The following is a 57,671-nucleotide window of genomic DNA, read 5'->3' on the forward strand; positions in this document are numbered from 1 at the left end:
CGTGAACTGCCCAGTATCCAGAAGCAGTAGGCATTGCGCACGCCGTCACCTTCCCCCTAGGTTAAGCGACTTGTTCAGCAGGTTTAATCCTGTTCTTAACTCGCCTGGCAAGGGGCTGATTTCATGCGTTCAGCACGACGAGCGTCCATGACGGTCGGAGTGGCCGTCGCGATCACGGCCGTGCTCGCCGCCGCACCCGGCAGCGCCGCCTCGGAGCCGCCCGCACCTCGCACGGCCGGAGTCGAGGTCGAGATACCGGGGCCTGAGGGCGGGACGTCGGCCGGCTCGGGCCACACGTACGTGCCGGCGGAAGGCCAGAACCGGACGGCCTCCCGCCTGACGTCGACCGAGGTGGCCGCCGACGGCGAGGTGGCCAAGATGGTCGACAACGGCTCCACCGCGGATCGACTCGACATCGTCGTCGTCGGAGACGGCTACACCGCCTCCGAACTGCCCCGCTTCCACGCCGACGCCCAGAAGAAGTGGGAGGAGCTGACGGCCGTCGAGCCGTACACCACCTACCGCAACCTCTTCAACGTCTGGACCGTCGACGCCGTCTCGAACGAGTCCGGAGTCTCGGGCGACCCCTCTCCCGACACCGTCCGCGACACCGCCCTCGGCTCGTACTTCTGGTGCGACCAGATCGAGCGCCTGCTCTGCGTCGACCAGGGCAAGGTCGACGGATACGTCGCCAAGGCGCCGGAGGCCGACCTGGTCCTCGTCCTCTCCAACAGCACCAAGTACGGCGGCGCCGGCTACAACGAGCGCAGCGAGACCCTCGGCTACGAGGGCATATCGACGGCCTCCGCAGGCAACGAGAAGTCCGGCCAGGTCGCGATCCACGAGACCGGCCACTCCCTGGGCAAGCTCGCCGACGAGTACTTCTACGCCGACTACCCCGGCTACGAGCACTACCAGGGCCCCGAGCCCGCCGACTCCAACATCACCACCCTCACCGCCGACGACATGGCCTCCCAGGGCGCCAAGTGGCACCGCTGGCTCGGCGAGCAGTCCCCCGACGGCGGCATCGTCGGCGCGTACGAAGGCGGCGGCTACTACGTCACCGGGCTGCGGCGCCCCACCGAGAACTCCCTGATGCGCTCCCTCGGCAAGCCCTTCAACCTGCCCGGCGTGGAGGCGATGATCGCCGGCTTCTACCGCGAGGCGCGCATCGCCTCCCCCGTCACGTCCACCGACCGCACCCTCCGCACCGGCGACACCGCCAAGGCCCTCGTCCCCCGGCTGGCGGGGGCGGAGGGGCGCCAGCTCACGATCCGCTGGTACCTGGACGGGCGCGAGCTGAAGCCCCTCGCGGGCCGCACCCAGGTACGGGTGTCCGACCTGGCCCCGCGGCTGCGCGACCTCCGGAAGCACACCCTGTCCCTCACCGCCGAGGACCACACTCCTTCGGTGCGCGACCGCGGCATCGCCCGCACGATGAAGTCCACCGTCAGCTGGACGATCCGGCTCTGACCGTTCCGGCGGGCGTCCGTCGCGGTTCACCGCCGACGCGCGGACGCTGCCGGGGAACGTGCCGCATGGACGGTCGTGGCGGCTCCGGAGGCAGTGGACACCGGGATCCGGACCCTTCGCGGCCCGGCACTCCACCGAAGAAGGAGACGGCCGGGAGAACGGATGTCGCCGATCGGCTCGCCCTCGGGGTCGGTCACCAGGAATCCCGGTCGGGCGAATCCGCCCCTTCCGGAGACCAGGTCGACTCCCAGAACCGGGCGCTCGTCGAGGTCGTGGAGTACGTACGCGAAGGGGCCGCGTTCGTGTATGTGCGCCAGGACCGTGCCGTCCTCCGCCACCATGTGCATCTTCGGACCCGTGCGCCGGCGCAGGACCGGATGCCTCGGCTCCGCGAGGATCACCGTGTCGGGGCCGAACAGCCGGTGAACCGGGCTCGCGCCATGCTCCCCGCTCATGCCGCAGCCTCCCGCCCGCGCCGCTCCCGTGGCCCGATTATGGGCGCGCCTAGGCATGAGGGACAGGCGTAGCGCCCTTCCGGTGTGGGGAGCCGACCGGTCGCGGCCGGGGAAGCGCGGGGCGGCAAGCCCCACGGCAGGGGGTGAGCGGAAGGAGTTGTCCACTATGTGAAATGGCGTTTGAGACGACTCCGCCCGGTGCTAGCGTGCACGTCATGCAGCACACCGCCACCCTCGCCATGATGCGAATGATGCCCCCGCCCCCGGAGGCGCTTCGCTAGCGAAGCCGTGTGCGCGCAGGACGCGACGGACCCTCCGGAGACGGAGGGTCCTTTTTTGTGTTCCCGACCCGCCGCCCGGCCTGTGGCTCCCTGCACCTCACACCCCACCCGCCCCGTGTCCTCCCCCGACAGAAGGACGAAGTTCCGCCATGCACCTTCCTCCCGTCGTCTCGCTCACCGACTGCGCGGACCCCAACGCGCTCGCCCGCCAGTCCACCCGGATCGCCACCCTGTTCGGTTCCACGCCGACCGTCCTGCCGCTCGGCGGACCGGACCCGGAGGGCGCCGCGGCCCTCACCCTGCTCGACCTGCTCCGCTCCACGGACCTGATCGGCGGCCCGAGCCGACCGGTCGTGGTCCTGGTCAACATCGCGCCGAGGGACGGGCACTGGCCCAACGGCGTGCCGTTCTGCTCCTTCCGCCACGGGAACCACCTGGTCGTCAGCACACTGAACCACCGGGTCCTGGCTCCGCTGGCGACCTACCTGGGCCTCACGGAGGTCCAGGTCACCGATGTCCGCGAGGTGCTGGAAGCCGCCGCCGACGACTGGGCCGAACTGACACCGGCCGAGATCGAGGAGATGGTGCGGACCCAGTTCCGGAGCCTCTGGTACGCGCCCCTGCTGGCCCGCTGGCTGGTGGACGGCCACCCCGTACCCGCGGAGCCGACGGCGGTGGGCCCAGTCGCCGCCGAGGACGTGCGGATCGCCGTGGTCGACAACTTCGGCAACTGCAAGCTGGACCGCCCGGCCGCCGAACTTCCCGGCTACGCCACCGCCGAGAGCCTCCTCGTACGCAACCGGCTCGACGGCCGGGACATCCGGGTGCGCTGTTACGACCGGCTCCCCGACGTCCCGCTCGGCGAGCCCGGAATCACCGTCGGGAGTTCCGGGGTCGGATTCGCCGAACTCGTGGTCCGTGGAGGTTCTGCGGCGGAGGCGTTCGGCCTTCGGCAAGGCGACCGGGTATTCGATCTCACCAGCTGACATGTTATCAACGCGTTACCCCTGCAACGGCCTTCCCGATTGACGCCGGTCTCCGCGAGCCGGAATGCTGAAATGCATGTCCGGAACTCTCCTGCTGGTACGCCGCCGCCACGTGGACCACGTGCGCTGTGCGGCCGATCTGTGTCGCTGAGCGCACAGCACCGGCCCTCTTTCTCTTACCTTTCCCGGACTTCTCCCTAAGGACCTCCGATGTCCCGTACCCGCACGTCCCTGGCGGCCTCGGCCGCCGCCCTCGTCGCGCTCGCGGCGGCCGGCTGTGCACCGCAGCCGAACAGCACCCCCGAAGCGGCCGGCGCCAAGGGATCCGCCCGGTGCACGACCGACAACCCGAGCCTCCACGAGCGCGGCCGGCTCACCATCGCGACCGACTCCCCGGCCTACGAGCCGTGGTTCGACGGCAACACCCCGTCGAACGGAAAGGGATTCGAAAGCGCCGTCGCCTATGCGGTGGCCGAAAAGCTGGGCTTCGAACGCGGCCAGGTGAAATGGGTGGTCGAGCCCTTCTCCCATTCGTACGCCCCCGGTGCCAAGTCTTTCGACTTCGACATCAACCAGATCTCCATCACGCCGCAGCGCGCGAAAGCCGTGGATTTCTCGACCAGTTACTACACGGCCAGTCAGGCCGTCCTCGCACTCGACGGCTCCCGGTTCGCGAAGGCCACGTCCCTGAGCGCCCTCAAGGACGCCAGGATCGGTGTGCAGGTCGCGACGACCAGCTACCAGGCCGTGCTCGACCAGATCAAGCCTGCGAAGCAGCCGCGCGTCTTCAGCACCACCAAGGACGAGGTGACCGCGCTGCGGAACGGGCAGATCGACGCGATCGTCACCGACCTGCCCACCGTGTTCTACCTGGCCGGGGCCGAGCTGGACAACGGCGAGATCGTCGGCCAGTTCGGCTACGCGGGCGGCACCCCCGAGAAGTTCGGTCTGCTGCTGCCGAAGAACAGCGGGTACACCTCCTGCGTCAACCAGGCCCTCGACGAGCTCAGGACCGACGGCACGCTCGCCCGGCTCACCACGCAATGGCTCTCCGCCTCGGCGGACGTCCCCGAGCTGAAGCGATAACGGGTCGGCTGTGGACATCGGCAAGACGGCCGCGCCGGAACGGTCGGCCACCGTTCCGGAGACGCCCGACACGGACTACCGGCCCAGCGAGCACGAACAGGAGCGGCAGCGGTACCGCCGCTCCCGCAAGCGACGCCACACCTGGGTCTCCACCCTCTGCACGCTGCTCGGCCTGGTGGTCGTGGGCGCGGCCGCGGTGGCCTCACCGGGCTGGGAGCGCGTCGACGCTCTGTTCTTCGACGGCGCCGAGCTGCGCGCCGCCTTCCCCGACCTCCTCCGGGGCTTCTGGCTCAACATCCAGATGTTCCTCGTCGCCGAGGTGCTGATCCTCGTCCTGGGACTGCTGATCGCCCTGGTGCGGGTGACCCGCGCACCGGGTCTCCAGCCGCTGCGGCTCGCCGCCACGGTCTACGTGGACGTCTTCCGCGGCGTACCGACCCTGCTGCTGGTCTTCCTCGTCGGCTTCGGGCTGCCGGCGCTGGAACTGCAGGGCACCCCCTCCGAGCCCTGGATCCTCGGCGTGATCGCGCTCACCCTCTCCTACACCGCGTACGTCGCGGAGGTCTTTCGCGCGGGACTGAACTCGGTCCACCCGGCGCAGCGGAACGCCGCCCGGGCCCTGGGCCTCAACGAGCGGCAGACCCTGCGGCACGTCGTCCTGCCCCAGGCCGTGCGCAACGTGCTGCCGCCCCTGCTCAACGACTTCATCGCCCTGCAGAAGGACACGGCACTGGTAGCCGTCCTCGGTCCGCTCGAAGCGCTGCGGGCCGCGCAGATCAAGGCGGACTACGACTTCAACTACACCCCGTACCTGGGAGCGGCCCTCTTGTTCATCGCGGTGACCATCCCGCTGACCCGCTTCGCCGACCGGCTCCAGCGGCGGGCGGCCCAGCGCACCTGGGCGGGGGCCGTACGATGAGCGAGTCGCTGCTGCGCATCCGCGGCCTCCGCAAGCAGTACGGGGAGCGACTCGTGCTGCGCTCGATCGACCTGGACGTCGCCGAGCACCAGGTCGTCTGCCTGATCGGCGGCTCGGGTTCGGGCAAGTCGACCCTGCTGCGCTGTGTGGATCTGCTGGAGGTCGTCGACGACGGGACGGTCCACCTGAGCGAGACGGAGCTGACCGATCCCCGTCTCGACCCCGACGTCGCCCGCCGCCGGATCGGCATCGTCTTCCAGGCGTACAACCTCTTCCCGCACCTGAGCGTGCTGGACAACATCACGCTCGCGCCCCGCCGGGTCCACGGAGTCCCGCGCAGGAAGGCCGAGTCCTCGGCCCGCGAGCTGCTCGACCGCCTCGGGCTCGCGGACAAGGCGCACGAACACCCCGACCGGCTCTCCGGCGGACAGCAGCAGCGGGCGGCGATCGCCCGCGCCCTGGCGACCGAGCCGGAGCTGCTGCTCTTCGACGAGATCACCTCGGCCCTCGACCCCGAACTCGTCGGCGAGGTCCTGGACGTCGTCGCCGACCTGAAGCGGCGCGGCCTGACCATCCTGATGGCCACCCACGAGATGGACTTCGCCCGGCGGGTCGCGGACCGGGTCTGCTTCCTGGAGGGCGGCGTGATCGTGGAGCAGGGCACCGCGGAGCAGGTGCTCACCGCTCCGCGGGAGCCGGCCACGCGGCGCTTCCTCGCCCGCGCACTCGACCCTTCGTAGCGCCGTCTCCCGCGGATCGCGGAAGCCGGTCCCTCCCCGTGGAACGGGGAGGGACCGGCTTTCTCCGTTCGGCCTTTCCCGGTGCACGGGTAATCGCACGCCCGGCGGCCGTTCTCGGAAGGCATCGGCCTCGCACAGCGACGTGGACACGTGCGGGTGACACGGTCCGACTACGCCGTTCGGAATGCGGCACAACCCCAGAGCAGGCGGTCGACCCGGTCACCCTCCCGCGGGGTGACCGCCGATCGGCCCAGCTGCTGAATCGCTTCCGCAAAAAAGAGTACGTATGCCCATACTCTCGTTCTGCATCTTACGGGATGGCTCTGATTTTCGAATCGTCACGCTGTTTCACCATTCCGCCATTCCGCCATTCGATTGTCCGTGCGAACGAATGGTCGATGTCGTTCCGCTCCCCCTTCCTGGAGAAACACATGCGCGTTGCCGTAACCGGTGGCGGTGGTTTCCTTGGGTCACACCTGTGCGAGGCGCTTCTGCGGCGCGGAGACTCCGTGGTGTGCCTGGACAATTTCTCGACGGGCGACCCCGAGAACATCGCCCCTCTCCTGGCCCACCCGGCATTCGAGTTCCAGCACGTCGACGTGAGCGCGTCCGTGGAGGTCGCCGGCCACGTCGACGCCGTCGCCCATCTGGCGTCCCCGGCCTCCCCGCCCGACTACCTGCGCCATCCCCTGGAGACCCTGGCGGTCGGGAGCCGCGGCACCGAGAACGCCCTTCGCCTGGCCCTGCGGCACCGCGCGCGGTTCATCCTCGCGTCGACGAGCGAGATCTACGGCGACCCGCTGGTCCACCCGCAGGAGGAGACGTACTGGGGCAACGTCAACTCCATCGGTCCGCGCAGCGTCTACGACGAAGCGAAACGATTCGCCGAGGCGGTCTCCGTCGCGTACCACCGCACGCACGGAGTCGACGTCGGCATCGCCCGGATCTTCAACACCTACGGGCCCCGCATGCGCCCGCACGACGGCCGTGTGGTGTCCAGCTTCATCACCCAGGCCCTGACGGGCGAGCCGCTCACCATCTACGGCGACGGCGGGCAGAGCCGCAGCTTCTGCTACGTCGACGACCTGGTCCGAGGTCTGATCGCACTCCTCGACTCGTCCGAACTGGGTCCCTTCAACCTCGGCAACCCGGTCGAGCGGACCGTGTCCGAACTCGCCGGCATCGTGCTGGAGATGACCGGCTCGTCCTCCGACGTGAAGCACCACCCGCTGCCGGTCGACGACCCGGTCCGCCGCCGCCCGGTCATCACCCGCGCCCGCGAGGTGCTGGGCTGGGAGCCCGAGATCGACATCACCGAGGGCCTGCGGCGCACGGTCGCGTACTTCTCCGCCCACGCCGACCGCCTCGCCGCCTCGGCCGCGGCGATCCGCGGCGGCCAGGACGAGACCGTCCCGCTGGCCGCGGCGACGCCCGCGCCCCTCACGCCACAGACGATCCCCGGCCCGGCCGGAGCCGCTGTCGGCGTGGCGTCCTCCGCACCCGGAGCCGCCGTCGCGGGCGGCTGATCCACGCGCCGCGGCGGGTCTCCCCCCTTCCCGCCGCGGCCCCGCACCCGGCGGGCCTCCTCCCCCGGGCCCCTCACCCCCGTCGCACCGCCTGGAGAACCTGCCGCCATGACGTCGTTGGAGCAAGGTCCCGTCCACGGGACCGGCACCGCCCAGGAACCCGCGCTCCTCTCACCGGCTCCCGGCTCGCCGGCCGAGTGGGAGGCGCTGGCCGCGGAGATCCACACCCTGTCGAACGGCGCGGTGGCCTCCATCGGCCCGGACGGCCCGGTCCTGGCGCACGCGGCACGCGGGCTCACCGCCCGCCCGTCCAGCTTCGTCCGGGCGTTCTCCCGCTCCGACCGCCTCCTCGTCGCGCTGCTGTCCCTCGGCTGGGTCGTCTGCCTGGTCTGGTTCTGGGTCTGGTGGTTCGAACCGTCCCACCGCATCGGCTGGACGGGCCTGGTCGTCAACAGCGCCCTCCTGCTGTACCTGACCTATCTGCCGGTGCACTTCCTCGTCGCGCTGCTGCGGATCCGTCGGTTCGACCCGGCCGTTCAGGTACCCGCGCTCCGCACCGCGTTCGTCGTCACCCGGGCCCCGTCCGAGGGCTGGGACATCGCCCGGCGCACCCTGGAGGCGATGATCCACCAGGACTTCCCCCACACCTACGACGTCTGGCTCTGCGACGAGGACCCCAGCGAGGAGATCCTCCTCTGGTGCCGCGACCACGACGTGAACGTCTCCACCCGGCGGGGCCGCGCCGACTACCACCGGGCCGACTGGCCCCGGCGCACACGGTGCAAGGAGGGCAACCTCGCCTTCTTCTACGACCACTGGGGCTACGACCTCTACGACGTGGTCGCCCAGCTCGACTGCGACCACGTCCCCGGGCGCACCTACCTCGCCGAGGTCGTACGACCCTTCGCCGACCCCGCCATCGGCTATGTCGCGGCGCCCAGCGTCTGCGACTCCAACGCCGCCGAGTCCTGGTCGGCCCGCGGACGGCTGCACCGCGAGGCCATGTTCCACGGGCCCGTGCAGCTGGGCCACTCCGCCGGCCTCGCCCCGGTCTGCATCGGGTCGCACTACGCCGTGCGGACAACGGCCCTGCGGGACATCGGCGGCCTGGGCCCCGAGCTCGCCGAGGACTTCTCCACGTCGTTCCTGCTGACCTCGGCCGGCTGGCAGGGAGCCTTCGCCATCGACGCGGACGCGCACGGCGAGGGCCCCCTCACCTTCGGCGCGATGATCACGCAGGAGTTCCAGTGGTCCCGCAGCCTGGCCGTCATGCTCCTGGGCATGCTGCCGCGCCACCTGGGCCGGATGCCCCTGAAGCTCCGGCTGCGCTTCGCCGCGGCGCTGATGTACTACCCGCTGCTCGCCGGCGCCACGGTCATGGGCGTCCTGCTGCCCCCGATCGCCGCCATCACCGGGGCTCCCTGGATCGACGTCAACTACTTCGCCTTCCTGTCCCACTTCTGGAGCATGTCCGTCTGGCTGATCCTGCTGACGCTGCTCTGCCGCCGCCGGGGCCTGCTGCGCCCCAAGGACGCACCCGTCTTCAGCTGGGAGATCTGGCTCTTCGGGCTCTCCCGATGGCCCTACGTGGCCTGGGGCGTGCTCGCCGCGGTGACCCAGAAGCTACGGCCCCGCCAGATCACCTTCAAGGTCACCCCGAAGAGGCGCGACGGCCTGGAGCGACTGCCGCTGCGCGCGGTCGCCCCGTACCTCCTCATCACGGTCTTCCTGTCGGGCTCGGCCCTCGTCGGCCAGTTCACCGGCCCCGCCGTCGGCTACGTCTTCCTCTGCCTCCTCGGCTCGGCCTCGTACACCGCGGTCACGCTCGCGATCGGCGCGCTGCACGTCAAGGAGACGGCGTGGGCCACCGGCGTCCCCGCCGTCCGAGCACTGCGCACGGCCGCCCTGCCGCTCCTCGCGGGCCTGCTCTCGCTGGTCCCGCTGGGGCTCGCGGCCACCGTCTTCCCCACCTACCTCACCGGCTTCTACGCCTGGTGACGGCCCCCGCGGCCGATCGAGAAATGAGGTTCCCGTGCCCCAGACCGTCCTGGTCACCGGCGGCGCCGGTTTCATCGGCAGCCACACCTGCGTCGAGCTCCTCCGGGCCGGCCACGAGGTCGTCGTGCTCGACGACCACTCCAACAGCTCGCCCGAGGTCCTCGAACGGGTCGCGAAGATCGCGGGCCGCCCCATCGCGGCGGCCCACGTCGCGGACGTACGGGACAGGCGGGCCCTCGACACCGTCCTCACGAGCCACCCGATCGACGCGGTCATCCACTTCGCCGCGAAGAAGGCCGTCGGCGAGTCGGTGCGGATCCCCCTCGCGTACTACGACATCAACGTCGGCGGCACGACGGCGCTGGTCTCGGCCATGCACGACCACGGCGTGCACCGGCTGGTCTTCTCGTCCTCCTGCTCGATCTACGGCGACACCACGACCGTCCCGCTGACCGAGGAGTCGCCGGCCGCGCCGACCAACCCGTACGCCACCACCAAGTGGACCTGCGAGCAGATCCTCGCGGACGTCTGCCGGCACGTGCCCGAGCTCAGGGTCCTGGCCCTGCGGTACTTCAACCCGGCCGGCGCCCACCCCACCGGCCTCCTCGGCGAGGACCCCAGCGGCGTGCCGAACAACATCATGCCGTTCCTCGCCCAGGTCGCCGTGGGCCGCCGCGTCGAACTCAACGTCTTCGGCGACGACTTCCCCACTCCCGACGGGACCGGGATCCGCGACTACGTCCACGTCGTGGACGTCGCCGAGGGGCACCGCACCGCCCTGGACCACATCGACGACGAGCCGGGCATGCGGGTCTTCAACCTCGGCACCGGGCGCGGCGCGTCCGTCCTGGAGCTCGTCCGCACCTTCGAGGAGGTGTCCGGGCGGCCGATTCCGCACCGCATCACCGACCGCCGCCCCGGCGACGTCGCCGAACTCGTCGCCGACCCCGCGAAGGTCGCCTCGGCCTGGAACTGGACCGCGCGGCGGGACGTGGCCGCCATGTGCCGTGACGCGTGGAACTTCCAGCAGCAGAACCCGTACGGCTACGCGCCCTGACCCCTCGCCTCCATCCCACCCCCGCGTTCAGACAGGAGAACACCGCATGCGGATGACCGTCATCGGAACGGGCTACCTCGGAGCTGTGCACGCCGCGTGCATGGCCGACATCGGACACGACGTCCTCGGCGTCGACGTCGACGCCGAGAAGATCGCGGCCCTCGCCGAAGGCCGTCCCCCCTTCTACGAACCGGGCTTCGACGACGTCCTCACCCGGGCCCTCGCCTCCGGACGCCTGCGCTTCGGCACGAGTCTGCGCGAGGCGGCGGAGCACGGCGAGGTCCACTTCATCTGCGTGGGCACGCCGCAGCAGGCGGGCTCCCACGCCGCCGACCTGAGGTACGTCGACGCCGTCGTCGACGGCCTCGTGCCGCACCTGCCCGCCTCGTGCCTGGTCGTCGGCAAGTCGACCGTGCCGGTGGGGACCACCGCGCGACTGACCGCGCGCATCGCGGGGCTCCTCCCGGCGGGCGTTCGGGCCGACGTGGCGTGGAACCCCGAGTTCCTGCGTGAGGGCTTCGCCGTCGAGGACACTCTGCGGCCGGACCGGATCGTCGTCGGGACGGTCGGCCGGGAGGCGGACGAGACACTGCGCCGGGTGTACGCCCCGATGCTGGACGCGGGCGTCCCGTACATCGCCACCGATCCGAGCACGGCCGAGCTCGTGAAGGTCGCGGCCAACTCCTTCCTCGCCACGAAGATCTCCTTCATCAACGCGATGGCCGAGGTCTGTGACGCCGCGGGCGCGGACGTCGTCACCCTCGCCGACGCCCTCGGCCACGACACCCGGATCGGCCGGCGGTTCCTCAACGCCGGCCTCGGCTTCGGCGGCGGCTGCCTGCCCAAGGACATCCGGGCGTTCACCGCCCGCGCCCGGGAGCTGGGGGTCGGCCCCGCGGTCGCCTTCCTGGACCAGGTCGACGAGATCAACCAACGGCAGCGGACGCGCACCGTGGAGCTCGCCCGTCAGCTCGCGGGTGGCGACCTGACCGGTCGCCGGGTGACCGTCCTCGGCGCCACCTTCAAGCCGAACAGCGACGACGTACGCGACTCGCCGGCCCTCGCGGTGGCGGCGGCGCTGCACCGGCAGGGGGCCGACATCCGGGTGCACGATCCGGAGGGCGCCCTGAACGCACACCGCGCCCACCCCGAACTGCGCTGCGAGAGCGACCTTCTGGCGGCCTGCCAGGGAGCGGAGATGGTGCTGCACCTCACCGAGTGGAGGCAGTACCGCGAGCTCGATCCGCTGAAGCTGGCCGGGGTCGTCCGCAAGGCGGTCCTCGTCGACGCGCGCAACGCGCTGCCTCACGACGAGTGGCGGGCCGCCGGCTGGACCGTCAAGGCACTCGGCCGCCCCGCTCCGGCGGACCGGCCGCCGGCCGCCCGGGCGGGACAGCCGCTCCGGGCGACGATCGCCTCGCCGATCGTCGAGGCGGACCACACCGCCCTGCTCTCCCCGGCGCTGCCGACCGGCAGGCCCTAGACATCCCCCGCACGCCGACGCCACCCCGCCCGCCCGGTCCTGGACCGGGCGGGCGGGGTGGCGTCGGCCGCGGGGTGGCGTCATGGCTCGTCCGGTCGCCGAGGACGGCACGGGGAACCGTGCCGGGGATGTTCAAGGGAGCCGGTGGGTGCCGGCTCCTCTGGGCATCGCCGTCCGGATCGACGGGCGGTGCCCTACTGCACGGCGCCGGGCCGCAGGACGTCCGGGAGCCGGTTTCCGAAGAAGTCGACGAGGCCCGCGTCCACGCGTGTGGCCTGCGGGCCCATGCTCACGGACGCCTGTCCCTCGCAAGCGGGCACCAGGTTCTCGGCCCCGGCCGGGTCGGTGAGGGGCACGGTCAGCGCGCGCAGGCACGGGTCGTCGCCGGTGCCGGTCGGCTCACCGTCGAGAAGCTCCTGGCCGGAGGCGCTACGCCAGTCGGCGAGACCGGTGAAGCGCCGGCTCCCCCAGCCCAGCGACCAGGGGCCCGTGCTGTGGTAGACGTTGCCCCGCAACTGGTGGGTGTCGGGGAGGTACGACGACTCGGCCTCGATCAGCGGCCCGCCGTCGGTGGCGAGGATGTTGTCGTGGACGCTCACGCCCCGCATGCCGTCGCGCAGCCGCAGGGCCGGGGACCGGTCGCCCGCCGCCTGGCTGGGGGCGAGGTGCGCCGTCCGCATCACGACCGTGTTGTTGTAGATGTCCAGGTTGTTCATCCGGGAGCCGTAGGCGACGATGCCACCGTACTCGGGAAGCTTGCGCGCGTCGTCCCAACTCATGTTGAAGCGGACGACGTTGTCCCGGTGAGCGCCCGTCGCCTTTCCCGAGTAGACGAGGAACCCCGGCCCGTCGTTGCCGTAGGCGAGGTTGTACTGCACGACCGAGTGGGACACGTTGTTGTCGAGGCCGAAACCGCCGCCGTCCACCCGGGATCCGGTCCGGTTCCGGTAGGAGCGGTTGTTCTCCAGGACCACACGGGTGGAGTCGTACACCCAGATGCCCTCGGGACCCTCTTCCGCGTCGGCCGCGGAGCGCGCGCCGTTGTCGTGGGCGACCGAGCGCATCACCTTCGCGTCCCGGACGCTGCCGAGTGCGATGCCGCTTCCGGTGTTGCGTCCGTCGCTGCCCGGGTCGCCGGTGTTGGAGTACGCCGTGACCCGCTCGATCCGCAGCCCGGAGTGCGCGTAGGCCGGGCTGTCGGCCTCGAACTCCGGTCCGTAGAAGACGAGTCCGGCCTCCAGGTTGTGGTGCACGGCGACATCGCTGATGCGCACGTCGCTGTAGCCCGTGACGCCCTCGTCCTCCGTACCGACGCTGATCCCGTTCTGGAAGCCCCGCGCCTCCACGTTCGCGATCCTGACGTGGGCGAGCGCCCGCCCCTCCGGACGGGTGGCGCGGAAGGCGATGCCGACGCCTTCGCGCAGCGCCTTGCGGTCGCCGACCAGCGCGATGTTCCTGATCTCCACCCCCGCGGTGTCGCGCACGGTGATGCCCGAGGTACCGCGCGGCGCGATCGTCGCACGACCCGTGCCGTACGATTCGATCACCACCGGCCGCGCCGCACTGCCCGCTTCGCCCTCCTCCAGCGTGATGGCACCGCGGAACCGCTCGCCGCCCTTGAGCCGCAGCCTGTCACCCGGCCGGAAGTCCGCGGTGTTCGCGTGGTCCAGGGTCCGCCACGCCTTCCCCGGCGACATGCCGTCGTTCCCGTCGTCACCGTCCGGACTCACGTAGAAGGTGAACGGGCCACCGCTCGCCGGACGCGCGGGCTTGTACACCCCCGGTACGTCACACCCCGTGAGCAGCAGGAGCACCCCGGCCGACACTCCCGCCGCGGCCCTCGTCGTCCGACTCCGCTTCACCGCGTTCACGCGCACCCCTGGGGACGTCCTGGTGCCGTTTCAGGCACATGAAGTAGCAGACTGCCAGAAAAGCGACATACGAAACGCCGACGAACACGTGGCATCCGAGTCACGTGCGGCCGCGGGGCCGTCGCGCCGGCGGGGCGGTCGGTCCCGACGGCGACCGCCTCACCGGATGCGGCTCGTGTGAAGGCCGGGGCGACACCCGCGACGACGGCTCGGCGGGGCGCTCGGGGTCAGAGGCCCGTCGGGTCGGTGTCGCAGCTGGCGCGGCGGCGGCCGATGGTGACGAGGGCGTCCCAGAGGGCGTCGGCCTCGCCGCGGCGGATCTCGTGGATCGCTCCGTCGAGGGGTTCGGCGCCCGGGCCGAGGGGCCCGTCCGGCTCCCCGGCGTCCCTGCGGAGGACGATCCCGGTGGGCGGATCCATGGCGCGCAGGTCGCGGACGAGACGGTAGCGGGCGAGGTCGGCCTCGGGGTGAGGGAGGTGGCGGGTGATCACCGCGATGTCGGGCTGCAGCACGCGGGCCTGGGCCAGGGCGATCCGGGGCTCGTAGGCGTGGGCGACGATGCGGAAGTGCGGGCTGGAGTGGACGCGGGCGCGCACCGATTCCAGTTCGGCGCCCTCGGGCAGTCCTGCTATCAGCACGGTCATCATCGAAGCCATTGTCCCTCCGTCCTGCCGTCCGCGCCTCGCCGTGGCCGCGCTGGAGGGCCCCTACGAGGGACCGGGAGACCCTCCCCAGGCCCTCCCGCGGCTCCCGAGGGGCCTCCCTTGCGGCCACGGGCGGGCGGGGGGCTCGGCTTGGGCCGGCTCAGTCCACGAGCACGCCCGGGTTGAGGATGCCGTGGGGGTCGAGGGCGCTCTTGGCGGCGCGCAGGGCGAGGGCGAAGGGCTCCGGGCGCTGGAGGTCGTAGCCCGGTCGGTGGTCGCGGCCGACGGCGTGGTGGTGGGTGATGGTGGCCCGGTGGCGGTGGAGCACCTCGCCGGCCACCGTCTTCAGCTCGTCCCAGAAGGCGACCTCGTCCCCGGGGCGGCCCGCGGCGAGCACGGTGAAGTAGGGCGCGGCGCCGTCGGGATAGACGTGGGTGAGGCGGCAGTTGACGGTGGCGGGGTGGCCCGAGATCTTGAGCGCCGCCTCGTTGACCGTCCTGCGGACGTCCTCGACGAGGGCGGGGAGGCGGTCCCAGGTGGCCGCCGTCTCGAAGGTCTCCGCGACCGCGCCCATCCGCGCCAGGCCGTCGCGGAGGTAGGGCATGCGCAGGAACGCCGACCGCCATGCGTGCACCGCCCCGTCGGCGGGGGCGCCGTCCCCGCCGGCCTCGGACGGCTCGCGTCGGCCCCCGTGGGAGCGGGCGAGGTCGACGGCCTGGGCGAGACGGGCGTCGACCGGGGCGTCGGCGGACTCGAAGCCCAGGACGAGGACGGCGGAGCCGTCCCGCGCGGCACCGGCGAGCGCGGCCTCGCCGGAGTCGAGCAGCCGGCAGTTGGCGGGGGCGAGGTCGGACTGCGCGAGGGCGCGGACCGCCCGGAGTGCGGCGCCGAAGTCGCCGAAGGCGAGGGAGGCGGACGCCTTGTGGACCGGGCGGGCCTGGAGCCGTACCCACGCCTCGGTGATGACGCCGAGAGCGCCCTCCGAGCCGAGGAACATGCGGTCGGGCGAGGGGCCCGCGCCCGAGGCGGGCAGCCGCCAGGACTCCGCGGTGCCGACCGGGGTGACCACCCGCAGCGACTGGACGAAGTCGTCGATGTGGGTGCGGCCGGTGGCGTAGTGGCCGCCGGCCCGGGTCGCGAGCCAGCCGCCGAGGGTGGAGAACTCGAAGCTCTGCGGGAAGTGCCGGAGCGTCAGTCCATGGGGCCGCAGCTGGTTCTCCAGGCTCGGCCCGAGCGTCCCCGCCTGGATGCGGGCGGCCCTGCCCTCGGAGTCGACCTCCAGCACCCGGTCCATCCTGGTGAGGTCGAGGGAGAGCACCGCGCGATGGCGGTCGCCCCGGTACTCGACGCCGCCCACCACCGAGGACCCGCCGCCGAAGGGCACGAGGGCGACCCGGTGAGTGCCGGCCCAGTCCAGGAGGTCGGCCACCTCCCGCTCCTCCGTCGGGAACGCGACCAGGTCGGGTATCCGCCCCGGGCGCCCGCGCAGTGCGCGTGCGATGTCCCGGTACGCCTTGCCCATCGCGTGGGCCGCTCGGTCGGCCGGGTCGGTGCTGATCAGCCGCGCCAGGCTCGCGGGGGGCCTGACGGAGGGTGCCCCGATGCCCAGGTCGGCGATACGGGGTACGGGGAGCGGGCGGGCCAGGGTGCCGGGCAGCAGGGCGCCCATCGCCACGCACTCGGCGTCGTCGGGGTGGGCGCTCTCCCATCCCCACCCCCACCAGGACCGGAGGGGGATGGACGGGGTCGGCTGCGTCGTCGTGCCGGACATGGGCGCTCCAGAGGCCGCGAGTGAATTTACCAAGAGGTAAATTACTTACTGATAATATCCACGTATGGCAACCCCCCGTTCGAAAGCCGGCACCAAGGGCGTCCCCCGGCACCTGCGTCGGCAGCAGATGCTGGAAGCCGCCACGGAGGAGTTCGGGCGCCGCGGCTACGCCGCCGCCTCCCTGGCCGCCGTCGCGGAGCGCGTGGGCGTCACCAAGACGCTGCTGCACCAGTACTTCGGCACCAAGGAAGACCTCTACGTCGCCTGCCTGGTGCCCGTCGGGGACAGCCTGCTCGACACGATCCGCGCGGCGATGGGCGAGGGGGGAACGACCCCCCACACCCCCCTGCGGGTGCTCCGCGGCATCTTCGTCGCGCTGGAGGGACGCAGGGAGAGTTGGTTCGTCCTCTACGACCGCTCCCTGCCGCCCGGCGGCGAGGCCGCCCGGACGGCGGCGACCTACTGGGCGGCCGTCGACGCGCTCGCGGCCGAGGGCACCACCGAGCTGTTGCACGCGGCCGGCTCCACCGACCCGCTGGACGCCGACGCGCTGCGCCACGTCTGGACGGATCTGGTCGGCACCCTCGTCCGCTGGTGGGTCGAACACCCCGAGGAGACACCGGAGGCCATGACCCGGCGCTGCGCCCGCCTCTTCGCCGTCGCCGCCGCGCTCCCGGGCGCCCCCGAACCCCCGAACTGACCGGACGGCCGGTGCCGCACGGAGTCCCGCTCCCTGCGGCACCCGCCCCGGTGGCCGGGTCAGCGAGCCACGAGCAGAACCGCGTCGCCCCAGGCGCCGTACGGGGTGTCCGACGTCCCGCACGTGCCCTGCACCTTCTCGGCGGTCAGCCGCAAGGTGTCCACGCCGGTGAGGTCGATCTCGACGCTCGCCGCAGTCGCCCTGGTGACGCGGACCGTGGTGCGGGGCTTCCCGTCCGTCTCGACCACCATCTCGGCCACGATGCCGTCCGGCGTGTGCGGCCGGAGCCCGGCCTTCGCGACGAGCGCCGTGAACCGGCCGTTCAACGTGTAGGTCATGCCCGCCGGTTCACCCTCACAGCCGACCCAGGCCCCGGTGGACCGCGGGAAGCCCTCGCCCGCCAGGACGGCGTCGACGTGCTGCCCGGAGGAACCGCCCTCCCGGTCGGTGGGCGTGAGGTCGAACAGCGGCATGGCGTCCACCACGGCATCGTGGCGCCACCGCACGGAGAGGTCCACGAGCCCGGCCTCGCGGGTGCCGTCGTTCACCAGGAGGTCGCCGGCCTGGAGGGACCACTCCGCGACGCCCAGGAAGTACAGGAAACGGAGCGCCTTCACCGCCCCCAGCTGCTCCCGCGGCAGCCGCAGGCTGTCGGCGGACTGGTGGACGGCCCGCGACGGGTCCACGCCCCAGGCCCTGACCCCCGTCTCCAGCGACTGCGCCAGGCAGTCGCGCAGTCCGGCGAGTTCGGCGGCGGTGCCCGCCGCGTCGGCATCCGCCGTACGGTCGGCGGCCGCCCACACCGAGGTGGACGTCCGGCCGAGGCAGTCCACACTGGCGAGGCCCAGGCTCCTGCCGCCGCCCACCGGAACGTCACCGCCCGCGGCGAGGAACACCTCCGACGTCAGCCACAGGGCCAGGGCCGCGGTGTCACGCCGGGCCCATCCCTGGATGACACCGGCCTGCCGCGCGGGCCGGTCGAAGACGACGGTGGCCGAGCCGCCGCTGATCAACGGCACACGGTTGCTCGCCCGTACCGCCCCGACCTGCTGGAAGACACCGGAGACCCCGTCCGTCCACACCGAGGACCGGACGGCGGCGTACGGCCGGTCGAAGACGACCGACACCGGATAGCCCCGGTTGTTGACGATCTCCAGGACCAGTCGGTCGCCCTCGCCGTGACCGCACGCGAAGATCTGCGCGTTGTCGTCGGCCACGGTCGTCACGTCCTTGACCCACTCGGGCACCTTCGGCCGACCCGCGCAGTCCGGCCTGGCGGCGCGGGTGCCGAGCAGCCGCCCCGCCTGGTACTCGGCCCAGGAGGCGGCGCCCGCCACGTCGTCGGCGCGGTCGACGATCCAGGTCTTCAAGGAGAAGCCCTCGATCGTCCCCGTCAGGACCCGGGCCTCCGCGTCGGCCTCGGTCGCGACCGGGTACCACCTCTTCGTCTCCGGGTCGTACGTGACGATCCGCGCCCTGGCCCCCTCGGGCACCGCCGCCGGGTCGTACGGCATCGTCAGCGTCACCTCACCGGACGGCGGCACGTCCGCGTGCACGTCCCACACCGGCGCCGAGCGTGCGAGCGTGCCCAACTGCCCCACGGGCGCGCCCTGTTCCTCGGATACGGCCACCCGCATGCCTACGGGCAGCGCTCCGCCCTCCACACGGACGCCGAGCCCACGCGGGCCCTTCAGCGTCAGCCCGTCCGCCGCGACGGTCCCGGACACGGCGGAAGCCGAGGCCGAGGACGCGGCCGGCGCGGACGCGTTCTTGTCGCCCGACGCCCTGCCTCCGTCAACGCCGTTGCCGGGCGAACAGGCCGCCAGGGCCATCAGCAGACCGAGGACGAGAAGCCTGCGGGCCGTCGTCGGCCGCCCCTGCACACCCCGTGTCGCGGCGCGCGTCTTTCCGTACGAGATTCCCGGCAAAACCACTCCTTCTGTCCCGAAGGCATGCACCTTGACACAGAGTGGCCGAGCGGCGGGCGCACTTGGTGGAATCGCAACGCGGCTGGTTCCGGGCGGTGTTGCCCGATCAGCCGCGCAGGGCTTCGGCAGTCGAAGGCCGAGGGATGCGCGCCCTGCGGCGCCGCATCACACCCACCGCCGAACGTGCACGTCACGTACACGTCGGGGAGGGATGAGGACGGGGTGAGCCGGTGCGGTGATGGCGCCACCTCGTGACACCTGCGGGGCACCGGTCAGGAGTAGACGGTCGTCCAGTCGCCGCTCTGCTCGCTGGGGACCCACACGGTCGTGTCGTCGTAATAGGTGGCGAATGAGCAGGAGCTGCTCTTGTAGAAGGTGACGCTGACCTCTCCCTTCCACCACCAGCCGCCGATCCAGGTGTCCTTGCTCGGTGTGTTGAAGCAGCCCGACACCGAAGCGCCGCTCTGGTTGTAGCCCTGGAGGCGGACGGAGTAGACGACGGTGCTGGTGTCGTGGAAGTGGATCTGCTGGCCGTTCGATCCGGCGAACGACTGACCCGCGGAGCCCAGCACCCCGGCGAAGGCCAGGGCGGCGGCCGCGGTGGTGGTGGCAAGCTTCGTGCGCACGCTCATTGTTCCCCCATGTGGGATGGATCCGGGACGCCTCCTCGCAGGAAGGCGAGGGGCGTGGAGACACGCCTCTCACAGGCCGATGCCACGGTCGATGGCATGACGGGCGCCGGGCCGACCGGGTTCTCGACCCGTGGCTCCGTTCACCCTGTGGCGTGATCTCCAGCGGAAAATGTAGGCGCGGTGCGCGCGCGGTGCTGTGCAGGGCGTGCAGGGATTCTGTCCCATGCCTGCCACCCGGCCGCGAGGGAGACGGCGCGGTGTTCGGTGGGACTGGTCCCGAACGCCATGCGGAACGCCGGCTGAACCCGGTCGCACTGGCGAGGCCCCAAAACACCGCGATCGTCTGCACGGGCTGACCGCCGAGTGCCGGCAGTGCGACGCTCGTGTGATCAGCGTCTGCAGGAAGCCGGCGCCCCCGACCCCACGACCGCGGCCAGACTCCGCGAGGAGGCGGTCCACCCGGTCAGGACTCCAGCGGCGAAACGACCGGCGCGCGGGGCCGCCGGGACCGGGTAACGTCTTTGTCATGTCCTTCCAGACCTTCCAGACACCGATCGACGAGTGAGCGCGTGACGGGCTCCCGCTGACGACCGTCGACGTCGCCGCACCCGTCCCCCACCGACGCATCCGCAGATCGCTTCCCCTCACCACCGGGAGAACCCGTGACCGACAGCAAGAACATCAACAACCCCGTGGGCCAGGGCGGCGGCCAGCGCAAGAAGTTGTCCCGCGCCGAGCGGCAGAACAACGGCCCCCACCGCAACCTCGACCGCAAGGGTGCCGCCGACCAGAAGGCCGAGCTGGTACGCAAGATGCGCGAGAAGGTGCACGGTGACGAGGCCACCACACAGGCGAGCGACGACACCGCCCAGAGCTGACGCACCGCCGCCGCAGGGCGGCATCCCCCGGGGCAGGGCCAGGAGGGGCACGGGCCCGTCCTGGCCCTGCCCCGTATTCGGGCTCCGCTTCCGTCCCGGGCGCGCTCACGAGAGCCGCACCGACCGCGCCCGCCCGAGCGGCCCGCACCCGATCCACGGGGTACCCCGAGCGGAAGGCAGGGCATGAGCGAGGAGCGGACCGGTGGGCCCGGCGGCAGGGTCACCCTGGACACCGTCGCCGTGGAGGCGGGGGTCTCCGCCTCCACGGTCTCCAAGGTCCTCAACGGGGGCGCAGACGTGTCGGCCGTCACCAGGCGACGGGTCGAGGCGGTCATGGACTCCCTCGGTTACCGGCGCCGGGCCGCTCGCCTTCGGGCCGGCTTCGTGGACCTCGTGCTCGATGAACTCGACAGTCTGCGGTCCGTCGAGATCGTCCGGGGAGTGGCTGAGACCCTGCACGCGGCCGGCGTCCGCATGGTGCTGTCCGCCGTCCACGGCCGCGACGACGGTGCCGACGTCGGCACCGGCTCCGGCTCCGGCTCCGGCTCCGGCTCCGGCGGGTGGATCGACCGGCTCGCCGCGCGCCGCAGCAGCGGTGCCGTCCTCGTCGTGTCGGAGCTGACCTCGAAGCAGCGCCGCAGGCTCACGGCGATGGACGTCCCGGTCGTACGCGTCGACCCCGCCGGGCACGTCCGACACGTCGGGCACGTCGAAGCGCTCGTCCCCACCTTCGGCGCCACCAACTGGGAAGGCGCGGTCAGCGCCACCGAGCACCTGATAGGGCTCGGACACACCCGCATCGCCCATCTGGCCGGGCCCCGGCAGCTGTTGTGCAGCAGGGCCCGCGCCGACGGCTACCGGGCCGCCATGGAGCGGGCCGGTCTTCGCGTACCGGAGGGCTTCACCCCGCACGGGGAGCCCGACGACACGTCGGGACGGCGTGAGGCGGCCCGGCTGCTCGACGCCCTCGCCGCGGCGGGCGAGCAGCCGCCGACCGCGATCTTCGCCGCCAGCGACCTGCAGGCGCTCGGCGCCCTGGAGGAACTGCGGGCCCGGGGCCGCCGCATCCCCGAGGACGTCAGCGTCGTCGGCTTCGACGACCTGCCCGTCGCGCGCCGCACCCATCCGCCGCTCACCACCGTGCGCCAGCCGCTCTTCGACATGGCCGCCATGGCGGCCCGCACCCTGCTCCGGATCATCGACGGCGAGCCCGTCCCGAACCACCGCCTCGAACTCGCCACCCGCCTCGTGGTCAGGGGCAGCACCGCGCCGCCCACCTGACCGGAGCCCGCACCCGCCCGTTGCACCGGGCCCTTCGCGGCGCCGCCCAGCACGCACCCGGTTCTCTCCGTGCTCTCGCTGATCGCTCGCTCGGCGCGCACCCGCGTGTGGCTCGAAAAGGCCGCGTCCGTCTACCGGCAGAAGCGTCGAAAAACCGTGCATCCGTGCGCGCGGCTTCCCAGGGCACGGTTTGGCATGCAACCGTCACGAATGGGAGCGCTCCCATCCACCACTCCCTGTAGCTCTCCCCCTCCGTGGAGGGACACGCGCTCGCACCCCCGACCCGATCGCCGTACGAAAGGGAACCCGCGTGAACCTGTTCACCAGAGGCCGGAGCCTCGCGATCCGCGCCGTGGGCGTGGCGAGTGTGATGGCCGTGGCCGTCGCCTCCGGCGGGCTCGCGGCGCACGCCGCCGGCCCACCGTCCTCCGCACGCGCGTCCTCCGCACGCGCGTCCACCGTGGCGGAGGTGTCCGCCACCGGCTTCGGGACCGCCGCCGCGGGCGGCGACTGGCTGCACACCCAGGGCAACAAGATCGTCGACGAGAACGGCGACGAGGTCTGGCTGACGGGCACCAACTGGTTCGGCTTCAACGCCACCGAGCGCGTCTTCCACGGCCTGTGGTCCGGCAACATCACGGGCATCACCAAGTCCATGGCCGACCGCGGCATCAACATCGTCCGGGTGCCCGTCTCGACGCAGCTGCTCCTGGAGTGGAAGAACGGCCAGGCCGCCGTCCCCAGCGGCGTCAACACCTACGCCAACCCGGAGCTCAAGGACCTCACCACGCTCCAGGTCTTCGACTACTGGCTGGCCCTGTGCGAGCAGTACGGCATCAAGGTCCTGCTCGACGTGCACAGCGCGGAGGCCGACAACTCCGGCCACATCTACCCGGTGTGGTGGAAGGGGCCCGTCACGAGCGAGCAGTTCTACTCGGCCTGGGAGTGGGTGACGGCCCGCTACAAGGACGACGACACCATCGTCGCGATGGACGTCAAGAACGAACCGCACGGCAAGCAGACCGAGAGTCCCCGCGCCAAGTGGGACGGCTCCACCGACCAGGACAACTTCAAGTACGCCTGCGAGACCGCCGGAAAGCGCATCCTGGCAGTCAACCCCAAGGTCCTGGTGCTGTGCGAGGGCATCGAGATATACCCCCGGGCCGGAAAGTCCTGGTCCTCGCAGACCGAGACCGACTACCACTTCAACTGGTGGGGCGGGAACCTGCGCGGTGTCCGCGACCATCCGGTCGACCTCGGCGCGGGAAACTCCCAGCTCGTCTACTCCCCTCACGACTACGGGCCGCTCGTCTTCCAGCAGCCGTGGTTCAAGGGCGACTGGAACCGCACCACCCTGGAGCGTGACGTCTGGGACCCCAACTGGCTCTACCTGCACAAGGAGAACACCGCTCCGCTGCTCATCGGGGAGTGGGGCGGGTTCCTCGACAACGGCCCCAACCAGAAGTGGATGACGGCCCTGCGCGACCTCGTCGCGGAGAACCGGATCCACCAGACGTTCTGGTGCCTCAACCCCAACTCAGGTGACACCGGTGGCCTGTTGCTCAACGACTGGGTCACCTGGGACGAGGCCAAGTACGCCCTGCTCAAGCCCGCGTTGTGGCAGAGCGGCGGCAAGTTCGTCGGCCTCGACCACCAGGTGAGGCTCGGCGGCGCGGGCAGCACCACCGGCATCAGCCTCGCCGACCTGTACGGCGGCGGCACCCCGGGCGGAGACACCCGGGCTCCCACCGTCCCCGCCGCCCTCACCTCACCGGCGAAGACGTCCACGAGCGTGAGCCTGTCCTGGACGGCCTCGACCGACGACACGGGCGTCACCGGGTACGACGTCTACCGGGGCACCACCAAGGTCGGTACCTCCACCAGCACCGCCTACACCGACGCGGGTCTGACGGCCGGTACGGCGTACACCTACACCGTCCGCGCCCGCGACGCCGCGGGCAACACCTCGGCCGCCTCCCCTCCCCTCACCGTCACCACCTCGACGGGCGGCGGCTCCGACACCACCGCGCCGACGGTGCCGGGCAACCCGCGCAGCACCGGGCGGACCACCACGGGCCTCACGCTCGCCTGGGACGCGTCCACCGACGACACCGGAGTCAGCACCTACCTGGTGTCCCGCAACGGCACCCAGGTCGCCTCCGTCACCGGCACCGCCTACACCGACGCGGGCCTGACCCCGTCCACCGCCTACACGTACACCGTGCGAGCGCGCGACGCGGCCGGCAACACCTCCGCCGCCTCCGTCCCGCTCCAGGTCTCCACCGCGGACGAGACCGGCGGCGGCACCCTCCTCTCGCAGGGCAGGTACGCCTGGGCGTCGTCCACCGAAGCGGGCAACAACCCCGACCGGGCGGTCGACGGCAGCGCCTCCACCCGCTGGGGGAGCACCTTCCAGGACAACCAGTGGATCAACGTCGACCTCGGCGCGAGCCGGAGCATCAGCCGCGTGGTCCTCGACTGGGAGGCGGCGTACGCCCGGGGCTACCGCGTGCAGGTGTCGAACGACCCGAACTTCTCCACCTGGACCGACCTGTTCGCCACGACGACGGGTGACGGGGGCACCGACACCCTCACCGTGAACGGCACCGGGCGCTACGTCCGCGTACTGGGCCAGAGCAGGGCCACCCCCTACGGAATCTCGCTGTACGAGTTCCGCGTCTACGGCGGCTGACCGCGCCGCATCGCCCGGGCGGTGGCCGCACCCCGCACACCGGCGGCCACCGCCCGGGCCTCCTTCCGGCCCCCAGGCGCGGACCCTGCCACCCCCTCCACCCCCTCCACCCCCACGAAAGGTGACCCGCATGCCGGCCCAGACACCGATCCCCTCGCGCCGCCCGCCCCTGTGGGCGGCCGTGTTCGCGCTCCTCGCGGCGCTCCTCGGCTCGCTCGTGACGGTCGCGCCGCAGGCCGCGGCCGCTCCCGTCCTCTGTGACCAGTACGCCTCCGCGACGATCCAGGGAGGCCGGTACGTCGTCCAGAACAACCGCTGGGGTGCCGCCACCCGCCAGTGCGTCGACGTCCGCGAGCGCGGCTTCGCCGTCACGGTCGCCGAGCACGACAACCCCACGAACAACGTGCCCGCCGGATACCCCTCGGTCTACGCCGGCTGCCACTACGGCAACTGCACCACCGGCAGCGGACTCCCCCGCCGGGTCTCCGAGTCCGGCGGCGCCCGCAGCTCCGTGGCCATGACCCGGCCCGGCTCAGGCGAGTGGAACGCCTCGTACGACATCTGGTTCGATCCGACGCCCCGCACCGACGGGCAGAACACCGGTGCCGAGCTGATGATCTGGCTCGACCACCGCGGCCGTCCGCAGCCCATCGGCTCCCGCGTCGCCACGGCCGCCATCGAGGGCGCCACGTGGGACGTGTGGATCGGCAACATCGGCTGGAACGTCATCTCCTACGTCCGCACCGGCGGTACCGGCTCCCTCGACTTCGCGATCCGTTCCTTCACCGACGACGCGGTCTCCCGGGGCCAGATCCAGTCCGCCTGGTACATGACGAGCGTCCAGGCGGGCTTCGAGCCGTGGGTGGGCGGCGCCGGCCTGGCCGTGGACGGGTTCTCCTTCACCGCCGACGGCGGCTCGGCCGGCCCGCGCACCCTCGTGGGACGCCAGAGCAAGCGCTGCCTGGACGTCGTCGACGGCAACCCGGCCAACGGCACCCCCGTGATCCTGTGGGACTGCTGGGGCGGCGCGCCTCAGCAGTGGACCTTCGCCGCCGACGGGACGGTCCGCGCACTCGGCAAGTGCCTGGAGGTGACGGGCGGTGCCGGGGCCACGGGCAACGGCAGCGCCGTCGGCATCTGGGACTGCTGGGGCGGTGCCAACCAGAAGTGGGTGCTGAACGCCGACGGCACCCTGCGCAACCCCCACTCCGGCCGCTGCCTGGAGGCGGCGGGCCAGAACACCGGCAACCGCACCCGCATCCAGCTCTGGGACTGCTGGGGCGGCGAGAACATGAAGTGGGACCTGCGATGAGGCCCCGCAGGCTCCCCGCAGGCCGGGGCGCCCTGCTCGCCGCGGCCGTGCTCGCCCTCGGGGTCGCGACACCGGGGCCCCTGCCGCGCGCAGTCGAGGCGGCCCCGGCCGCCGCCCCCGAGGTCATCACGGTCGACACCGGCCGGCAGTCCGGCACCCTGAAGAAGGCCGGGCTCGGCACCCTCTTCGGCGTCACGACCACCCCGGACACCCCCGTCTCCCTGACCGACGGCTCCCAGGTGCTGCTGGCCCAGCACCAGAGCCTCGACGGGGACAGGAACTACCCCAGCTCGACCGAGTCCGTCGCGGCCAAGCTGCGCGGCACCGGCGTGAGGATGGTGGGGCGCTACAACGACCTGATGGGCGGCTGGCCCTACGTCTGGAAGGGGGTCGACGACTGGATGGGCAAGGTGGACAGCGCCACCCGTTCGATCCAGAAGTACAAGGACGTCCTCCACTCGGTGGCCCCGCTGAACGAACCGGACAACAAGCTCGGTCCGCATGCCGACAGCCCGTTCATGACCGATCCCCGGGTACCGGGCGCCACCTACGACGCCAAGGTCGAATGGCTGTGGACCGAGACCGTCCGGCGCATCCGCGCACTCGACCCCACGGTACGGATCATGGGCCCCAACTACGAGCACTACAACCCCTGGGAGGCCCCCGACCGTCAGCCCCGGATGCGGAGCTTCCTGGTCAACGCCAGGAACACCGGGACCCTCCCGGACGTCATCGGCTGGCACAGCCTCGGCCCCAGCCCCGGTGACGTCCCCGAGACGCTCACGCGCTACTACCGGCCCCTCGAACGGGAACTCGGCGTCTCGCCCCGGCCGGTCATGATCGAGGAGTACGGGCCGGGCAACGGCGAGTTCGAAGGCGTGCCGGGCACCGTGGTCAAGCACTGGGCCGAGTTCGCCCGCTACGACGTGGACTCCGCCGCCATGGGCATCTACACCAACCCCGGACTGCTCGGGAACACCCTGCGGCGCACCGCCGAGGGCCTGAAGCCCAACGCGGGCTGGTACTTCGCCGGCTGGTACCGGCAGCTCCAGGGCACCCGGCTCGACGTCAGCCGCTGGGACACCCGGCACTACCAGGGCTCGGACGGCGTCGCGTCCTGGGACCCGGCCGCCCGCAGCGTGACCCTGCTCGCCGGAGGCGACGAGGGTGACATCGACGTCCGGTTCCTCGGCCTGGCCGCACGCGGCCTCGGGCCGCAGGTCCGGGTCCGCGTCGACTACGCCGACTGGACCACCGACCCGCTCGCCACCGACCGCAGGGCCGAACGCGCGGGCGACCCGCAGACCGGCCCGTACAACGTGTACGACAAGGTCCTCACCCTGGACGCTGACGGCCACCTCACCGTCCCGGTCCGGCGGATGGAGCGGCTCGACGGCTACCGGATCACCGTCCAGCCGGCCGGCGCCCCGGCCGCCTACCCGACCAAGTACGAGGCGGAGGAGGCCCGGCAGAACCGGACGGTGCCCCACCTCGGCTCCGACACCGCCCTCGCCTCCGGACGCGGCTACGTCGGCGGCATCGACGCCGCCGACAGCTCCGTCTCCTTCACCGTGAACGCGGCCGGGGCCGGCGTCCACGTGATGACCGTGCGGTACGCCAACGGCACCGGCACCGACGCGCGGCACACCGTCCGGGTCGGCACCGAACTCCAGGGGGAGGTGGTCTACCCGCCCACCGGCGGCTGGGCGAACACCGCGATGCGCACGGTGACGAAGCGGATCGCCCTCGCGGCCGGCGCGAACACCGTCACCCTGGGGAAGGCCGCGGGGTACGCCGAACTGGACTACGTCGACGTCCGGCCCGACACCCACCGCTACGAGGCCGAACTCGCCGCCCTCGCCGACGCCGGCCTCCGGCACTACCGGTGGAACGAGTTCCCCGACTACGTCGGCGGCATCGACCGGGCCGGCAGCTCGGTCGAGTTCGCCGTCGACGCACCGCGGGCCGGCTCGTACCTGCTCGACGTGGGCTACGCCAACGGCACCCCCGACCCGGCCGACCACGTCGTGACCGTCGACGGCGCCGCCGCCGGCCGTATCGCGATGCCCTCCACCGGGGCCTGGCTGGACACCGAGCGCCAGGACGCGGTGGCCCGCACGGCGACCCTCCGGGTCACCCTGCGCGAGGGCGTGAACCGCGTCCGCCTCGCCAAGGGCACCGGCTACGCCGAACTCGACTGGCTCGCCCTGCGACTCGGCTGAGGTCCGTCCCGGGCCACGGCGATCGTCTCCACGACCGCCGGGGCCCGGCACGGCGCCTCACATCCGGGGCGCCACGCCCGGTGTGTCGGCCGGGCGTGTCAGCCGGGCGCAGGCGGCCACCACCTCCGCCCTGTGCCGCGACTCCGTGCCGGCCAGGGCCGCCTCCACCCGGCGCGTGTACTCCCGCTCGCGCTCCCGCTCCCGCCGCTCCTCCGTCCGGTGGCGCACCCACCAGCGCGCCACCCCGGCGAGCACGATCAGCGCGAACGCCGCCGTCAGCCACCCGTACTCCCCGGACGATCCCAGCTCCGCGAGCACCGTTCCGAGCATCGCGTCCTCCCCATCTCGTCGTCACGACCGCCGCGGCGGACCGGGAGCCACCGCTGTCGGGCTCGCCGGTGCGGCCAACTCTTCGCGCCGTCACGGGTTTCCCTCTAGCGTGGGGAAATCCAGGGGAAAGATCGTCGGACGAAGGGGCCGGAACTCGTGGGCAGCGGAAGGCCCGTCACCACGGGCGGCGAGCAGCAGCCCGAACTCAGTGACCTGGCGGACTGGTTCCAGGAAAGGCTGCGGGCCGCCGGGTACGCCAACCCGAACGCCTTCCTCACCGAGGCGGCGCGTCGCCCCGGCGTCCGGCGGGTGCCGCCGCCGCACAAGAACGCCGTGTACGAGATCCTCGGCGCCCGCAGACTGCACGAGGCCGCCGTCTGCGAGCAGTTCGCCGCCTCCCTCGGCCTGCCCCGGGAGTCCGTCACCGAGGTGTGGCGGCGGGCGCGCTTCGCGCTGGACCGTCGGGAGATGGCCGCCCGCGGGGCGGCCCCCGGCCCGGCGCCGGCGTCATGGGCCGGGTTCCCGCAGCCCGACCCCTGGCTGGAGGACCTGCTGACCGGGCAGGCGGAGGCCGCCGAGCAGTTCCCCTACGACCTCCTCGGCGTGCGCAAGCCGGCGTTGTCGCACATCCACGTCGAGCAGGACCTCCAGCCACTCGCGGGCAACGCGGCCGGTCACGTGCCGCGGGCGGCGTTCCCCGTTCCCACACTCGCCACCGCGCTCTCCACGCACGACCACCTCTTCGTCACCGGCGGGCCCGGCGCGGGGAAGACCACCCTCGGCCGCCACCTGGTCCGGCAGATCGCCCGGTACTGGCTGCGCGAGGAGGGAGCCGAGGAGCCGTGGTGCGCGGAGGCGGTCGTGGCGCTGCGGGTCACCGCGCCGGACCTGCGGACCGGGCGGGCGTTCCACCAGCAGCTCAGCGACGCGGCGGGACGGACGGGGACCCTGCGCAGCGGCGTGCCCGCCGACCGGTTCGCCGTGCGCCCGCACGGTGTGCGGTGGCTCGTCGTCGTCGACGGTCTCGACGAGGTCGCCGCGCCCGCGGACCGGCAGCTCATCCTGAAGAACCTGGCCCGGGAGATCCGCCCGCACGGCTCCTTCCGGCTCCTCATCACCTCCCGGCCCCTGCCCCAGGACGAACTGGCTCCCTTCCGCGGTCTGTCGTCCGTCGGCTTCTACACGCTCAAGGGCTTCGACACCGCCCGGCAACGCGGCTTCGCGGAGCGCTGGTTCGCCGCGCAGGGAGTCCACGACCCGGCGGCCGAGGCCGCCGCGTTCCTGGAGGAGGTGGGGCACGCGGGGCTGGGCGAGGTGCTCCAGGTGCCGTTGCTGACCACCATCGCGGCCGCCCACCGCAGCCGGAACCCCGGGGCCCCGCTGCCGCGCGGCCGGGTCGCCCTCTACGAGCAGTTCCTCGCCGACCTCGCCACGGCGCGCGAGGGAGGCGACGAGGTCGGCAAGGGCTTCCGGGCGCGCTGGGAGCGGCGCGGGCAGGGGCGGCTCGCGGCGTGGCTGCTGGACCACCGGGACGCCTTGGTCACGCATCTGGCGCAGGTCCGCACCTCGGGCCGCCGGGCGGCCTCCGTCTCGCTGCTCGACGCCGCCGTCGACCGGCTGGGCGACACGCTTCCGGCGGACCTGGCGTGGCCGTCCGGCGCCCGGGACGAACTCGGTCAGTTCCTCGCGCAGAGCGGCGTACTCGTCCACGACCAGGGCGAGGTCTCCTTCCTCCACCTGTCGTTCGCGGAGTTCCTGGCGGCGCGGGACGAGGCGGCACGGATTCCGGCGCACTTCCCGGGGCTCGACGACCGGGCCGAGGCGATCCGCAGCCCCAGCTCGCGGAACCGTGTGCTCTTCACGTTCGCCCTGTGGGCCCGGCGCCCCGGCCACGACGTGACCCCGGTCGTGCGCCACCTGCTGGCCGGGGACCTCGACCACCGCATCATGGCGCTCCGGCTGATCACCTCCGGGGTGCGGCTCGGGGAGGCGCTGGAGGACGCCGTCCTGGAGCGGGTGGTGGACCTCGGGCACGGAGCGGACCCCGGCGACCCGTACGGCAATCGGGGACAGCAGGTGCTCCGGGAGCTCTGTCAGCTCCGGGGGAACCGGCGGCTCGCGGCCGTCCTGCGGCGGATCGTGGCGGCCGAGGGCCTCGACGTCTCCCTGCGGGTCGGCGCGGCCGCCGCCTTCGCCGAGGTCGCCTCCCTCTCCGCAGGGGTGGAGCTGCTCCGGGCGATCGGCCGGGATGCCTCCGCCACGGGTGCCCTGGAGTGCTGCCGGGCGCTCGCCACTCTCGACCCGGGCGACAGCGGCTTCCGGATCGGGCTGCTCCGGAAGGTGCTCGACTCGCCCGCCGCGAGCGCCTGGAACCGTCTCACGGCCGCCGAGGAGCTCGCCGCCCTCGGCAGCACCGGGGGTCTGGCGGAGTTCGCCCGCTCGGTCCTCGCGGGGAGCGAGGAGAACGGAGGCGCGCTCAAGCGGGCCGGGGAACTCTGGTACGAGCTGGAGGGGGTCGACGCGGCGCCGCGCGTCGTCGAGGCCGTGGCCGCCCGTGCCCGTACCCGGGGTTGGGCGAAGTCCGCCCTGGCGCACGTCCTCTTCCTCTTCGGCCGCGTCGACGAGGCTCTCCCCCTGGTCAGGTACACCCTCGACAACTCCACCTCCGACGAGGAGATCGACGACGTCGTCCACGGCTGGCTCGGCGCGCAGGGCGAGCGGGCCGCCGACGGTCTCGTCGCGCTGCTCAGGGGCTACCGGGTCTGGAACACGGACGACCGTCCGGGCATCGCCATGGATCTCGCCGGGGCCGGATTCCGGCGTCAGGCCGCTGAGTTGATCCGGCTCGCGCTCGACGACCCCGACCCCGACCTGCGGCACCACCTCGGCCTGGAGACGATGGCCCTCGTCCGCGCGGAGGGACCGCGGTGCGCCGAAGAGGTGCTGGGCATGCTGGACCGGCACGAGGCGACCGCCGACTCCTACGCGACGGCCCTGCGTGACCTGACGGAGGCGGGGGCCGGTCCCGCGGAGCTGCTGCCGCTGGCGCGCCGCCTTCTGCGTCATCCCGGCAGCGGACACGGCGGGTTCACCGCCGCCGCCGGCGCGCTCTTCCGCTGTGTGCCCGCCGACGCCTGCGCCGAGGTGCTCGCCGCGATGCGCGACCGCCCCTACGGGGGCCCGGCTCTGCGGGCGGCCCTCCTTCCCCTGCTCGCCGAGCACGGCGAGGCCGCGGCCGTACGTGCCCTGGGGCGGGAGCTGCTCGCGGATCCCGGTCTCGTCGACGACGAGCTGACCGCCGTGCTCCACGCCCATCTGACCGTCGAGGGGCGGGCCGCGGCGGCGGGAATCGTCGAACGGCTGCGGTCGTCGGTGTCCCTGACCGCCGGTCAGTGCGCCACTCTCGCGGACGCCCTCGCCGCGAAGGGGCTGACGGAGGCGGCCGCACCGCTGTGGTGCCAGGTCGCCACCGCCTCCGACGCGAGCGCCGAGACCCGCTGGGAGGCCGTACGCAAGCTGCTCGCCGCCGACGCGGAGCCCGCCGTCGAGCGGGCCCTGCGCAGCGCACTGCGCGCCGCGCCCTGCCCTGAGGAGGATCTGACGCTGCGCCGTCTCCTGGCCTGGGTCCGGCCACCCACCGCTGCCGTCGACTGAGGCGGGCCGACGGGGGCGACGCGGTGGGCGCCGCCCCCTGGGGGTGTCAAGGCGAGCGGGTCGCCGAGGCAGCGGTCGCGTCCTCGCGGAGGGGCGGGGCCGTGGCGGCGCGGACGGCCTCGGCGTCGGCGCCGGTGTGTCGCTCCGCCCATGTCTCCAGCGCGGCGCGGCAGGCGTGGTCGAGGTGGTGGACGCCCGAGAGGTCCAGGGTGACCCTCCGGTCGCTCGGAAGGGCCTCCAGGCTGTCGAGTATCTGGGGCAGACGGAGGAAGGTGACGGTTCCCTGGAGGCGGACGCGGACCGTGTCGCGTCCGTCGTCGGTGTGGTCGATCCGCAGCTGCGAGGACTCCCACGCGGCCTTCCCGACCGACAGGACGAGGCCGATCAGGACCCCTTCGAACATGCCGACGGCGACGATCGACGCCGCCGTCGCGACGAGGACGAGCGCCTCGCCCCGGTGACGTCGCCACAGCGTCAGGACGCCCTTGAAGGGGATGAGCTTCCAGCCGGCGTGCACGAGGATCCCGGCCAGCGCGGCCAGGGGGACGTACGCGAGGACGGCGGGCAGCAGGGCGACGAAGAGCAGCAGCCAGGCGCCGTGCAGGACGCGGGACGCCTTCGTGCGGGCGCCTGCCTCGACGTTGGCCGAGCTGCGCACGATGACCGCGGTGAGCGGCAGGGCTCCGAGCAGGCCGCACAGCGTGTTGCCCGCGCCCTGGGCGACGAGTTCCCTGTCGTACTGCGTGCGGGGACCCGAGTGGAGCCGGTCGACGGCCGCCGCGCTGAACAGCGATTCGGCGGAGGCGATCAGCGCGAAGGCGAGGACCGTGCCGAGGAGTGCCGGGTCGGCGAGTGACGAGAGGGCCTCCGGGCCCGGAAGGTGCACGGCCTCCAGCACTCCGCTGACCCGCACGGTCTCCACGGGGAGGCCGAACACGGCCGTCGCGAGGGACGCGAGGAGCACCGCCACCAGCGCGCCGGGAACGGCCCGGGCGCGGCTCGGCATCCTTCGCCAGCCGAGGATGACGAGGACGGTGCCGGTGCCGACGGCGAGGGACACGAGGGCGGTGCGACTGCCCAGCGCCTCGACGAGGGCGCCCGGCAGACCGGTGAGCTTGTCGACACCGGAGTCCGGGGCGGGCACGCCCGCCGCGGAGTAGAGCTGCCCGGCGATGATGACGAGGCCGATGCCCGCGAGCATGCCCTCGACGACGGAGAGGGAGATCGCACGGAACCAGCGGCCCCAGCGCAGGAGGCCCATGGCGATCTGCAGCAGGCCGGCCGCCAGCACGATCACTCCGAGCGCGGCGAGGCCGAAGGAGCGGACGGCTTCGAGGACGAGGACGGTGAGGCCGGCGGCCGGACCGGAGACCTGGAGGCTGCTGCCCCGCATCAGACCGGTGACGAGGCCGCCGACGATGCCGGTGATGAGGCCCAGCTCGGCGGGGACGCCCGAGGCGACGGCGACCCCGATGCAGAGAGGCAGGGCGACGAGGAAGACGACGAGCGAGGCGGCGAGGTCCTGCCGCAGGAAGGGGAGGGAGCGCGGCATGCGGACGTCCTTCCTCACAGCGCCTCGAAGGAGTCGGTCCCGGAGCGGTACTCCAGGACGGCACCGGTGTGGACCTCGTAGTACCAGCCGCGCAGCCGCAGCCGGCCGTCCGACAGCCGACGTTCCACGCACGGATAGGAGCGCAGGCGGAGCAGTTGGGCGAGGACGTGGCCGTGGACGGCGTCGGTGACCGCCGGATCGTCGGCGCGCCCCGGAGCACCGTCGGGTGCGGCGTGGGCGAGCCAGTCCCGTACGGCCGGTACGGCGCTCAGGTCGTCGCCGCGGACGAGGGAGCCCACCGCACCGCAGTGGGAGTGGCCGCAGACGACGATGTCCTGGACGCCGAGGACCTCGACGGCGTACTCGACGGTGGCGGCCTCCCCGCTGGGGCTGCCCGAACCGTACGGGGGCACGATGCCGCCCGCCGTGCGCAGCTCGAAGAGCTGGCCGGGGCGGGCGCCCGTGATCAGGGCGGGTACGACCCTGGAGTCGGAGCAGGTGACGAAGAGGACGCCCGGGGACTGGCCCGCGGCGTGCGCGGCGAACTCCTCAGGGTGCCGTCCGAAACGGCGGGCGTTGTCGATGAGGGGCTGCATGAATGATTCCTCCTGGCGCGCCGTGGGGGCGCGTCGGGCTGACAGGTCGGCGCGGGTGGGCACCGGTGGTCAGCAGCGGAACACCTGCAGGGCGGAGGAGTCGTGGGGTGCGAGGGGTCTCGGCCGGGCGTCCGCGCCACGGGGGCGGCCCACCGGCGTCTCCGCGAGCGGGGCGGCGCGTGTGACGAGCGGCGGACGGGGAGGGACCGAGGTCGAGGTGGGGGGTCGCCTCCGGTCGCGGTGGAGGACGTTGCCGCCGGGGGCCTCGGCCTCGCCGCCGCCCGCCTGCGCGGACTCGAACTCGGCGGCCGTCGCGACGTTCTGGGCGCAGGGTCGGTGCAGCTGGGTCGCGGACCCGGCGGGGGTGAGGTGGAGGCCGGCGCAGACGAGGGCGAGAACGAGGAGGAAGGCCGCACGCAGTGCCGCGGCCACGCGGACGGACGACATCTCGGCGCTCCTCCCTCCGGTCGCACCATGATCGGACTTCGCCAAAGCAAGCCCAAGGGCAAGTCAAAGAAGAGTAATACGCCCCCGTGGACAGCATCCCGCAACGCCCAGGTCGGACCAAGGTTTTCGAATGGAATCAGCCGGATGTTGACGCGAACGGCGGCATGCGACGCGGGCGGGCCCCACGAACGAAGCGGCCCACCGGATGCTCCGGTGGGCCGCTTCGTTCGTGAGGAGCCCGGGTCTCCCCTCGGGGGTACCCGCCGGGTCTCTCCGCCGGTCAGTCGCAGCAGTCGCAGCAGCACTTGCAGGGGTTGCAGCAGCCCCCGCCACAGCCGTCACAGGAGTCCCCGCCTGAACCGCTCGAACTTCCGCCGGAGTGCCCTCCGCCCGAACCGCCGGACGAGCCGCCCGAGTTGCCGCCGCCGTGCCCGCCGGACCAGCCGCCGCCCCCGGATCCGTCCCTGCCGGAACCGCCGCCCCCGAAACCGTCCCGCCCGGAGGAGTCCCGGCCCGAACCGCCGCCACCACCGCCGTTGCCCTCGCCGAACTGCCAGGACTCTCCGTCGCCCGAGTCCGCGTCGCCGTCGTCGCAGCGGCAGCAGTTGTAGCAGAGCCTGCAGTCGCCGCACAGCCGTCGGATCTCACGGCACCGCCGGCACTCCCCCTCCGGCGGCCGGCCCGACGCCGTCGGCACGCCCGCCGGGGCCGCACCGGTCAGCGCCCCGACCCCGCAGGCCGCTCCCGTGGACGTTCCGGACACCGAGGGCCCTGCCGAAGGCCCCTCCGTCGCCGTGCGACGGCCCAGCCAGGGCAGCATCTGCAGGCCCCGCGCCTGGCGGCCGTGCCGGTGGTGGCGGTGCCGCGGGTCGAAGACCCGGTCGACGGCGCGCTCCAACTCGCCGCCCAGAAGCGCCTGCACCAGGCGCCCGTCGACGAACTCGGCGTCGGACAGGGAGAGCCGGATCCCGTGGACGGCGTCGTCGCAGAGCCTGCGCACCTCGGCGCGGTCCGCCCCGGTCACGGCGATCGGGTTCCACGCACCCGACGCCTCGTCCGCGTCCAGGTCCTCCACGGCGTCCAGCAGATGCGCCAGTCGGCCGAAGAGCCGGCCGGCCTCCGCCAGCGGCTCCGCGTTGCCCGGCCGGTCGGTCAGCACGGCGGTGTACGCGAAGGCGGCGGCGGTCGCCGTCTCCGTGGGCTCCGTGACGGTGAGCAGCGAGCCGCCCCGGCCGGTCGACCGTTCGATCTCCGGCTGGCGCTCGACCGCCTCGATCAGCACCGAGGTGTCGAACCCGAGCCGTTCGCCGCCCGCGGCGCCCGCACGGTCCCAGCCGTGGGCGATCCTGCGCGCGGCCAGCGCCACCGGACGCCGGCGCAACAGGCCGTCGCCGTCGGCCACATGGTCACGAATCTTCGCGGCGGCGAGCACCAGCGACACCGTCGCCGCCAGCCGCGCGCCCTCGCCCTGCGCCACGTCCGCCGACCGCATCCCGCGCAGCGGGCAGGGACCGGCTCCCCGCCGCCAGTCGCCGCTCCGCTCCGACTGCGCCTCGGTCAGCACCGAGACGATCAGCCCGTCGTAGTTGGTGGCCACCCTCGCGAACTGCCCGTACTCGCCGCGCAGTGTGAGGCACAGCCCGCACAGGTGCGCCATCCACTCGGTACGCAGGCCCTCGCCCAGCCGATGACGGCATGGCCTGATGATTCCGAACACCGAAAAACTCCCCCGTCCCCCGTAGAACAGCTACCCGGACGTATCCGGTCGGGCGGCTCACGGACCGAGGTCCGCGCGACGCGCACGACCTCGTGCGACGTCCACCGCCTGCGCCCTCGCGGCGCGGTCGACATCCTAGAGGGGTCTTTCCGGGAGGTGTCCGTGGAGGGCCGCCCCGGGCCCGCGGTCGGCGGGGCGGTCCCGGATCGCTGCGGCCGAAGCGGTCCCGGACCGCGGCGACCGGGGCGCGAAACGAGTGGGGTGCCGGCGTCCAGTACGCCGGCACCCCTCCTTCGCCCGAGCCCCTTGGCCGCCAGGCCGTCCTAGCCGGGCGTGGGGGCGGTCTTGTCCGTCGTGGTGCCGTCCTCGTCCTGGGCCTCCGGCGCGACCGGCATCTCCGGCATCGGAGGTGTACGGACCAGCAGGGCGACCAGCACCGCGAGCGTCCCGAGTGCCGCGCCGACACCGAATCCCCACCGGATGCCCGTACCGAGGGCGTCCGTCGGGTCGGCGCCGTCGCCGAGAGCCGTCGCGGCGCGTCCCGACATGACGCTGATGATCAGGGCGGTGCCGGCCGCGGCCGCGACCTGCTGGAGCGAGCCAAGGATCGCGGAGCCGTGCGGGTAGAGGTGCGGCGGGAGGACCGACAGGCCGGAGGTGAACACCGGGGTGAAGACGAAGGCCATGCCGGCGCTCAGCGCCACGTGCAGGACGAGCACCAGCCACGGTGAGGTCTGTTCGCTCGTGAACGCGAACAGCGCGAGGCAGAGCGCCGTCAGGGCGGCTCCCGGGACGACCAGCCGCGGTGCGCCGAGCTTGTCGTAGAGCTTTCCGACCTGCGGTCCGAGCAGGCCCATGGTCAGGCCGCCGGGGATGAGGAGCAGCCCGGTCTGCAGCGAGGACAGGCCGCACACCTCCTGCAGGTAGATCGGCAGCAGGATGAACGCGCCCATCAGCGCCATGAAGGACACGCACATCAGGCCGAGTGCCACGGAGAAGTGGCGGAACGTCAGTGCGCGCAGGTCGAGCAGGGGCGTGGACGAACGCTGGAGCGCCAGCTGACGCCAGACGAACAGGCCGACCAGCACGGCGCCGACCACGGTCGTCGCCTCGGGGGGCAGGACCGTCGAGGCGCCGTCGCCGGCGCCGAGGCCGCTCAGGCCGTACACCAGCGCGCCGAACCCGGCGGCCGCCAGGGGGACGGAGAGCCAGTCGATCGGGCCGGCCTGCGGCTCGCCGATGTTGACCAGCTTGCGCTGCCCGACGATCGCCATGGCTCCGGCGATGGGCAGGACCGCCAGGAACAGCAGGCGCCAGGTCCCCAGCTGCAGCAGCACACCGGAGACGGCGGGGCCGAGAGCGGGTGCGACGGAGATGACCAGGGTGATGTTGCCCATCACACGGCCGCGGTCGTGCGGGGGCACGAGCGTCATCAGCGTCGTCATGAGCAGCGGCATCATCACGGCGGTGCCGCCGGCCTGGATGACACGGGCCACCAGGAGCACGGAGAAGGCGGGCGCGGCCGCGGCCAGCGCCGTACCCGCGAGGAACAGCGCCATGGCCAGGCCGAAGGCGGTCCGGGTCGACACGCGCTGGAGGAACCACCCGGTCACCGGGATGACGACGGCCATGGTGAGCATGAAGGCCGTGGACAGCCACCCCGCGGCCGCGGCGGTGACCTCGAACTCGCGCATGAGCCGCGGAATCGCGTTGACCATGATCGTCTCGTTGAGGAGCACGACGAAGGTGGACAGCACGAGGATCCGCAGCACCGCGCTGACACGGTCGGGTGAGACGGTGGGTGTTGCGTGGGGTGCGAGCATGGTGCCTTCCGTCATGTGAGTGTCCTCCGCACGTAGCAGGTCACACCGGAAGACCGCAGCGCCGTGAAGAACTCATCGGTGTCCCCCGATCCTGTCGGCGCCGCCTCCCCCGCTCAAACCATTTTTCCGCCCCCGCACGGCCGAGGCACGGCTTTTCGAGCAGTCCGGCGACGCCGTCACGGGCCATGAGGGGGCTCTGAGCAGGGCGGCACGGGACGCCGTGCGGCCGAGCGGCCTCCGCTGCGGCTCGGAGGACCTCCGGCGACGGACCCCGAGTTCGTCAACTCATGCCGGTCCGGAGGTGTTCGGGGTGAGGATCAGGAGTTCGGGGTGAGGATCAGGAGGGTGACGTCGTCCTGGATCTTGGGCGCGAAGCGGCTCAGGTCGGCCCAGATCTCGTCGGGCAGCCGGTCCAGGCCGACGTCGGTCATGCCGGCGAGACGGTCGGCGAAGGGGTAGAAGGCGCCGGAGGTGTCCCGTGCCTCCAGGACGCCGTCGGAGGCCAGGAGCAGCCGGTCGCCGGGCCGCAGCGACACCGTGGCGGCGGTTCCGGGCATGACGTCGGCCAGGCCGAGTCCGAGGGGCGGGCCGGGGTCGAGTTCCAGGGTGCTGACGGTTCCGCCGCGCAGCAGGACGGGGGCCGGGTGGCCGCAGGCCAGGACGCGGACCTGCGGCCCGTGGCGTGCGAAGTCCAGGAGGACGGCCGTGGCGAAGAGTTCCGCGTGCTCCGTCTGCGACGAGTCGGTCACGAGTCTGCGGTCCAGCCGGGCCGCGATCGCCTCGGCGTCCGCGTCGTCGAGGACGGCCTCGCGGAAGGCGCCCAGGACGGAGGCGACCGTCGCGACGGCCGACAGGCCGTGCCCCTGTACGTCGCCGAGGACCGCCCGCACCCCGTAGGGGCCGGCCCGGACGTCGAAGAAGTCTCCTCCCACCAGGGTGCCGCGCTCGGCCGCGCGGTACAGGCTGGCGCAGCGCACAGGACCGACCGTGCGCTGCACGTCCGGGACGATGGCGCGCTGGGCCGTCTCGGCCACGGTGCGTTCCAGGTCGAGCTGCTCGTCCCTTCGTCCGCGGACGAAGGAGACGAAGACGCTCAGGGTCGCGACGAAGCCGAGGGTGAAGAGGTCCGTGTTGCCCGGCCGGTTCAGATGGAAGAACGGGACGGTCAGGAGCACGATCGTCGAGGCGCCGAGGAGGGCCGTGGCCAGCGGTCCGTAGGCGAGGACGGCCAGTGGGGGAACCGCGCCGAGCAGGAAGCCGATGTCCAGCGGCACCGAGTCGGTGAGGGAGGCCACCCCGACCCCGACGAGCAGCAGCACCGGCAGGACCCGCACCCAGCGGGGCGGTGGGGCCCCGCGCAGCCAGCTCCTCCGGTTCGCGCCGTTCGCCGCCTTCCTTGGCTTCACCACACCACCAGGCTCCTATGCCGGAGTGCGCGGCGCACTCCACGGCGGCGGAGGGCGCCCCCGGGCGGACCTCAGGCGGACACCGGGCGGACCCGGGCGGACCGGGCCGCCTGGCACGATGGCGCCATGGTCATCGGCATGTCCCCCACCGTTCCCGGCCCCACCGGCCCCACCGGCGCAGCCGCGCACGCCCGCGCCCTGCACGACCGCCCCGACGCCCACCTGGGCGCCCCTGCCGCGCTCGTCGCCACGTACCCGCCCGGGTGCGGCCGCGCCGCCCGGCGCGAGGCGCTGCGGCCGGTGTACGAGGCGGTGGTGGCCGAGCTGGGCGAGCCCACGCTGTACGGCGGTTCGGCGGCCGGCCCCAGCGTGCGCTGGCACACCGGGTCGCACGTCGTGCTGCTGGCGGGCGGACCGCAGGGCGCCACGCTCTCGGTGCACACCGCGTCGGACCTGCACGGACGGGAGTACACCGCGGTCGAGTCGGGTTCGGTCGGCTGGCGGCCGGAGCAGCCGCACGGCTTCGACGCGCTCCCCTACCTCTGGCTGCTGCACCGGGGGCAGGAGCGCTCCTGGCCGGGCTTCCGCTGGGACGGTCACCACACGGCCGCGTCCTGGGAGCACCTGGAGTCCTCGCTGGAGCTGCTCCTGGACTCGTGGATGGAGCAGCTGCCGTTGCAGGTGCCGGGTGACTGGGCCTCCTTCGTCGTGGGGTGCTCGCGGGACTGGCCGCGGCACCTGCGGGTGGCGTACGTCCAGGACCCCGGGCACCTGTCGCTCATGGTGGACCACCGCACCACGGCCGAGGAGCCCGGCTGGGAGGACACCATGCGGGAGCGAGGCTGGCAGGTGCTCGACAAGGGCTGGTGGCGGGCGGAGTTCGCCGACACCGACCCCGCGGCGGCGCGGTCCGCGGCCCGCCTGCTGGTCGCCGACGTCCGCGCCCGTGGCTCGGTCTGCCCGGACGAGCTGGTCGCCTGGGAACTGACCGTCAACGACCGCGGCCGGCTGTGGCTGCCGGGCATCGGCATGCCCGTGAACTGACCGGGCGGGCCGCGGGACGGCGGTTCCGCCGGGCCAGGCGGGCGCGGGTCGCCGGGCTCGCTAGACATCGCGTCGGCGCAGGACGACGCCTCCGGCGAGGAGGGCCGCCCCCGTCCACGCCGTGAGGACGCCGAGACCTTCCCACGGGCCGATCGGCAGGCGGTCCGGATCGGTGGTGGACTGGACGGCCAGGCCGGCGGACATGGGTGAGAGCTGCTGGAGGAGGCGCTGCAGATCGGGGTCGTGGACCACCTGTCCCACGACGGGGAACAGGTAGAGCAGCCCCAGGACGATGCCGATCGCGGTCGCCCCCTCCCGGACGGTGGTCGCCACTCCGAGGCTCAGCAGGGCGATGAGCGTCAGGTAGAGCACCGATCCCACCGCGGCGCGGAGTGTCGGTCCGTCTCCCAGGGAGAGCGGTGCGTAGCCGTTCTCCGCCGTGAAGCCGTTGCCGGGCAGGACGTACCGCCCGGCGAGCAGCGAGGCGAGGACGGCGAGCGTCGCCGCTGCCTGCACCGCGGCGGTGAGGACCGCCGCCTTGGCCGTGAAGGCCGTCAGGCGGCGCGGCACGGCCGTGAAGGTGGTGTGGATCATCCCGGTGGCGTACTCGCCGGTGACCGTCAGTACGGCGGCGACGGCGACGACGGCCTGCCCCACGACGATGCCGGTGAGGGAGAGCCGGACGTCGTCCTCGCCGCATCCGGGGGCGGGACAGCGCACGGCGGCGGCCGTGCCGGCGCTCACGGCCGCGGTGAGCACCACGGCGAGGAGGAGCAGCGGGACCATGCCCCCGCCGGCCCGCAGCTTCGTCCACTCGGCGTGCAGCGCGTTCCTCATGCGTCGCTCCGACGCAGCCGGGTCAGGGCCAGGCCGAAGGCGAGCGCGGTGTAGCCGCACAGCACGGCGAAGCCCTCCCAGGGTGTCAGCGGGTGGTAGCCGGTCGAGGGCTCGTACACGCTGACGACCTGCGCGTACCGGGGGAGTGTCTGCTGGACGGCGAAGCCCGCGGCCGGGGTGACGCGCAGGAGCCATTCCGACGCCCCCGCGGGCAGGACGGCGGAGGTGGCGAGCAGGTACGGCAGGACCGTCGAGGCGACGACCACCGCGACGGCTGCCGCGCCGCGGCGCAGCAGGGCGCCGAGCGCGAGGGCGAGGACCGCTGTGGCGGCGAACAGCAGGGCCGTTCCGACCGTGACGCGCCATTCGGTCGCGGTGTCCACGGGGAAGACGCGGAATCCCCTGCTCTCCGCTCCCTGTTCCCCGAGCGGGAGGACGACGGACGCGGCCGCGAGGCCGGCGGCGAACGCCGTGGCGCCCACGGTGACGGCCTTGGCCGTGAGGACCCGGCCGCGCCCCGGGTGGGCGGTCAGGGTCGTGCGGATCAGTCCGCGCCGGTACTCGGCGGTGACGAAGACCGTGCCCACGGCGGTCACCACGACGAGCCCGGCGAAGGCTCCGACGAGGAAGTTCTCCGGGGAGTACGCGGGTCCCATGGCAGGGCCGCCCACCACGGGCGCGATGTCCCCGGCTCCGGTCACCGTGAAGGTGCCGTCCGGCTCCTCCGTGAAGCCGGCCTTCATGGTGGTCGAGTAGCTGCCGGACGTGCCGGCGTCGCCGCCCACCTGGGTGCCCTTCCACCGGGGGTCCGGCCAGGTGCCCTGGAGGGCGGGGCGGCCGAAGGCACCCGTGGCCACGGCGGGGCCGAAGCCCACCCCGACCGCGGTGGACTGCCGGGCCTGCGGGGAAGCCGCGAAAAGGCCGGCCTGCACCGTGCCGGTCAGCCCGGGGAGGCGGGCGGTGCCGACCTGGCTCCAGTGCGTGCCGTCGGAGGAGACGAAACCGGTGAGGGTGTCGCCGGCGCGGACGAGGCGCAGCCACCGCGGGGACCGTCCGTCGGCGGCGACGGGCGCGGCGCGGTCCTGGGTGTAGTCGTACTGCATGCGTACGCCGTGGCCGCCGGTGAGCATGACCGCGGCGTAGGGGGATCCCTGGACGAGGTCCTTCTTGACGATGATTCCCGCCTTGGCCCACGGCTGGGCGGGGCCCCCGGTGTTCCGTCCGTGCCCGTCGTCGGCGAGCCCGGTCAGCGAGAGCGCGGGCACGGTGATGCTCCCGTCCCCGTGGAGGGTCCGGTGGACGAAGTAGAAGCTGTCGTTGACGGGCTCCCCGCCCGGGCCGGTGGGGAAGCCGGTGGCGGATCCCGGCGGGCCCTCCCCTCCTGGCGCGGACGTGCCCAGCAGCCCGACGACCACCGTGGCGAGCGCCGCGGCGACGGTGCCCAGCACCCAGCCGCGTACGGTGCGGAATTTGGTCCATTCGGCGTGGATCAGCCGCGCGAAGGTCTTCGTACGGTTCATCGCGCGCCGTCCTCGGCCGGCGCCCCGCGGTACTCGACGGTGTCGCGGGTGAGTTCCCTGTAGGCGTGCTCGAGGGTCGTGCGGTCGGCGGACACCGCGGAGAACGGCACCGCGCCGGCGCCGAGGGCGGCCACCACCTGCTCGTCGGCCAGTCCCGACACCGCGAGGGTGTCGTGGCCCGTGGCCGCCACGGTCGCCCCGGCGCGCCGCAGGACGGTCGCGGCGCGTGCGGCGGCGGAGGTCCTCACGGTGATCCGGCCGTGGGAGTGGGTGGCGAGCAGGTCCCGCACGGTGGTGTCGGCGACGACCTTCCCCCGGCCGACGACCACGAGGTGATCGGCCGTGTCCTCCAGTTCGGCCATCAGGTGGGTGGAGACCAGCACGGCCCGGCCCTCGGAGGCCAGCGAGCCGAGCAGGCCGCGCATCCACGCGATGCCGTCGGGGTCCAGGCCGTTGAACGGCTCGTCGAGCATGAGCACGGGCGGGTCTCCGAGCAGGGTCGCGGCGATCCCCAGCCGCTGTCGCATGCCGAGGGAGAAGCCGCCCGCCGTGCGCCGGGCGGCCCGGCTCAGGCCCGCCTGCTCGATGACCTCGTCGACTCGACGCGCGGGAATGCCCTGGGAGCGGGCCAGCCACAGCAGATGGCCGCGCGCGGTGCGGCTCGGCTGCAGGGCGGAGGCGTCGAGCAGCGCCCCCAGGTGCCGGAGCGGTTCGCGCAGGGTCCGGTAGGGGCGACCGCCGACCAGAGCGCTGCCGGCGTCGGCGGCGTCCAGGCCGAGGATCACGCGCATCGTCGTGGACTTTCCGGCGCCGTTGGGGCCGACGAAGCCGGTGACACGGCCTGCCCGGACCGTGAACGTCATTCCGTCCAGGGCCACTTGTCGGCCGAACTGCTTGTGGAGGCCGACGACCTCGATCGTCGTGCCGATGTCGGGATTCATGGGCCCAACCTGCGCCCCGGCGGATGTCAGGAGCCGAACAGCCGCTGTCATGCCCCTGTTAGGCGCCTCCGCATAGCCTGGGGACCCCGTCGGACGAGAGGACCCGGAATGAAGCTTCCAGGCACCGTGCGCACCCGCTTCACGGTCCTGTACACGAGCCTGTTCCTGGCCTCCGGCGCGCTCCTGCTCGCCCTCGCCGCGGCCTTCGCCTCCGGCAGCAGGATCGCCGAGGCGGTTCCCGGTTCCGTGCCCGAGCGGACCGAGGCAGGACCCGCCCAGGAGCGGATCGACGATCTGGAAAGGCGCTTGGCCCAGGCGGACGAGGACCAGGCGCGGCAGATCCTCAAGGGATCGGCATGGGCGCTGGCCGTGATGGGCGTCGCGTCGATCGGGCTGGGCCGGCTCGTGGCCGGGCGGGTGCTGCGCCCCCTGCGCACGATGACCGTGACCACCCGGCGCATCTCGGCCGACAACCTGCACGAGCGACTGGCCGTCACCGGTCCCGCCGACGAGGTCAAGGACCTCGCGGACACCGTGGACGACCTGCTGGAGAGGCTGGAGGGCGCCTTCGCGAGCCAGCGCCGCTTCGTGGCGAACGCCTCGCACGAACTCCGCACCCCGCTCACGACCATGCGGGCGGCGCTGGACGTCACCGCGGCCAAGCCCGGCCCCGTACCCGAGCGGACGCGCGTCCTGGTGGGCCGTCTGCGCACCGAACTCGACCGCGTGGACCACCTCCTCGACGGTCTCCTCGTACTCGCCCGCACGCAGCACGGCGCGTTCGGCGACGCCGCGCGCGTCCGGCTCGACCTCCTGCTGTCCGAGGCCCTCGCCGTACGGGCCGAGGAGACCGCGGCGAAGGGACTCACCGTGCTGCGCGACAGGGAGAACGGGCCCGCGGACGTGTGGGGCAGCGCGAGCCTGCTGGGCCGGGTCGTCGAGAACCTCGTCGACAACGCGGTCCGGCACAACGTCCACGGCGGCCGGCTCCGCGCGGACGTGTGCGCCGAGGGCGACGCGGTCCGTCTGGTCGTCGAGAGCGGCGGCCCGGTCCTCGACGAGGAGCAGGTCGCCGGGCTCGGCCGGCCGTTCTCCCGGCTGGGTGCGGACCGGACCGGAGGCGAGCGCGGCTCCGGGCTCGGCCTGTCCATCGTCGCGGCCATCACGGCGGCGCACGACGGCGTGATGGAGATGCGGCCCGGTTCCGAAGGAGGGCTGCGGGTCACGGTGGTCCTGCCCCGGGCCCCGGGGGCGTCGGCATGAGGGTGCTCGTCGTCGAGGACGCCAGGCCCCTCGCCGAGATCCTCGCGGAGGGACTGCGCGATCAGGGGATGGCGGTGGACGTCGTCCACGACGGCATCGAGGCCGCGGTGAGGCTCGACGCCCACGCCTACGACGTGGTGGTCCTCGACCGTGACCTGCCCGGCATCCACGGCGACGCCCTCTGCCGGATGATCGCCGCCGGGGAGGACCGGGTCATGGTGCTGATGCTGACGGCGGCCGGCACGCCGGGCGACCGGGTGAGCGGTCTCGTGCTGGGCGCCGACGACTACCTCGCCAAGCCGTTCCACTTTCCCGAACTCGTGCTGCGCATCCGGTCGTTGGCGCGACGTCGGCCCCGCGCTCCGGCCCGCACCCTGCGTGCCGCCGGCATCGAACTCGACCCGATGCGGCGCTCCGCCACGCGGGACGGGGCCCCCCTCGGCCTCTCGGTCAAGGAGTGCGCCGTGCTGGAAGCGCTGCTGGACGCCAGCCCCGGCTTCATGAGCGCGGAGGACCTGCTGGAGCGGGTGTGGGACGAGAACGCCGACCCCTTCACCAACACCGTGGCGGTGACCATCAGCCGCCTCCGCCGCAAACTCGGCGACCCCGCGGTCATCACGACCGTGCCGGGCGTGGGCTACCGCATTGCCACCTGAGGCCCCTGGAGTCCCTACTCCGTCCCCGTCAGGGTCGCGTAGACCACCGTGTTGGCACGGTAGCCGGTGTCGGTCGACCAGTCGCCGCCGCAGGTGATCAGGCGCAGTTCGGGGCGGGCGGAGGTGCCGTAGACCTTGGCGTCGGGGAAGCGGTTCTTGGGGTGGAGCGCGACGGCGTCGACGGCGAAGAGGGCGGTGCGGCCGTCTTCGCGGTCGATCTCGATGGCGGCGCCGCGGGAGAGGGCGTCGAGGCGGTGGAAGACGGCGGGGCCGAGGGGGGTGTCCAGGTGCCCGGTCACGACGGCCGTGCCCGGGGCGCCGGGGGTGGTGCCGTCGGCGTACCAGCCGGCCACGGTGGGGACCGTCGCGGACGGGGGGCGCAGGGCTCCGGTGCCGTCGAGTTCGAGGGGGACGAGGGAGGTGTCGATCCCGAGGGCGGGGATCCTGATCCGCGTCGGGTCGGAGGCGGGCAGCGGCCGCCCGGCGGGGCGGTCGCGGTCGGCTCCGGCGGCGGGGCGGGCCGGCGGCTGGGCGGCCCGCTCCGCCGCCGGGGGCCGGGAGGTGGCGCCGTCGGGGGCGTGGGCGAGCAGCAGGACGCCGAGGAGCGCGGTCCAGAGCAGTGCGCCGGCCGAGGGGCCGCGCCGGGAGGGTGCCGTGCCCGGGGGCGGGCCGAAGCGGTTCTTCATGGGGTGCGTGCCTCCGCACGCGGGCGGGCCCCTGCACTCCTGACGGAGTCGGGGCCCGCACGTGGGGCGTGGGCTCAGGCGGAGTCGCGGGCGGCGGTGGCGCGGCGGCGCATCCGGATGAGGACGCCGGCGGCGGCGCCGCCGAGGAGCAGGGCGCCGAGGGCGTACGGGTTGCCGTCGTCGCCCTCGTCCGCTCCCGCGGCCCAGCCGAAGCCCGCCTCCACGGCACCGACCGGGCGGCCGGAGATCTGGTAGGTGACGGTCTGCTTGATGCGGGGCGGGCACTTGAGGGTGACGGTGTCCGTGCCGGAGACGGCGTCCCGCGGGAGGGTGAACTCGCCGACCAGGACGCCCGGCCGGTCGCCCGGAAGGAGGTGGAACTTCCCGCCCGCCTCCGACTCGCCCTTGCCGTACGTCTCCTTGCCACAGGCGGTGGTGCTGACGGTGACGGTGGTGCCGGGGGACGCCTTGCCCGGGTTGATCTTGACGTCACCGGAGGGTGCCGCGACGGCGGAGGGTGCGGACAGGGCGAGGGCTCCCAGGACCAGGGCGAGCTGGGTACCCGTACGTGCGAGACGCATGCTTCTTCTCTCCTTCGGCGGAGCTTTCCTGGCCGGCTGTGCCGCGCGGCTCCTGTGCTGTGCTCCGTGCACGAGCAGCAGATCCCCGCCCGGTGACCACCGCAACGGGAAGATCGCGTGCGATGTCCCCCGGTCGGGCTCTTGATCTTCCGCGTCGATGATCACCGTCGCAGGTCACAGCGGCCCGTGCGGTGCCCGGAAAGAAACGGCGGCCCGCGGGCGAACGGGTGAGAGGGCCGGACCGGGAGGCGTCGGGGAACCGGATCTCCCTACCGCGGAACGGGCTTGACGGGTCGTCACTCCGACGATCCGTCAGGGTGTGGTGTGCACCGACGGCGACGGGCACGTCAGGGGGCCCTGGGGGCTCCCTGACATGCCCGCGACGAGGAGACCGGTCAGCCTCGGCCGAGGATCGCCGTGAGGGCCTGCCTCAGGGCGGCCTCGGGGTCCGAGGACACGCCCTCGGACCGCCAGGCGACGAAGCCGTCGGGGCGGACCAGGACCGCGCCGTCCGGGGTGACGCCGTGGGCCTCCGCCCAGTCCGTGTCGCTCGCCGGGGAGAGCTCCGCGTCGGGCCCGTCGCCGATCCGGTACGCGTCGAGCGGCACGGACAGCTCCTGCCCGACGCCGGCCGCCGCAGCGTGCCAGCCGCCGGCGCCGTCCTCGGCGCTCAGGAGCACCAGGGACCGCTGGTACAGGTCGAGGGTGGAGACGCGGGTGCCGTCGCGGTCGAGCCACACGTGCGGGGCGCGGCTGCCGGTCTCACCCGTCAGGCGCAGCCCGTCGGTCACGACCGGCATCGTGGGGTCGGCGCCCAGGACGGCGCCCCGCGGGTAGCGGTAGCCGAGCACCTCGTTGAGGATGCCGCCCTTCCTGCCCTGGGGGCCGCCCGCTCCGGGTCCGGGGGTGTAGCCGGGGTGGCTGTGCTCGACCGACCGCGCCGAGGCGCGGGCGCTGGTCGTCTCCGCGACCGGGCGACGCTCCGCGTCGTAGGTGGCCAGCAGGTCGGGTCCGGCCCAGCCGTCCAGGACGGCGGCGAGCTTCCAGGCGAGGTTGTGGGCGTCCTGGATGCCGGTGTTGGAGCCGAACGCCCCGGTGGGCGGCATCTCGTGGGCGGAGTCGCCGGCGAGGAACACCCGTCCGTCCGCGTACCGTTCGGCGATCCGCTCGGCCGCGTGCCAGGGAGCACGGCCCGTGATCTCCACGTCGAGGTCCGGCACTCCCACGGCCCGGCGGATGTGTTCCCGGCAGCGCTCGTCGGTGAACTCCTCCAGCGTCTCGCCGTGTTCGGGGTGCCAGGGGGCGTGGAACACCCAGCGCTCCCGGTTGTCGACCGGCAGCAGCGCGCCGTCGGCCTCCGGGTTCGTCAGGTAGCAGACGATGAAGTGCCGGTCGCCGACGACGTCGGCGAGGCCGCGGGAGACGAAGGTGATGCTCACGTTGTGGAACAGGTCGCCCTGACCGCTCTGGCCGATGCCGAGCCCCTCGCGGATCGGGCTGCGCGGGCCGTCCGCCGCCACGAGGTAGTCGGCGCGGATGGTGGTGTGCTCGCCGGTCTCGCGGCTCTTGACCTGCGCGGTCACTCCGTCGGCGTCCTGCTCGAAGGACATCAGCTCCGTCCCGAACCGCAGGTCTCCGCCCAGCTCGCCGGCGCGCTTGAGCAGAACCGGTTCGAGGTCGTTCTGGCTGCACAGGCACCATCCGGTGGGGCTGAAGCGGGCGACGCCGCCACCGGGGTCGATCTCCCTGAACAGCCACTCACCGGCGTCGCCCACCAGGCTCGGCGTCTGCAGGATGCCGTTGTTGCGCGCCAGGACCGACGCGGCCTCCTTGACCTGCGGCTCGACGCCGGCGCTGCGGAACACCTCCATCGTGCGGACGTTGTTCCCGCGGCCGCGCGGGTGGATCGAGGTGCCCGCATGGCGCTCGACCAGGGTGTGCGGCACGCCGAGCCGGCCCAGGAACAGCGAAGTGGACAGGCCCACCAGCGAGCCGCCGACGATGAGTACGGACGTGCGGTGACCGGGTTCCTCGTCGGCCACGTCGAATCGGTTCATTGTTGGTCTCCGGCGTCACCTGCGACGCGAGTCGGGGTTGGGATGCAGATTCATTCCCTTCGGCGACGGGTCCGCGTGTCGGGGGCACCCGGATGACACGCGGTTCACTCGTCCGCTTCACGGGACTCGCGCGGTGTCGGCGCTCCTGTCAACGATCAACACATGACGGTCCCGGCGTGTCGGTCACCCGGGTCGTTCCCCCCTCCCCCACCGAGAAGAGAAGAGGTGTGCCGGATGGCCCCCTCGGGACGCATCTCGCAGTCCGTGTTCGACGGCTCCAGGCTGCGGGTGATCCTCCTGCTCGACCTGTACGAGGGTGCGCAGCAGCAGTTCCTGGACGCGTACGAAGTCATGCACAAGCAGGTCGCCTCCATCCCCGGTCACATCAGTGACCAGCTCTGCCAGTCCATCGAGAACCCCTCGCAGTGGCTCATCACCAGCGAGTGGGAGAGCGCGCCCCCCTTCCTCGCCTGGGTGAACAGCGAGGAGCACGTCGAGATCGTCAAGCCGATGCACAGCTGCGTCCGGGACACCCGTTCGATGCGCTACAGCGTCCTCCGGGAGACCAGCCTCGGTCAGCCGGCCGCGCGGGCCCAGGCGTCGACCGACCTGCAGGTGGAGGCCCGCGTCGGAGACGGCGTGGCCCGCCACGCGCTCACCTTCACGGTGAAGCCCGGTGCGGAGTCGAAGGTGGCGGAGATCCTCGCCGGGTACCAGTCGCCCCAGGCCCAGGTCGACGAGACCACCCGGCTGCGCCGCACCTCCCTCTTCATGCACGGCAACCGCGTCGTGCGCGCCGTGGAGGTGGAGGGCGATCTGCTCGCGGCACTGCGGCACGTCGCCCGCCAGCCCGAGGTGCGCGCGGTCGAGGAGGCCATCAACCCGTACCTGGAGCAGGACCGGGACCTCACCGACCCGGAGTCGGCCCGCGTGTTCTTCACCCGGGCGGCCCTGCCGGCCGTCCACCACGTGGTGGCCGACCGGCCGACGCCGGCCGGTCTGCGCCGGCACGCGCTGTACTACCCGGCCAAGGAAGGCCGCGGGATGGACCTCGCCCGGCTGCTCGCCCACCAGGACCGGGCCGCTGCGGACGATCCCGACAACCCGGTGCACAGCAGCACCGTGTTCCAGCGCGACGACATCGTGGTGCGCCTCATCGACGCCGCGGGCGAGCTCGACCTGGACCCCGTCGCCTCCCTCGGGCTCCGCGGCGACGGGAAGGCCACGGAACTGGAACGCCTCCTCGACGGCGCCGCGATCGGCGTCGAGGGCTCCCTGGAGACGGAGCGCAACGTCAACCGGCTCCTGTCGCACGCCGACATGCTGCCCGTCACGGACCGCTCGGCCAACTCCTGACGGGCCGGTCGCGGCTCCCACCGCGGTCGCTCCCCAGCACGTCACTGCCACATCTGGAGGTATCAACCATGCTCAAGCCACGCATCGTGACCCTGAGCGAGACGGAACCCAACCGCAGGCGCGGGGGTGACCTGCGGGCCATGCTCACGCCGGCCACCGTGGGTTCCACGAGCGGCTTCATGGGTCTGGCCATCGTCCAGCCGGGCGAGCGCATCGGCGAGCACTACCACCCGTACTCCGAGGAGTTCGTGTACGTCGTCTCGGGTGCGCTGGAAGTGGACCTGGACGGCGAGACCTACGCGCTCCAGCACGATCAGGGCCTCCTGATCCCGATCGACGTGCGGCACCGCTTCCGCAACGTGGGCGACGTGGAGGCCCGCATGGTCTTCCACCTGGGCCCGCTGGCCCCCCGGCCGAGCCTCGGCCACGTCGACACCGAGGTCACCGACGAGGCCGAGCTCGCCGCCGCGGGGCCGCACCTGAGCGTGCACGCCCCGGGGCCGGTGTCCGAGCGAAGCGGGGCCATCGAGTGACCCGGCGAGTGGCCGTCACCGGCATCGGTGTGGTCGCTCCGGGCGGCACCGGAGCGAACGCGTTCTGGGACCTGCTCTCCGCCGGCCGTACCGCTACCCGCGGCATCACCCTGTTCGACCCGGCCGGGCTGCGCTCCCGCATCGCGGCCGAGTGCGACTTCGACCCGCTGGACCACGGGCTGGACCCGGAGCTGAGCAGTCACGCGGACCGGTACATCCAGTTCGCCGTCGTCGCCGCCGGGGAGGCCGTCCGCGACTCCGGGCTCGACACCGACGCCGAGGACCCCTGGCGCGTCGCGGTCTCCCTGGGCAGCGCCGTCGGCGGCACCACCCGGCTGGAGCACGACTACGTGCTGGTCAGCGCGGGCGGGCAGCGGTGGGACGTGGACCACCGCGCGGCCGATCCCAAGCTGCACATGGCGTTCTCGCCGAGCACGCTCGCCTCCGTCGTGGCCGAGCGGTTCGGCGCCCGCGGCCCGGTGCAGACCGTCTCCACGGGCTGCACCTCCGGCCTCGACGCCGTGGGCTACGCCTTCCACACCATCGAGGAGGGCCGGGCCGACGTCTGCATCGCGGGCGCCTCGGACTCCCCCATCTCCCCCATCACCATGGCCTGCTTCGACGCCATCAAGGCCACGTCGCCCGACAACGACGACCCGGAGCACGCCTCCCGCCCCTTCGACAACAACCGCAACGGTTTCGTCATGGGCGAGGGAGCGGCCGTCCTCGTGCTGGAGGAGTACGAGCACGCCCGGGCGCGCGGTGCGCACATCTACTGCGAGATCGGCGGCTACGCCACCTTCGGCAACGCGTACCACATGACCGGTCTGACCGGCGAGGGACTCGAGATGTCCCGGGCGATCGACTCCACGCTCGACCAGGCCCGGCTCGACCCCACGCTGATCGACTACGTGAACGCGCACGGCTCGGGCACCCGGCAGAACGACCGGCACGAGACCGCCGCCGTGAAGCGGTCCCTCGGCGCGCACGCCTACGACACACCCATGAGCTCCATCAAATCCATGGTGGGGCACTCGCTCGGGGCGATCGGGGCGATAGAGGTGGCCGCCTGCGTGCTCGCGCTGAAGCACCAGGTGGTACCTCCGACAGCGAACTACGAGACCCCCGACCCCGAGTGCGACCTGGACTACGTGCCGCGCACCGCCCGCCCCCGGAAGCTCAGGAACGTGCTCTCCGTCGGCAGCGGATTCGGCGGCTTCCAGTCCGCGGTGCTCCTGACGGGCCCGGGCGGGAGGACACGATGAGCACTGAGCGCCCACGGCGCGCGGTCGTCACCGGCATCGGTGTGATCGCCCCCAACGGATTGCGTGCCGACGCGTACTGGAAGTCCGTCCGCGAAGGTCTGGGCGTCCTGGACCGGATCACCCGTGAGGGGTGCGAGGACCTGCCGCTCAAGGTCGCGGGCGAGGTCCGCGGCTTCGACGCCTCCGCCCTGATCGAGGAGCCCTTCCTCGTCCAGACCGACCGCTTCAGCCACTACGCGATGGCCGCGGCCCAGCTCGCCCTCGACGACGCCGGCCTCGCCCACGACGGTCCGGAGGAGCCCTACTCCATCGGCGTCGTCACCGCGGCCGGCTCGGGCGGCGGCGAGTTCGGCCAGCGGGAGCTCCAGAAGCTCTGGTCGCGGGGATCCAAGTTCGTCGGCCCGTACCAGTCCATCGCCTGGTTCTACGCCGCGAGCACCGGCCAGATCTCCATCCGCGGCGGGTTCAAGGGCCCCTGCGGTGTGGTCGCGAGCGACGAGGCGGGCGGCCTGGACGGTCTCGCGCACGCCGCCCGGGCCGTACGGCGCGGGACCGGCGCGGTGGTCGTCGGCGCGGCGGAGGCGCCGCTCGCGCCGTACTCGATGGTCTGCCAGCTCGGATACCCCGAGCTCAGCACCGTCGAGGACCCGGACCGCGCCTACCGGCCCTTCACCTCGGCCGCCTGCGGTTTCGTCCCCGCGGAGGGCGGCGCGATGCTCGTCGTGGAGGACGAGGACCGTGCCCGCGACCGGGGGGCGGCCGTCCGGGCCGTCGTCGCCGGCCACGGTGCCACGTTCACCGGCGCCTCCCGGTGGGAGGAGTCCCGGGAGGGACTGGCCCGCGCCGTCCGCGTCGCCCTCGACGAGGCCGGCTGCGCGCCCGAGGAGGTCGACGTCGTCTTTGCCGACGCCCTGGGCGTCCCGGAGGCGGACCGGGCGGAGGCGCTGGCGATCGCCGACGCCCTCGGGGCGCACGCCGCCCGCGTCCCCGTCACGGCCCCCAAGACGGGCATCGGCCGCGCCTACTGCGGCGCGCCCGTCCTGGACACCGCCGCCGCGGTCTTCGCGATGGAGCACGGTGTGGTCCCGCCCACGCCCAACGTGTTCGACATCTGCCACGACCTCGATCTGGTGACGTCCCGCGCTCGCCCCGCCGAGCTGCGCACCGCCCTCGTCCTCAGCCGGGGACTCATGGGATCCAACGCGGCGCTGGTCGTGCGCCGCGGCGACGACTCCGCCCGGTAGGACCGGGCGGGAAGGAGAGCAGAGATGATCACCACCACACTGACCTTCGACGAACTCGCCACGCTGATGAAGCAGGCGGCCGGGGTCACCGTCGACGCCCGCGAGCTCGAGAAGGAACCGGACGCTCCGTTCACCACCCTCGGGCTCGACTCGCTCGGCCTGCTCGGGATCGTCGGCGAGCTGGAGAACCGGTACAGCGTGGCCCTGCCCACCGACGCCGAGCGCTGCAAGACCCCCGTCGAGTTCCTCGGCCTGGTCAACAGCACCCTGAAGACGGGAGCCTGACGTGTCCGGTCACACCGACAACAGCGTCACCATCGACGCGCCGCTCGACCTCGTCTGGGAGATCACCAACGACATCGAGAACTGGCCGGACCTCTTCAGCGAGTACGCCTCGCTGGAGGTGCTCTCCCGTGAGGGCGACTCCACCACCTTCCGCCTGACCATGCACCCGGACGAGTCCGGGAAGGTCTGGAGCTGGGTGTCGGAGCGGACCGTCGACCGTCGCGGCCGGACCGTCCGCGCCCGTCGCGTCGAGACCGGCCCGTTCGACCACATGAACATCCGGTGGGAGTACGAGGAGACCCCGGCCGGCGTGCACATGCGCTGGGTGCAGGACTTCGCGATGAAGCCCGACGCCCCGGTCGACGACGCCTGGATGACCGACAACATCAACCGCAACTCCCGCACGCAGATGGCCCTCATCCGGGACCGCATCGAGCAGGTCGCCCGCGACCGCCGGAGCGCCCCGGTCCTGCCCGGCTGACCGAACCCCGCCGCGGAGACCCGTACACCCTCTCGTCCCACCTGGAAGGACGCTCGATGCACCACGCTCTGATCGTCGCCCGCATGGCGCCCGGTTCGGCTCCGGCGATCGCCGACGTGTTCGCCGCCTCGGACCGCGGGGAGCTCCCGCACCTGGTCGGCGTCACCCGGCGCCGCCTGTTCCAGTTCGGCGACGTGTACCTGCACCTCATCGAGTCGGAGCAGGACCCGTCACCGGCCATCGCGAAGCTGACCGGACACCCCGAGTTCCGGGACGCCAGCGAGAAGCTGTCGGCGTACGTCAGCGCGTACGACCCGGAGACCTGGCGGAGCCCCAAGGACGCCATGGCGCAGTGCTTCTACCAGTGGGAGCGCGACGCCCGTTCCTGATCCCCGGGAACACGGCAGGGAAACCCGAGGCCGCCCGCCCCGCGAACGACGCGGAGCGGGCGGCCTCGGGTTTCCCTCGTCCCGTCAGGCGGGCACGGTGCACTCGAACGCGTGGAGGTAGGCGTTGACCGGGCGGATCTCGCCGATGACGAGTCCCGCGTCGGTCAGCCGGTCGACCATGCTCTGCCGCGTGTGCTTCGCACCGCCGACGTTGAGGAGCAGCAGCAGGTCCATGGCGGTGGTGAACCTCATCGAGGGCGTGTCGTCGACGAGGTTCTCGATCACGACGACGCGGGCGCCGGGGCGCGCCGCCTTGCGGACGTTGGCGAGCGCCCTGCGGGTGCTGTCGTCGTCCCACTCCAGGATGTTCTTGATGATGTACACGTCCGCCTGGATCGGGATGTCCTCGCGGCAGTCGCCGGCGACCACCCGGACCCGGGAGCTCAGCGCGCCGCCGTCCCGCAGGCGCGGGTCGGCGTTCCCCACCACGCCCGGCAGGTCGAGCAGCGCGCCGTTCAGGGACGGGTGCTTCTCCAGCAGGCTGGCCAGGACGTGTCCCTGTCCGCCGCCGATGTCGGCGACGGAGGAGACGTCCCCGAGGTCGAGGAGGTCAGCGACGTCCTGCGCCGACTGCCTGCTCGACGTCGTCATGGCCCGGTTGAAGACGTGGGCCGACTCGGGCGCGTCCTCGTTGAGGTACGCGAAGAACTCCCTCTCGTACACGTCCTCGAAGACGTTCCGTCCGGAGCGCACGGCCTCGTCGAGCTTCGGCCAGACGTCCCACGTCCACGGTTCGGTGCACCACAGCGCGATGTAGCGCAGGCTGTGCGGGTCGTCCTCGCGCAGCAGGCGGGACATCTCCGTGTGGGCGAAGGTGCCGTCGGGCTGCTCGGCGAAGACCCCCTGGCAGGAGAGCGCGCGCAGCAGCCTGCGCAGGGTCCGCGGCTGGGTCTTCACGGCGGCCGCGAGGTCCTCCGCGGTCATGGGCGTGTCGCCCAGGGCGTCGGCCACGCCCAGGCGGGCGGCCGCGCGTACGGCGGCGGCGCAGGCCGCCCCGAAGACGAGTTCCCTGAGCCGCATCGGCGGGGCGGGAGCGGGAGCGGGGTCAACCGTTGTCATCTGTTCGCCTTGTCCTTGCTGTCGGGCCGTGGGGGTGTCGGGGAACCGGTGGGTCAGCACATTCCGGCGGGTTCCGAGAGCGTGCAGGTGTTGCGGGTGAAGGTGTTGCCCTTGCCGGTGTCCCGGTCGGCCAGGTCGGCGGGGCTGTTGCGCATCACCACGTTGTCGCGGACGGCGTTCTGCTCGTTCGGGACGCCCACGAAGCTCTTGAACAGCACGATGCCGCCCGAGAGCGGCGAGGCGCCCACGTTGCCGACGACCCTGTTCTGCTCGACCACCGTCTCCTCGGCGCCGGTGAGGACGATGCCCGAGCCCTGCAGGAAGGGCAGCCGGGGGGTCTTCGGGCAGTACTTGTTGTTGGCGTGGATGTCGTTGCGGCGCAGGGTCATCGCCCCCGCGCGCGGTGTGGACTCGTCGCCCACCACGAACACGGCGGCGCAGTTGCCGGTCGCCTCGTTGCGGTCGACGGTCACGTTCCGCAGGCGCCGGACCGTGAGGCCGATCCGGTTGCCGGACAGGCTGTTGCGGGAGACCAGCGTGCCCCCGGCGTCCGTGGCGCCGGCCTCCGTGTCGGTGGTGTTGGCCAGGAACAGTCCGGCGTCGGCGTTGTCGCGGGCGGTGTTCTGGCTGAAGACGCCCCGTGTCGACCTCTCCTGGGCGATGCCCCACTTGCCGTTCTTCTCGGCGAGCACCTTGCGGACCGTCAGCCGGTCGGTCCGGGAGGCCCACAGGCCGTTGGCGGCGAAGCCCCGGAGCGCGAGCGAGCGTACGGTGACGCCCTCGACGGGGTGGCCGTCCGTCCCGGTCACGCAGACGCCGTGACCGGCCTTGCCGCACGTGTCGTCGGCGGCGGGGGTGCCGGGCACGAGGACGGTGGAGGCGGAGCCCGAGCCGCGCAGCGTCAGGCGCGGGGTGGTGATGCGGACGCTCTCGCGGTAGGTGCCGGGTGACAGGACGATGGTGTCCCCCGGCTTCGCGGCGTCCACGGCCTTCTGGATCGATGCGCCGGGCTTCACCAGGTGAGCCGTACGGCTCACGGCGCCGGGCGCGGCCGCGCCCAGCCCCGAGGCCGTGAGGGCCACGGTGCAGGCCAGCAGGGCGATCTGTCGTTTGGTCATGCGCCGAAGCTAAGAGCGCGCCGTGCGGCCTGCCACCGGTGATCCCCCAGGCGGACCTAGGCATACCCCCCTGCGGTCCACGCTCGGGCGTGGCGCGCGGGTCCTCGCGGGAATGGCCGCTCCCCCGTGGATCATGAGGGGCCGCCGGGGGCACGTCTCCGGTGCGGCGGGCGGCGAAGGGGTTCGGATGCGCAAGTGGTGGCCCTTGGCCGCGATCTGTCTGGGCACGTTCATGCTCCTGCTGGACGTCACGATCGTGACGGTGGCGCTGCCCGCCATGGCGACCGACCTCGGCACCTCGCTCTCCGAGCTGGAGTGGGTGGTCGACACGTACGCGCTGGCGCTGGCGGCGCTGCTGCTCGGCGTCGGTTCCCGCGCCGACCGGATCGGCCGCAGGAAGGTGTACCTGGTCGGGCTCGTCGTCTTCACCGCGGCGTCGGTGGCGTGCGCGGTCGCCCCGACCGCGGGTGTGCTGATCGGCGCCCGCGCGGTGCAGGGGATCGGCGCCGCGGGGATGTTCGGTACGACGATCGCACTGCTCGGCATGCACTACGGCGGCCGGGACCGGGGCGTTGCCTTCGCCGTGTGGGGCGCCACCAACTCGGTGGCCGCCGCGGCCGGGCCCCTGGTCGGCGGACTCCTCACCCAGTACCTGGACTGGCGGTGGATCTTCTTCGTCAACCTGCCGGTCTGCCTGGCCGCCGTCGCGATGACGCTCCTGTCCGTCCGCGAGTCCAGGGGGCAGGGCCGGCAGCGGGCGGACGTCCTCGGCACCGTCGCCTTCACGGTGGCGAGCGGGGCCCTCACCTTCGGGCTGATCCGCGCCCACTCCGACG

Annotated in this window: 47 protein-coding genes (1 of these 47 cut by a window edge); 27 read left to right on the forward strand and 20 right to left on the reverse strand. The window is 72.8% G+C overall.

The genetic code is table 11. The features are described 5' to 3' along the window. The first annotated feature begins 147 nt into the window (after positions 1-147). The 9 genes from AB0424_RS02995 to AB0424_RS03035 all read left to right on the forward strand — a co-directional run bounded on the left by AB0424_RS02995 (position 148) and on the right by AB0424_RS03035 (position 12,004). Entirely contained in the window at positions 148-1,473 is a 1,326-nt protein-coding gene (locus tag AB0424_RS02995; RefSeq protein ID WP_366301697.1) for a M64 family metallopeptidase, read from the forward strand. An 885-nt stretch (positions 1,474-2,358) separates the two neighbouring features. Next, the gene (locus AB0424_RS03000; protein ID WP_366301699.1) at positions 2,359-3,195 is read left to right on the forward strand and encodes an SAM hydroxide adenosyltransferase; all 837 of its coding nucleotides are present in this window, start codon (positions 2,359-2,361) and stop codon (positions 3,193-3,195) included. Positions 3,196-3,405: 210 nt separating this feature from the next. After that, complete coding sequence (locus tag AB0424_RS03005; protein WP_366301701.1) at positions 3,406-4,281, forward strand: ABC transporter substrate-binding protein; 876 nt, start codon at positions 3,406-3,408, stop codon at positions 4,279-4,281. 10 nt (positions 4,282-4,291) lie between these two features. Then, entirely contained in the window at positions 4,292-5,200 is a 909-nt protein-coding gene (locus AB0424_RS03010) for an amino acid ABC transporter permease (protein WP_366301702.1), read from the forward strand. Next, the gene (locus AB0424_RS03015) at positions 5,197-5,940 is read left to right on the forward strand and encodes an amino acid ABC transporter ATP-binding protein (protein ID WP_366301703.1); all 744 of its coding nucleotides are present in this window, start codon (positions 5,197-5,199) and stop codon (positions 5,938-5,940) included. Before AB0424_RS03010 ends, AB0424_RS03015 begins: the two co-directional genes overlap by 4 nt. A 431-nt stretch (positions 5,941-6,371) precedes the next feature. Further along, a complete protein-coding gene (locus tag AB0424_RS03020; protein ID WP_366301704.1) occupies positions 6,372-7,466 on the forward strand; it encodes a UDP-glucuronic acid decarboxylase family protein in 1,095 nt (364 codons plus the stop codon). A 108-nt stretch (positions 7,467-7,574) separates the two neighbouring features. Then, positions 7,575-9,464, forward strand: a complete 1,890-nt coding sequence (locus tag AB0424_RS03025; RefSeq protein ID WP_366301706.1) for a glycosyltransferase family 2 protein — start codon at positions 7,575-7,577, stop codon at positions 9,462-9,464. 34 nt (positions 9,465-9,498) lie between these two features. Then, entirely contained in the window at positions 9,499-10,521 is a 1,023-nt protein-coding gene (galE, locus tag AB0424_RS03030) for a UDP-glucose 4-epimerase GalE (RefSeq protein ID WP_366301708.1), read from the forward strand. Positions 10,522-10,567: 46 nt separating this feature from the next. Then, entirely contained in the window at positions 10,568-12,004 is a 1,437-nt protein-coding gene (locus tag AB0424_RS03035; protein WP_366301709.1) for a UDP-glucose/GDP-mannose dehydrogenase family protein, read from the forward strand. 194 nt (positions 12,005-12,198) lie between these two features. Here the strand turns inward: AB0424_RS03035 and AB0424_RS03040 are convergent, their stop codons facing one another. The 3 genes from AB0424_RS03040 to AB0424_RS03050 all read right to left on the reverse strand — a co-directional run bounded on the left by AB0424_RS03040 (position 12,199) and on the right by AB0424_RS03050 (position 16,290). Further along, a complete protein-coding gene (locus AB0424_RS03040) occupies positions 12,199-13,734 on the reverse strand; it encodes a right-handed parallel beta-helix repeat-containing protein (RefSeq protein WP_366301710.1) in 1,536 nt (511 codons plus the stop codon). 368 nt (positions 13,735-14,102) lie between these two features. Further along, entirely contained in the window at positions 14,103-14,531 is a 429-nt protein-coding gene (locus AB0424_RS03045; protein ID WP_366301711.1) for a hypothetical protein, read from the reverse strand. Positions 14,532-14,679: 148 nt separating this feature from the next. Then, positions 14,680-16,290, reverse strand: a complete 1,611-nt coding sequence (locus tag AB0424_RS03050; RefSeq protein WP_366301712.1) for an FAD-binding oxidoreductase — start codon at positions 16,288-16,290, stop codon at positions 14,680-14,682. 64 nt (positions 16,291-16,354) lie between these two features. Here AB0424_RS03050 and AB0424_RS03055 point away from each other — a divergent pair, with 64 nt between their 5' ends. After that, positions 16,355-16,990 carry a TetR/AcrR family transcriptional regulator gene (locus AB0424_RS03055; protein WP_366301713.1) on the forward strand — a complete coding sequence of 212 codons (636 nt, stop codon included), beginning with the start codon at positions 16,355-16,357 and terminating at the stop codon, positions 16,988-16,990. Positions 16,991-17,049: 59 nt separating this feature from the next. Here AB0424_RS03055 and AB0424_RS03060 read toward each other — a convergent pair whose 3' ends face one another. Next, positions 17,050-18,918: an NPCBM/NEW2 domain-containing protein gene (locus AB0424_RS03060; RefSeq protein WP_366301714.1), complete on the reverse strand. Its 1,869-nt coding sequence runs from the start codon at positions 18,916-18,918 to the stop codon at positions 17,050-17,052. 272 nt (positions 18,919-19,190) lie between these two features. Continuing rightward, complete coding sequence (locus AB0424_RS03065) at positions 19,191-19,544, reverse strand: hypothetical protein (protein WP_366301715.1); 354 nt, start codon at positions 19,542-19,544, stop codon at positions 19,191-19,193. A gap of 668 nt (positions 19,545-20,212) precedes the next feature. Between AB0424_RS03065 and AB0424_RS03070 the strand changes: the two genes are divergently transcribed. The 5 genes from AB0424_RS03070 to AB0424_RS03090 all read left to right on the forward strand — a co-directional run bounded on the left by AB0424_RS03070 (position 20,213) and on the right by AB0424_RS03090 (position 27,935). After that, a complete protein-coding gene (locus AB0424_RS03070; RefSeq protein ID WP_366301716.1) occupies positions 20,213-20,428 on the forward strand; it encodes a DUF6243 family protein in 216 nt (71 codons plus the stop codon). Positions 20,429-20,611: 183 nt separating this feature from the next. After that, the gene (locus tag AB0424_RS03075; RefSeq protein WP_366301718.1) at positions 20,612-21,709 is read left to right on the forward strand and encodes a LacI family DNA-binding transcriptional regulator; all 1,098 of its coding nucleotides are present in this window, start codon (positions 20,612-20,614) and stop codon (positions 21,707-21,709) included. A gap of 310 nt (positions 21,710-22,019) precedes the next feature. Beyond that, the gene (locus AB0424_RS03080; protein ID WP_366301720.1) at positions 22,020-24,401 is read left to right on the forward strand and encodes a cellulase family glycosylhydrolase; all 2,382 of its coding nucleotides are present in this window, start codon (positions 22,020-22,022) and stop codon (positions 24,399-24,401) included. Positions 24,402-24,531: 130 nt separating this feature from the next. Continuing rightward, positions 24,532-25,713 (forward strand): ricin-type beta-trefoil lectin domain protein, encoded by a 1,182-nt coding sequence (locus AB0424_RS03085; RefSeq protein ID WP_366301722.1) that lies wholly within the window; start codon positions 24,532-24,534, stop codon positions 25,711-25,713. Next, the gene (locus AB0424_RS03090) at positions 25,710-27,935 is read left to right on the forward strand and encodes a CBM35 domain-containing protein (protein WP_366301724.1); all 2,226 of its coding nucleotides are present in this window, start codon (positions 25,710-25,712) and stop codon (positions 27,933-27,935) included. Before AB0424_RS03085 ends, AB0424_RS03090 begins: the two co-directional genes overlap by 4 nt. A 57-nt stretch (positions 27,936-27,992) precedes the next feature. Here the strand turns inward: AB0424_RS03090 and AB0424_RS03095 are convergent, their stop codons facing one another. After that, complete coding sequence (locus AB0424_RS03095) at positions 27,993-28,265, reverse strand: hypothetical protein (protein ID WP_366301725.1); 273 nt, start codon at positions 28,263-28,265, stop codon at positions 27,993-27,995. Positions 28,266-28,421: 156 nt separating this feature from the next. Between AB0424_RS03095 and AB0424_RS03100 the strand changes: the two genes are divergently transcribed. After that, positions 28,422-31,919, forward strand: a complete 3,498-nt coding sequence (locus tag AB0424_RS03100; RefSeq protein WP_366301727.1) for a hypothetical protein — start codon at positions 28,422-28,424, stop codon at positions 31,917-31,919. Between the two features lie 46 nt (positions 31,920-31,965). Here AB0424_RS03100 and AB0424_RS03105 read toward each other — a convergent pair whose 3' ends face one another. From AB0424_RS03105 to AB0424_RS03130, 6 genes are all read right to left on the reverse strand, one after another. Next, positions 31,966-33,471 (reverse strand): SulP family inorganic anion transporter, encoded by a 1,506-nt coding sequence (locus AB0424_RS03105; protein ID WP_366301728.1) that lies wholly within the window; start codon positions 33,469-33,471, stop codon positions 31,966-31,968. Between the two features lie 14 nt (positions 33,472-33,485). Beyond that, complete coding sequence (locus tag AB0424_RS03110) at positions 33,486-34,067, reverse strand: carbonic anhydrase (RefSeq protein WP_366301730.1); 582 nt, start codon at positions 34,065-34,067, stop codon at positions 33,486-33,488. Positions 34,068-34,136: 69 nt separating this feature from the next. Continuing rightward, positions 34,137-34,514 (reverse strand): hypothetical protein, encoded by a 378-nt coding sequence (locus tag AB0424_RS03115; protein WP_366301731.1) that lies wholly within the window; start codon positions 34,512-34,514, stop codon positions 34,137-34,139. 280 nt (positions 34,515-34,794) lie between these two features. Further along, complete coding sequence (locus AB0424_RS03120; protein WP_366301733.1) at positions 34,795-36,231, reverse strand: DUF5685 family protein; 1,437 nt, start codon at positions 36,229-36,231, stop codon at positions 34,795-34,797. A 323-nt stretch (positions 36,232-36,554) separates the two neighbouring features. Then, positions 36,555-38,069, reverse strand: a complete 1,515-nt coding sequence (locus AB0424_RS03125; RefSeq protein ID WP_366301734.1) for a DHA2 family efflux MFS transporter permease subunit — start codon at positions 38,067-38,069, stop codon at positions 36,555-36,557. 302 nt (positions 38,070-38,371) lie between these two features. Next, on the reverse strand, positions 38,372-39,463 hold the full coding sequence (locus AB0424_RS03130) for a PP2C family protein-serine/threonine phosphatase (RefSeq protein WP_366301736.1): 1,092 nt from the start codon (positions 39,461-39,463) through the stop codon (positions 38,372-38,374). Between the two features lie 135 nt (positions 39,464-39,598). Between AB0424_RS03130 and AB0424_RS03135 the strand changes: the two genes are divergently transcribed. After that, positions 39,599-40,504: a hypothetical protein gene (locus AB0424_RS03135; protein ID WP_366301738.1), complete on the forward strand. Its 906-nt coding sequence runs from the start codon at positions 39,599-39,601 to the stop codon at positions 40,502-40,504. 60 nt (positions 40,505-40,564) lie between these two features. Here AB0424_RS03135 and AB0424_RS03140 read toward each other — a convergent pair whose 3' ends face one another. Genes AB0424_RS03140 through AB0424_RS03150 form a run of 3 tightly spaced genes read right to left on the reverse strand, consistent with a single transcriptional unit; the run spans position 40,565 to position 43,802 of the window. Continuing rightward, positions 40,565-41,341, reverse strand: coding sequence for an ABC transporter permease (locus AB0424_RS03140; RefSeq protein ID WP_366301739.1), 777 nt, complete (start codon positions 41,339-41,341; stop codon positions 40,565-40,567). Further along, positions 41,338-42,861, reverse strand: coding sequence for a hypothetical protein (locus AB0424_RS03145; protein ID WP_366301741.1), 1,524 nt, complete (start codon positions 42,859-42,861; stop codon positions 41,338-41,340). Before AB0424_RS03145 ends, AB0424_RS03140 begins: the two co-directional genes overlap by 4 nt. Then, positions 42,858-43,802 carry an ATP-binding cassette domain-containing protein gene (locus AB0424_RS03150; protein ID WP_366301742.1) on the reverse strand — a complete coding sequence of 315 codons (945 nt, stop codon included), beginning with the start codon at positions 43,800-43,802 and terminating at the stop codon, positions 42,858-42,860. The genes AB0424_RS03145 and AB0424_RS03150 overlap by 4 nt, the downstream gene beginning before the upstream one ends. 108 nt (positions 43,803-43,910) lie before the next feature. Between AB0424_RS03150 and AB0424_RS03155 the strand changes: the two genes are divergently transcribed. Both AB0424_RS03155 and AB0424_RS03160 read left to right on the forward strand, forming a co-directional pair. After that, a complete protein-coding gene (locus AB0424_RS03155) occupies positions 43,911-45,065 on the forward strand; it encodes a HAMP domain-containing sensor histidine kinase (RefSeq protein WP_366301743.1) in 1,155 nt (384 codons plus the stop codon). Continuing rightward, positions 45,062-45,721: a response regulator transcription factor gene (locus AB0424_RS03160; RefSeq protein ID WP_366301744.1), complete on the forward strand. Its 660-nt coding sequence runs from the start codon at positions 45,062-45,064 to the stop codon at positions 45,719-45,721. The genes AB0424_RS03155 and AB0424_RS03160 overlap by 4 nt, the downstream gene beginning before the upstream one ends. A 14-nt stretch (positions 45,722-45,735) precedes the next feature. On the opposite strand, the gene AB0424_RS03165 is transcribed toward AB0424_RS03160, so the two are convergent. The 3 genes from AB0424_RS03165 to AB0424_RS03175 all read right to left on the reverse strand — a co-directional run bounded on the left by AB0424_RS03165 (position 45,736) and on the right by AB0424_RS03175 (position 49,045). Then, positions 45,736-46,407 carry a class F sortase gene (locus tag AB0424_RS03165; RefSeq protein WP_366301746.1) on the reverse strand — a complete coding sequence of 224 codons (672 nt, stop codon included), beginning with the start codon at positions 46,405-46,407 and terminating at the stop codon, positions 45,736-45,738. Between the two features lie 74 nt (positions 46,408-46,481). Continuing rightward, complete coding sequence (locus AB0424_RS03170; RefSeq protein ID WP_366301747.1) at positions 46,482-46,988, reverse strand: sortase; 507 nt, start codon at positions 46,986-46,988, stop codon at positions 46,482-46,484. A 395-nt stretch (positions 46,989-47,383) separates the two neighbouring features. Next, positions 47,384-49,045 carry an FAD-dependent monooxygenase gene (locus AB0424_RS03175; RefSeq protein ID WP_366301748.1) on the reverse strand — a complete coding sequence of 554 codons (1,662 nt, stop codon included), beginning with the start codon at positions 49,043-49,045 and terminating at the stop codon, positions 47,384-47,386. A 234-nt stretch (positions 49,046-49,279) separates the two neighbouring features. On the opposite strand from AB0424_RS03175, the gene AB0424_RS03180 reads away from it, so the two are divergent. The 7 genes from AB0424_RS03180 (at position 49,280) to AB0424_RS03210 (ending at position 54,598) form a co-directional block, all read left to right on the forward strand. Then, entirely contained in the window at positions 49,280-50,401 is a 1,122-nt protein-coding gene (locus AB0424_RS03180) for a SchA/CurD-like domain-containing protein (protein ID WP_366301750.1), read from the forward strand. A gap of 68 nt (positions 50,402-50,469) precedes the next feature. Next, positions 50,470-50,934, forward strand: coding sequence for a cupin domain-containing protein (locus AB0424_RS03185; protein WP_366301752.1), 465 nt, complete (start codon positions 50,470-50,472; stop codon positions 50,932-50,934). Then, positions 50,931-52,199: a beta-ketoacyl-[acyl-carrier-protein] synthase family protein gene (locus AB0424_RS03190; protein ID WP_366301753.1), complete on the forward strand. Its 1,269-nt coding sequence runs from the start codon at positions 50,931-50,933 to the stop codon at positions 52,197-52,199. The genes AB0424_RS03185 and AB0424_RS03190 overlap by 4 nt, the downstream gene beginning before the upstream one ends. After that, positions 52,196-53,443: a ketosynthase chain-length factor gene (locus tag AB0424_RS03195; protein ID WP_366301754.1), complete on the forward strand. Its 1,248-nt coding sequence runs from the start codon at positions 52,196-52,198 to the stop codon at positions 53,441-53,443. Before AB0424_RS03190 ends, AB0424_RS03195 begins: the two co-directional genes overlap by 4 nt. Positions 53,444-53,467: 24 nt before the next feature. Next, positions 53,468-53,728: a phosphopantetheine-binding protein gene (locus tag AB0424_RS03200; protein ID WP_366301755.1), complete on the forward strand. Its 261-nt coding sequence runs from the start codon at positions 53,468-53,470 to the stop codon at positions 53,726-53,728. Between the two features lies 1 nt (position 53,729). After that, positions 53,730-54,209 (forward strand): SRPBCC family protein, encoded by a 480-nt coding sequence (locus AB0424_RS03205; protein ID WP_366301756.1) that lies wholly within the window; start codon positions 53,730-53,732, stop codon positions 54,207-54,209. A gap of 56 nt (positions 54,210-54,265) precedes the next feature. Beyond that, a complete protein-coding gene (locus tag AB0424_RS03210) occupies positions 54,266-54,598 on the forward strand; it encodes a TcmI family type II polyketide cyclase (protein WP_366301758.1) in 333 nt (110 codons plus the stop codon). 84 nt (positions 54,599-54,682) lie between these two features. Here the strand turns inward: AB0424_RS03210 and AB0424_RS03215 are convergent, their stop codons facing one another. Both AB0424_RS03215 and AB0424_RS03220 read right to left on the reverse strand, forming a co-directional pair. Next, complete coding sequence (locus tag AB0424_RS03215) at positions 54,683-55,717, reverse strand: methyltransferase (protein ID WP_366301759.1); 1,035 nt, start codon at positions 55,715-55,717, stop codon at positions 54,683-54,685. 53 nt (positions 55,718-55,770) lie between these two features. Beyond that, positions 55,771-56,835 (reverse strand): right-handed parallel beta-helix repeat-containing protein, encoded by a 1,065-nt coding sequence (locus AB0424_RS03220; RefSeq protein ID WP_366301760.1) that lies wholly within the window; start codon positions 56,833-56,835, stop codon positions 55,771-55,773. Between the two features lie 187 nt (positions 56,836-57,022). Here AB0424_RS03220 and AB0424_RS03225 point away from each other — a divergent pair, with 187 nt between their 5' ends. Further along, positions 57,023-57,671, forward strand: the 5' portion of a protein-coding gene (locus AB0424_RS03225; RefSeq protein WP_366301761.1) for an MFS transporter. The gene runs 899 nt beyond the window's last position; only the first 649 of its 1,548 coding nucleotides appear in the window; it begins with the start codon at positions 57,023-57,025; its stop codon lies off the right edge, out of view.

The sequence above is a fragment of the Streptomyces sp. NPDC051180 genome (genome assembly GCF_040689545.1).
Classification (GTDB): Bacteria; Actinomycetota; Actinomycetes; order Streptomycetales; family Streptomycetaceae; genus Streptomyces.

Excerpts from the sequence above, each read along its gene's own strand:
- AB0424_RS03175 (WP_366301748.1), bottom strand. The coding sequence starts at position 49,045 with ATGAACCGATTCGACGTGGCCGACGAGGAACCCGGTCACCGCACGTCC.
- AB0424_RS03135 (WP_366301738.1), top strand. The coding sequence starts at position 39,599 with ATGTCCCCCACCGTTCCCGGCCCCACCGGCCCCACCGGCGCAGCCGCG.
- AB0424_RS03110 (WP_366301730.1), bottom strand. The coding sequence starts at position 34,067 with ATGCAGCCCCTCATCGACAACGCCCGCCGTTTCGGACGGCACCCTGAG.
- AB0424_RS03085 (WP_366301722.1), top strand. The coding sequence starts at position 24,532 with ATGCCGGCCCAGACACCGATCCCCTCGCGCCGCCCGCCCCTGTGGGCG.
- AB0424_RS03095 (WP_366301725.1), bottom strand. The coding sequence starts at position 28,265 with ATGCTCGGAACGGTGCTCGCGGAGCTGGGATCGTCCGGGGAGTACGGG.
- AB0424_RS03015 (WP_366301703.1), top strand. The coding sequence starts at position 5,197 with ATGAGCGAGTCGCTGCTGCGCATCCGCGGCCTCCGCAAGCAGTACGGG.
- AB0424_RS03145 (WP_366301741.1), bottom strand. The coding sequence starts at position 42,861 with ATGAACCGTACGAAGACCTTCGCGCGGCTGATCCACGCCGAATGGACC.
- AB0424_RS03105 (WP_366301728.1), bottom strand. The coding sequence starts at position 33,471 with ATGCCGCGCTCCCTCCCCTTCCTGCGGCAGGACCTCGCCGCCTCGCTC.
- AB0424_RS03195 (WP_366301754.1), top strand. The coding sequence starts at position 52,196 with ATGAGCACTGAGCGCCCACGGCGCGCGGTCGTCACCGGCATCGGTGTG.
- AB0424_RS03050 (WP_366301712.1), bottom strand. The coding sequence starts at position 16,290 with ATGTCCGGCACGACGACGCAGCCGACCCCGTCCATCCCCCTCCGGTCC.
- AB0424_RS03140 (WP_366301739.1), bottom strand. The coding sequence starts at position 41,341 with ATGAGGAACGCGCTGCACGCCGAGTGGACGAAGCTGCGGGCCGGCGGG.
- AB0424_RS03160 (WP_366301744.1), top strand. The coding sequence starts at position 45,062 with ATGAGGGTGCTCGTCGTCGAGGACGCCAGGCCCCTCGCCGAGATCCTC.
- AB0424_RS03005 (WP_366301701.1), top strand. The coding sequence starts at position 3,406 with ATGTCCCGTACCCGCACGTCCCTGGCGGCCTCGGCCGCCGCCCTCGTC.
- AB0424_RS03055 (WP_366301713.1), top strand. The coding sequence starts at position 16,355 with ATGGCAACCCCCCGTTCGAAAGCCGGCACCAAGGGCGTCCCCCGGCAC.
- AB0424_RS03210 (WP_366301758.1), top strand. The coding sequence starts at position 54,266 with ATGCACCACGCTCTGATCGTCGCCCGCATGGCGCCCGGTTCGGCTCCG.
- AB0424_RS03045 (WP_366301711.1), bottom strand. The coding sequence starts at position 14,531 with ATGGCTTCGATGATGACCGTGCTGATAGCAGGACTGCCCGAGGGCGCC.
- AB0424_RS03075 (WP_366301718.1), top strand. The coding sequence starts at position 20,612 with ATGAGCGAGGAGCGGACCGGTGGGCCCGGCGGCAGGGTCACCCTGGAC.
- AB0424_RS03200 (WP_366301755.1), top strand. The coding sequence starts at position 53,468 with ATGATCACCACCACACTGACCTTCGACGAACTCGCCACGCTGATGAAG.
- AB0424_RS03035 (WP_366301709.1), top strand. The coding sequence starts at position 10,568 with ATGCGGATGACCGTCATCGGAACGGGCTACCTCGGAGCTGTGCACGCC.
- AB0424_RS03170 (WP_366301747.1), bottom strand. The coding sequence starts at position 46,988 with ATGCGTCTCGCACGTACGGGTACCCAGCTCGCCCTGGTCCTGGGAGCC.
- AB0424_RS03125 (WP_366301734.1), bottom strand. The coding sequence starts at position 38,069 with ATGACGGAAGGCACCATGCTCGCACCCCACGCAACACCCACCGTCTCA.
- AB0424_RS03115 (WP_366301731.1), bottom strand. The coding sequence starts at position 34,514 with ATGTCGTCCGTCCGCGTGGCCGCGGCACTGCGTGCGGCCTTCCTCCTC.
- AB0424_RS03180 (WP_366301750.1), top strand. The coding sequence starts at position 49,280 with ATGGCCCCCTCGGGACGCATCTCGCAGTCCGTGTTCGACGGCTCCAGG.
- AB0424_RS03090 (WP_366301724.1), top strand. The coding sequence starts at position 25,710 with ATGAGGCCCCGCAGGCTCCCCGCAGGCCGGGGCGCCCTGCTCGCCGCG.
- AB0424_RS02995 (WP_366301697.1), top strand. The coding sequence starts at position 148 with ATGACGGTCGGAGTGGCCGTCGCGATCACGGCCGTGCTCGCCGCCGCA.
- AB0424_RS03020 (WP_366301704.1), top strand. The coding sequence starts at position 6,372 with ATGCGCGTTGCCGTAACCGGTGGCGGTGGTTTCCTTGGGTCACACCTG.
- AB0424_RS03220 (WP_366301760.1), bottom strand. The coding sequence starts at position 56,835 with ATGACCAAACGACAGATCGCCCTGCTGGCCTGCACCGTGGCCCTCACG.
- AB0424_RS03155 (WP_366301743.1), top strand. The coding sequence starts at position 43,911 with ATGAAGCTTCCAGGCACCGTGCGCACCCGCTTCACGGTCCTGTACACG.
- AB0424_RS03000 (WP_366301699.1), top strand. The coding sequence starts at position 2,359 with ATGCACCTTCCTCCCGTCGTCTCGCTCACCGACTGCGCGGACCCCAAC.
- AB0424_RS03185 (WP_366301752.1), top strand. The coding sequence starts at position 50,470 with ATGCTCAAGCCACGCATCGTGACCCTGAGCGAGACGGAACCCAACCGC.
- AB0424_RS03165 (WP_366301746.1), bottom strand. The coding sequence starts at position 46,407 with ATGAAGAACCGCTTCGGCCCGCCCCCGGGCACGGCACCCTCCCGGCGC.
- AB0424_RS03215 (WP_366301759.1), bottom strand. The coding sequence starts at position 55,717 with ATGACAACGGTTGACCCCGCTCCCGCTCCCGCCCCGCCGATGCGGCTC.
- AB0424_RS03025 (WP_366301706.1), top strand. The coding sequence starts at position 7,575 with ATGACGTCGTTGGAGCAAGGTCCCGTCCACGGGACCGGCACCGCCCAG.
- AB0424_RS03150 (WP_366301742.1), bottom strand. The coding sequence starts at position 43,802 with ATGAATCCCGACATCGGCACGACGATCGAGGTCGTCGGCCTCCACAAG.